Source organism: Kineococcus aridisoli (assembly GCF_050871885.1).
GTDB lineage: Bacteria > Actinomycetota > Actinomycetes > Actinomycetales > Kineococcaceae > Kineococcus.
This window is the reverse complement of sequence record NZ_JBJLSF010000016.1, coordinates 1-57,365: the sequence shown is the minus strand read 5'-3', so window position 1 is coordinate 57,365 and position 57,365 is coordinate 1. Positions and strand designations below refer to the sequence as shown.

Genomic DNA, 57,365 nt, shown 5'->3' with positions numbered 1-57,365 from the left:
CTGCGCCGGCTGCTGCGCGACCCCGACCTGCCCGGTGTGGGCACCGTGCTGCTCGACGAGGTCCACGAGCGCCAGCTCGACGCCGACCTCGCGCTGGCCTTCCTGCTGCAGACCCGCGAGCTGCTGCGCGAGGACCTGCGGCTGGTGGCCGCCTCGGCCACCCTCGACGTCGGCCGGCTCGCCGCGCTGACCGGCGGCGCCGTCGTGACCGCGACCGCCCCCGTGCACCCGCTGCAGGTGCGCTGGGCCCCGCCGCCGCGCCCGGTGCGCCCTCCGGAGGGGCTGCGCGTCGACCCGGCGCTGCTGGACCACGTCGCCGCGCTCGTGGGGCGCGCGCTGGAGCAGGACCCCGGCGACGTCCTCGTCTTCCTGCCCGGGGTGGGGGAGATCGGCGCCGTCAGCGGGCGGCTGCGCCCGGGCCTGGAGCGCGCCGGGGTGGACCTCGCCGCCCTGCACGGGCGGCGCACGGGCGCGGAGCAGGACGCCGCGCTGCGCCCGGGACCGCGCCGGCGCGTCGTGCTCGCCACCTCCGTCGCCGAGTCCAGCCTCACCGTGCCGGGGGTGCGGGTCGTCGTCGACGCGGGGCTGGCCCGGGTGCCGCGGCGCGACCACGCCCGCGGCCTCGGCGGGCTCGACACCGTCCGCGTCTCGCGGGCCGCGGCCGACCAGCGCGCCGGGCGCGCGGCGCGCGAGGCGCCGGGCGCGGTGTGGCGGGCCTGGTCGGCCGCCGACCACGCGCTGCTGCCGGCGCACCCGGCGCCGGAGATCGCCACGGCGGACCTCACCGGCTTCGCCCTGCTCACCGCCGGCTGGGGGGACCCGGGGTCGCTGCCGCTGCTCGACCAGCCGCCGGCGGGCCCGCTGGCGGCGGCCCGCGAGGTGCTGCGCACCCTCGGCGCCGTCGACGGGGCGGGCGCGCCGACCGCCCTCGGGCACGCGCTGGCGCGCACGGGCCTGCACCCGCGGCTGGCGCGGGCGCTGCTGGACGGCGCCCCGCGGGTGGGTGCCCGCCGCGCTGCCGAGGTCGTCGCCCTGCTGTCGCTGGAGCGCGGCTGGCGCGGTGACGACCTCACCGCCGCCTGGCGGGCAGCGGAGGCCGACGAGGAGTGGCGCCGCGAGGTGCGGCGGGTGCGGGCCGCCCTCGACGACGCCGCACCGGCCGCCTCGGGTGCCGCCTCGGGTGCCGCCTCGGGTGCCGCCTCGGGTGCCGCCTCGGGTGCCGCCTCGGGTGCCGCGGGCGCCGGTGCGGACGCGGTGCCGACGCGCGACCTGGCCGCGGGCACCGTCGTCGCGCTCGCCCACCCCGAGCGCATCGCCCGCGCCCGCGGCCGCGGCTTCGCCACCGTCGGCGGCTCGGGGCTGGAGGTCGACGCCGGCAGCCCGCTGGCGGGGGCGTCCTGGCTCGCGGTCGCCGTCGCCGACCGCGTCCCGGGCCGCGCCGCCGGGCGGGTGCGGCTGGCGGCGCCGCTGAGCGAGCGGATCGCCCGCGACGTCGTCGGCACCACCGTCGTGGACGAGGTCGCCTGGCGCACCGACGGCGGGCGCGGGGACGTCGTCGCCCGCCGCAGCGTGCGCCTGGGCGCGCTGGAGCTGTCCGAGCAGCCGCTGGCGGCACCCGACCCGCGGGCCGTGGCGGCGGCCGTCGCGGAGGGCGTGCGCCGCGAGGGGCTGGACCTGCTGCGCTTCGGCCCGGCCGCGCAGCAGCTGCGCCGGCGGGTCGCCTGCTGCCGGGCGGCGCTGGGCGAGCCCTGGCCCGACCTGGGCGACGAGCACCTGCTGGCGACCCTCGGCGACTGGCTGGGCGCCCAGCTGGCCGGGGTGCGCTCGCGCGCGGACCTGGCCCGCATCGACGTCCCCGCCGCGCTGCGGGCGCTGCTGCCGTGGCCGCAGGCGGGGCGCCTGGACGAGCTGGCCCCCGAGCAGCTGCCGGTGCCCAGCGGGCGCTCGGTGCGCCTGGACTACGCCGACCCGGCCGCGCCGGTGCTGGCGCTGAAGCTGCAGGAGGCGTTCGGGTGGACCGCCTCACCGCGCCTGGTGGACGGGCGGGTGCCGGTGGTGCTGCACCTGCTGTCGCCGGCGGGCCGGCCGCTGGCGGTCACGGCGGACCTGGGCTCCTTCTGGCGCGGCACCTACCCGCGGGTGCGCAGCGAGGAGCGCGGCCGCTACCCCAAGCACCCGTGGCCGGAGGACCCGCTGACGGCGGTGGCCACGGCCCGCACGAGCGCGGCGCTCAGGACGCGCGGGCGCTGAGCCCGGGCACCGGGCCCTGCGCCGACCACGGGAACTCGATCCAGCGGTCGGTGTCCCGCCAGCTGTACTCCGGCGCCAGCCGCGTCGTCGGCTTGCGGTAGACGACGACCGAGCGCGGGTCGGCGCCGGCCTCGCGGCACATCGCGACGACCACGCCGAGGGTGCGGCCGGTGTCGGCGACGTCGTCGACGACGAGCACGCGCCGGCCGCGCAGCTCCGTCAGGTCGATGGAGGGCGCCAGCACGACCGGTTCCTCCAGCCGGGTGTCGACGCCGGTGTAGAACTCGACGTTGATGGTGCCCGTCTCCTTGACGTCGAGCGCGTAGGCCAGTCCCGCGGCCAGCGGCAGCCCGCCGCGGGCGATGCCCAGCAGGACCTCGGGCCGGTAGCCGTCGGCGGCGATCGTGGTGGCCAGGTCGCGCACCGCGGTGCCGAACAGCGACCAGGTGAGGACTTCGCGGGGGGTCTCGGAGGTCACCGGGGCGACGATAGCCACCCCGGGCCGCGGGCCCCGCCGCACGCCGGCCGCGGCGCCCTCGGCCCGTTGCCTCGCCGTCGGCCGGGTCCGCGACCTACGATCACTGGCTGTGACGACGTTGCGCGTCGGGGTCCGCACCCCGCGGCGGCCCGGGTGAGCCCCGCGCTGGCGACCGTCGACGTCGTCGTCGTCGGCGCCGGGCAGGGCGGCCTGGCCGCGGCCTTCTCCCTGGAGCGCGCGGGGCTGGAGCCCGGCCGCGGCTTCGTCGTCCTCGACGCCGACGAGGAGCCGGGCGGCGCCTGGCGGCACCGCTGGCCGGGGCTGACGATGGCGCGGGTCAACGGCGTGCACGACCTGCCGGGCTTCCCGCTGGGCGACGTCGACCCCGCCGCCCCCGCCCGCGAGGTCGTCCCCGCCTACTTCGCCGAGTACGAGCGCCGGCTGGGGAACCCGGTGCGCCGGCCCGTGCGGGTGCTGGCGGTGCGCTCGGCCGGCCCGCGGCTGCTCGTGGACACCGGCGCGACGCGGTTCGCGGCCCGGGCCGTCGTCAACGCCACCGGCACCTGGACCAAGCCGTTCTGGCCGCACTACCCGGGGCGGGAGGACTTCCGGGGCCGGCAGCTGCACACGGCCGACTGGGCCGGCCCGGAGGAGTTCGCCGGCCGGCACGTGGTCGTGGTCGGCGGCGGCGTCTCGGCCGTGCAGCACCTCGCCGAGCTCGCCGCCGCCGGAGCGGCCACCACGTGGGTGACCCGGCGCGAGCCGGTCTTCCGCGAGGAGTTCGACCTCGACGCGCGCCGCGCGGCCGTGGCGGTCGTGGCCGACCGGGTCGCCGCGGGCGAGCCGCCGGGCAGCGTGGTCTCCGCCACGGGCCTGGTGCTGACCCCCGAGGTGGCCGCGCTGCGCGAGAGCGGGGTGCTCAAGCGCCACCCGGTCTTCGCGCGGGTGCTGCCCGACGGGGTGGCGTGGGCGGACGGCTCGGTGCAGCAGGCCGACGCGATCGTCTGGGCCACCGGCTTCCGGCCCGCGGTGGACCACCTGCGGCCGCTGCACCTGCGCGAGCCGGGCGGCGGCATCCTCGTCGAGGGCACCCGGGCGGTGCGCGAACCCCGGCTGCACCTGGTCGGCTACGGCCCGTCGGCGAGCACCGTGGGGGCCTCCCGGGCCGCGCGCGAGGCCGTCCGGGCCGTCCTGGCCGGACGCTGACGCCCGGTCAGTGCGTCTCGGATCGCGAGATCCGGTGTCCGCGATGTGGACGGACGGGGTGCTGCCCCGCCAGGGTCGGCCCATGCCGAACGCCCGCACCGCCGAGCAGCCCGCCCGCTACGTCCACGGCTACGCCCCCGCCGTCCAGCGCTCGCACGGGCAGCGCACGGCTGAGAACTCCGCGGCCCACCTGCTCGCGCACCTGCGCCCGGGGCAGTCGCTGCTCGACGTGGGCTGCGGCGTCGGCACGATCACCGCCGACCTCGCCGCCCGCGTCGCCCCCGGCCGGGTCGTCGGCGTCGACGTCTCCGAGGAGGTCCTGGCGACCGCGCGCGCGAGCGCCGCCGAGCGCGGGGTGCACGTCGACCTGCGCACCGCCGACGCCACCGCGCTGCCCTTCCCCGACGGCGGCTTCGACGTCGTCCACACCCACCAGGTGCTCCAGCACGTGGCCGACCCCGTCGCCGTGCTGCGCGAGATGCGCCGCGTGGCGCGCCCCGGTGGTCTCGTCGCCGTGCGCGAGGCCGACTTCGCCAGCGTCTCCTTCCACCCCGCGCTGCCCGGGCTGCGCGCATGGCTCGACGGCTACCGGGCCGCCGCCCGCGCCGCCGGCGGCGAGCCGGACGCCGGCGCGCGACTGCTGTCGTGGGCCCGCGCCGCCGGGTTCCGCGACGTCGTCCCGTCGGCCTCGGTGTGGACGTTCGCCACGCCGGAGCGGCGGGCCTGGTGGGGCGGCACCTGGGCCGAGCGCGTCGAGGCCTCCGCCCTCACCGACCGGTTGCGCGAGAACGGCTTCGACGACGACGCGCTGGCCCGCAGCGCCGCCGGCTGGCGGGCCTGGGCCGCCGACGAGGACGGCTGGATGACGATGGTGCACGGCGAGCTGCTCTGCCGCGCCTGACCGCCCGGCCGGGTCCCCGCCGGCCTGGTCCCCGCCGGCCTGGTCCCCGCCGGCTCAGGCCCTGCCGGCTCCGGCCCGGGTCGCGGCCGCCCGCAGCCGGCGCAGGTCCGAGCGGTAGCCCTCGGGCATCTCCTCGGGCGGCACCGGGCGCCCGCGGTGGGTCCACGTCAGCAGGTGCTCGGGCGAGAAGGAGCGCGAGCAGCGCCCGCACGCCGCCACCCGCGCCGGGCGCCGGTGCCGCGTCGTGGTGTGCCCGGCCGGGCAGGTGCCCGTCCACGGGCCCTCCGGCCGCGGGCCGGAGGCCGTGCGCTCGCCGGAGCAGCCCAGCCGCAGCGCCGTCGCCCGCCACAGCGCGTCGTGGCCGTGCCCGGTGCCCACGAGGGCGTGCGCGATCTCGTGCAGCACCGTGTCGCGGACCTCCTCGGGCGCGTGCAGCCGGGCCAGCGGCGCGCTCAGCCCGATCTCGCGGCGCGCCGGCCGGCAGACGCCGGCCCGCGTCTTCGCCCGGTCCAGCACGACGCACCAGCCCGGCGGCCCGTGCTCGGCCAGCAGCTCCCGCGCCATCGCCAGCGCCTCCTCCACGTCCACCCGCACACCCCACCACGCGCCGCCGACACCGATCGCTGCGAGGGTGGCGCCGTGGTGGACGCGATCGTCGTGGGAGCCGGGCCCAACGGGCTGGCGGCCGCCGTCGTGCTGGCCCGCGCCGGCCTGGAGGTCGAGGTGCACGAGCGGGCCGCCGGCCCCGGCGGCGGTGCCCGCACCCGCGAGGTCGTCCTGCCCGGCCACCGCCACGACACCGGCTCCGCCGTGCACCCGATGGCGCTCGCCTCGCCGTTCTTCCGCGCCTTCGACCTGCCCGCGCACGGGGTGCGGATGCTCCAGCCGGAGGTCGCCTACGGCCACCCCCTCGACGACGGCACCGCCGGCCTGGCGCTGCGCGACCTGAGCGCCACCGCCGACGGCCTCGGCGTCGACGGCCCCGCCTGGCGCTCGCTGCTGGGCCCGCTGGCGCGGCGCTGGCGCGGGGTGGTGGACCTGGCGCTGTCGGACCTGCGGCACCTGCCGCCGGACCCGCTCGCCGCGGCCCTGCTGGCCGCTGCCGTCGTCGAGCAGGGCGGCCCGGCGTGGGGCCTGCGCTTCCGCACCCCGCGGGCGGCGGCCCTGCTGACCGGGGTGGCCACCCACGCCATGGCGCCCCCGCGCGGGCTCGGGCCGGCCGGCGCGGGGCTGCTGCTGGCCACCCTGGCGCACGCCGTCGGCTGGCCGGTGCCCGAGGGCGGCTCGCAGGCGATCGCGGACGCGCTGGTCGCGGACCTGACCGCCCACGGCGGCCGCCTCGTGCTCGGCAGCGACGTCACCGACCTGCGCCAGCTGCCGCGGGCCGGTGCGGTGCTGCTCGACGTCGCGCCGAGCGGGCTGCTGGCCCTGGCCGGCGACGCCCTGCCCGCCCCCTACGCGCGGGCGCTGCGCCGCTACCGGCACGCCTCGGCGGCCGCCCCGGTGCACTTCGTGCTCTCCGGGCCCGTGCCGTGGACGGCGCCGGGGCTGGCGCGGGCGGGCACCGTCCACCTCGGCGGCGAGCGCGCCGAGATGCTCGCCACCGAGCGCGCGGTCGCCCGCGGGCGGCACCCCGAGCGCCCCTTCGTGCTGCTCAGCCAGCCGACGGTGCTCGACGCGGGCCGGGCGCCGGACGGGCACCACGTGCTGTGGACGTACGCGCACGTGCCGCTGGGCTCCACGCTCGACCCCGCGGACGCCGTGCAGGCCCAGGTGGAGCGCTTCGCCCCCGGCTTCGGCGACCTCGTCCTGGCCCGCAGGGGCGTGTCCGCGGCCGAGCTGGGCCGCGACGACCCCAACCTCGTCGGCGGGGACATCGCCGGCGGTGCCGCCACGCCCTGGCAGCTGCTGTTCCGGCCGGTGGTGCGCTGGGACCCGCACGAGACGCCGCTGGAGGGCGTCTACCTGTGCTCGGCGGCCACCGCCCCCGGCCCCGGGGTGCACGGGATGGCCGGGGTGCACGCGGCGCGGCGCGCGCTGCGGCAGCGCTTCGGGGTCCGGGTCGGCCCGGACGGCCTCAGCCCAGCAGCGCGGAGACGAGCCCCGCCGGCACGACCGTGCTGACGACGAACGCCACCAGCGCGTGCCCGAGCGCCACCCGGCGCGGAAGCACAGGTGGTCGCCGGACCCGCGGGGCGCCTCGCCGGGCCGCTCCAGGCCGCCGGCCGCGCAGTCGCGGCCGGGACGACGGAGCGCCGGCCTCCCGAGGGGAGGACCGGCGCTCTGAGGTGCCCCCGGCAGGACTCGAACCTGCGCACACGGCTCCGGAGGCCGATGCTCTATCCGCTGAGCTACGGGGGCTCGCGGTGCGTGGGAGACCTTACCAGCGCCGCACCGCGGAGCGGACCACCCCCGCCGCGGCGGGGGGCCGGGCGGGGGACCGGGCGGGGGAGCGCGCGCCGGTAGGCTTGTCTCCCGTGACCCCCGCCGAGCTCTCCACCGCCCTGAGGGAGGCCCTGACCGCGGCTGTCGCGGCCGGGGAGCTGTCCCTCGACCCCGCCGACGTCCCGGCCGAGGTCCGCGTGGAGCGCCCGAAGAACCGCGACCACGGCGACTGGGCGACCAACGTCGCCCTGCAGCTGGCCAAGAAGGCCGGCCGGCCGCCGCGCGAGGTGGCCGCCGTGCTGCAGCAGCGCCTGCTGGCCGTCGACGGCGTCCGGGCCGTCGACATCGCCGGCCCCGGCTTCCTCAACATCGTCCTCGAGGCCGCCGCCGCCGGCGAGCTGGCGCGCACGGTCGTCCAGGCCGGTGCCGCCTTCGGGCGCTCGGCCGCCCCGAGCGGGGAGAAGGTCAACCTCGAGTTCGTCTCCGCCAACCCCACGGGGCCGATCCACCTCGGCGGCACCCGCTGGGCCGCGGTCGGCGACTCGCTGGCGCGCATCCTCACCGCCGCCGGCGCCGAGGTGACGCGGGAGTACTACTTCAACGACCACGGCGCGCAGATCGACCGCTTCGCGCGCTCGCTGCTGGCCGCCGCGCACGGCGAGCCCACCCCCGAGGACGGCTACGGCGGCGACTACGTCGGCGAGATCGCCGGCCGGATCGTCGGTGCCGTCCCCGGTCTGCTGCAGCAGCCGCGCGCGGAGCAGCAGGAGACCTTCCGCCGCGAGGGCGTCGAGCTGATGTTCGGCGAGATCAAGAAGAGCCTGGCGGAGTTCGGCGTCGAGTTCGACGTCTACTTCCACGAGGACTCCCTGCACACCTCCGGTGCGGTGCAGCGGGCGATCGCCAAGCTGCGCGAGCTGGGCCGCGTCTACGAGGCCGACGGTGCGACGTGGCTGCGCACCAGCGACTTCGGCGACGACAAGGACCGCGTCGTCGTCAAGAGCGACGGCCAGCCCGCGTACATCTCCGGCGACCTGGCCTACTACCTGGACAAGCGCGAGCGCGGCTTCGAGCGCTGCGTGCTGATGCTCGGCGCCGACCACCACGGCTACATCGGCCGGATGATGGCCATGTGCGCCGCGTTCGGCGACGTCCCGGGCAAGAACCTCGAGATCCTCATCGGGCAGATGGTCAACCTTCTCAAGGACGGCAAGCCGGTCCGGATGAGCAAGCGCGCCGGCAACGTCGTCACGCTGGAGGACCTCGTCGGCTACGTCGGCGTGGACGCCGCCCGCTACTCGCTGGTGCGCTCCTCGGTGGACAGCCCCATCGACATCGACCTGGACCTGCTCACCAGGCGCAGCAACGACAACCCGGTGTTCTACGTGCAGTACGCGCACGCGCGCACCGCCAACGTCGCCGTCAACGCGGCCTCGGCGGGCGTGCGCCGCGAGGACGCCTTCGACCCCTCGCTGCTCGTGGACGAGACCGAGTCGCTGCTGCTGGCCGCGCTCGCGGAGTTCCCGGCCGTCGTCGCCCGGGCGGGGGAGCTGCGCGAGCCGCACCGCGTCGCGCGCTACCTGGAGGAGCTGGCCGGCCGGTTCCACAAGTTCTACGACTCCTGCCGCGTCACCCCGCGCGCGGACGAGGAGGTCACCGACGTGCACCGCACGCGGTTGTGGCTCAACGACGCGACGCGGCAGGTGCTGGCCAACGGCCTCGCCCTGCTCGGCGTCTCCGCCCCGGAGAGGATGTAGTGTCCCGCACCCACGAGGCCGGGCAGCTGCACACGCCCGGCAGTTCCTCGATCGCCGTCGTCCCCGCCTGGCTGCACCCGCCGGCGGACGTCAACGAGCTGCTGCCCCAGCTGTGGTCGCGCACCGTCGAGCGCACCCCCGCCGGCGCGCTGCGCGTCGGCGGGGTCGACGTCGCCGACCTGGCCGCCGCGTACGGCACGCCGCTGTACGTCGTCGACGAGCTGGACTTCCGCTCGCGCGCGGTCGCCTTCCGCGACGCCTTCGCCGACGCGTTCGCCGACCTGTGCGGCGGCGCGGACGTCTACTACGCCTCGAAGGCGTTCCTGGCCACGGGCGTGGCCCGCTGGATCGCCGAGGACGGCCTGCACCTGGACACCTCCTCCGGCGGCGAGCTCGCGCTGGGCCTGCGCGGCGGTGTCCTGCCGGGCCGGATCGCGCTGCACGGCAACAACAAGTCCCGCGCCGAGATCGCCACGGCGCTGGAGGCCGGGGTGGGCCGCATCGTCGTCGACTCCCTCGAGGAGATCGACGTCGTCGCCGACCTCGCCCACGAGCGGGGCCTGGTGGCGCCGGTGGTGCTGCGCGTCACCGTGGGCGTGGAGGCGCACACCCACTCCTACATCGCCACCGCCCACGAGGACCAGAAGTTCGGCCTGTCGCTGGGCTCGGGCGCGGCCGAGGCGGGCGTGGCCAAGGTCCTCTCGCGCCCGGAGCTGAGCCTGCACGGGCTGCACAGCCACATCGGCTCGCAGATCTTCGACATGGGCGGCTTCGAGGTCTCCGCGCGGCGGCTGCTGGGCCTGCACCGCACCGTCGAGCGCGAGCACGGCGTGGAGCTGCCCGAGATCGACCTCGGCGGCGGCTACGGCATCGCCTACACCTCCGAGCACGCACCGCTGCCGCCGGCCGAGATCGCCGGGCGGCTGGCCGAGATCGTGGCCCGCGAGTGCCTCGTGCAGGGCATCGCCGTGCCGCGGGTGTCGGTGGAACCGGGACGTGCGATCGCCGGGCCGAGCACGTTCACCCTCTACGAGGTCGGCACGACCAAGGAGGTCGCGCTCGACGCCGGGGCGCGGCGGCGCTACGTCTCGGTCGACGGCGGCATGAGCGACAACATCCGCACCGCCCTCTACGACGCGGACTACTCCGCGACGGTCGCCTCGCGCGCCTCCGGCGCGCCGGGCGTGCTCTCGCGGGTGGTCGGCAAGCACTGCGAGAGCGGCGACGTCATCGTCAAGGACGAGTTCCTGCCGGCGGACGTGCGGGCCGGCGACCTGCTCGCCGTCCCCGGCACGGGCGCCTACTGCCGCAGCATGGCGAGCAACTACAACCAGGTCCCGCGCCCGGGCGTGGTCTCTGTGCGCGAGGGGTCCTCGACGGTGCTCGTGCGCCGCGAGACGCCCGAGGACCTGCTCGCGCTCGACGCGGGCTGACCCGGGGCGGCCGCGCGCGGACCGGACCGCGTGGACGGGGCCGCGGGCCGCGGGTGAGAGGGTGGAGCCGACCGTGCTGGACGGTCGGCTGGACGACGGGGGGACTGCTGCGGTGGAGCCGGTGAAGGTCGCGCTGCTCGGGTGCGGAGTGGTGGGCGCCGAGGTGGCGCGGCTGCTGACGTCGCAGTCCGAGGAGCTCGCCGCGCGCGCGGGCGCCCCGCTGGAGCTGGTCGGCATCGCGGTGCGCCGCACCGGCCGCGACCGCGGGCTGCCCGTCGACGAGTCGCTGTTCACCACCGACGCCGAGGAGCTGGTCACCCGCGCCGACGTCGTCGTCGAGGTGATCGGCGGGATCGAGCCGGCCCGCACGCTGGTCCTGCGGGCCATGGAGCACGGCGCCTCCGTCGTCACCGCCAACAAGGCGCTGCTGGCCGCCGACGGCCCCGCCCTCTACGAAGCGGCCGCGAAGAACGCCGTCGACCTGTACTTCGAGGCCTCGGTGGCCGGGGCGATCCCGCTGCTGCGCCCGTTGCGCGAGTCGCTGGCCGGGGACCGCGTCAGCCGCGTGCTCGGCATCGTCAACGGCACGACGAACTACGTGCTCGACCGGATGGACACCTCCGGCATGGGCTTCGCCGAGGCCGTCGAGCAGGCGCAGGCGCTCGGCTACGCCGAGGCCGACCCGACCGCCGACGTCGAGGGCTTCGACGCCGCGGCCAAGGCCGCCATCCTGGCCTCGCTGGCCTTCCACACGCGCGTGAACCTGGACGACGTGCACCGCGAGGGCATCACCGAGGTGAGCGCCGCGGACGTGCGCGCCGCGCAGGTGCAGGGCTGCGTCGTGAAGCTGCTGGCGATCTGCGAGCGCAGCAGCGACGCGGAGGGCAACGAGTCCGTCTCGGTGCGCGTGCACCCGGCGATGCTGCCGCGCGAGCACCAGCTGGCCGGCGTGCGCGGCGCCTTCAACGCCGTCTACGTCGAGGCCGAGGCGGCCGGGCAGCTGATGTTCTACGGCCCCGGCGCCGGTGGCCGCCCGACGGCCAGCGCCGTCCTGGGCGACGTCGTCGCGGTGGCCCGGCACAAGCTGCTCGGCGGGCTGGGCCCGCGGGAGTCCGCGTACGCCGACCTGGCCGTGCAGCCGATGGCGGACACCGTCACGCGCTACCACGTGCGCCTGGACGTGGCCGACCGCCCGGGCGTGCTCGCGCAGGTCGCGGGCGTCTTCGCCGCGCACGGGGTCTCCATCGAGGCCGTGCAGCAGCGCCAGGACGACGCGGGCCGGGCGGTCCTCGTCGTCGTCACGCACAGCGCTCCCGACGCCGCGCTCGCCGCGACCGTCGACGAGCTGGAGGACCTGGAGATCGTCGACTCGGTGGCGGGCGTGCTGCGCGTGGAAGGCGTGGACACCGCACCCGGTGGGAGGGAGGACGCCTGATGGCGCACGTGTGGCGGGGTCTCATCGAGGAGTACCGGGACCGGCTGCCCGTGACCGCGGACACCCCCGTGGTGACGCTGGGCGAGGGCGGCACCCCGCTCGTGCACGCGCGGCACCTGTCCGAGCGGGCGCGCGGGCGCGTCTACCTCAAGGTCGAGGGCTGCAACCCGACGGCGTCCTTCAAGGACCGCGGGATGACGATGGCCATGAGCAAGGCCAAGGAGAACGGCGCCGAGGTCGTCATCTGCGCCTCCACCGGCAACACCTCCGCCTCCGCCGCGGCGTACGCGACGGCGGCCGGCATCAAGTGCGCCGTCCTCGTGCCGGACGGCAAGATCGCCATGGGCAAGCTCTCCCAGGCCGTCGCCCACGGCGCGACGCTGCTGCAGGTCGACGGCAACTTCGACGACTGCCTCACCCAGGCCCGCAAGCTCGCCGAGGCGTACCCGGTCGAGCTGGTCAACTCGGTGAACCCCTTCCGCATCGAGGGGCAGAAGACCGGCGCCTTCGAGGTCGTCGACGTGCTCGGGGACGCCCCGGACATCCACGCGCTGCCCGTCGGCAACGCCGGCAACATCACCGCGTACTGGAAGGGCTACACCGAGTACGCGCGTGACGGTGTCGCCACCCGCACGCCGAAGATGTGGGGCTTCCAGGCCGCCGGCGCCGCGCCCATCGTCAAGGGCCACCCCGTCGACGAGCCGGAGACCATCGCCACCGCCATCCGCATCGGCCACCCGGCCTCCTGGAGCGGGGCGACCAGCGCGCGCGACTCCTCCGGCGGGCGCATCGACGCCGTCAGCGACGAGCAGATCCTCGCCGCCCACCGCTGGCTGTCCTCCCGGGAGGGCGTCTTCGTCGAGCCCGCCTCGGCGGCTGGCGTGGCGGGGCTGCTGGCCGCGTGCGAGGCCGGCGAGGTCGAGCCGGACCAGACGATCGTCATCACCGTCACCGGGCACGGGCTCAAGGACCCGCAGTGGGCCCTGGAGCTGGCCGGGGGCGCCGGCGACGCCGACGGGCAGGCCTCGCGCCGCCCGGTGCAGCCGGTGCGGGTGCAGCCGGACGCGGTGACCATCGCGCGCGCCCTGGGCATGGACGTCTGAGCGGTGTCCGCCCCCACGCGCGAGGGCGCTCTCGCGCCGCTGCCCACCGGCACCGCGGTGGCGGTGCACGTGCCCGCCACGAGCGCCAACCTGGGCCCCGGCTTCGACGCCTTCGGCCTGGCGCTCGACCTCGTCGACGAGGTGCGCGCGCGCACCGTGCCGTCGGGGCTGCGGGTGCGCGTCGAGGGCGAGGGCGCCGGGCGGGTGCCCGAGGACGAGCGCCACCTGGTGGTGCGCGTCCTGCGCGAGGAGCTGGCCGCGGCGGGCTACGCCGCGGCGGGGCTGGAACTGGTGTGCCGCAACACCATCCCGCACGGTCGCGGGCTGGGCTCGTCGGCCTCGGCCATCGTGGCGGGGCTGGCCGCGGCGCGGGGGCTGCTGGCCGCCGCCGGCGTGGTCTCCGAGCCGGAGGACCTCGTGCGCGAGCGCCTGCTCGCGGAGTCCTCCCGGCGCGAGGGGCACCCGGACAACGCCGCCCCGGCCGTCTTCGGCGGCTTCACCATCGCCTGGACGCACGGGGACGACCCCACGCACCCGGAGGCGGTGCGCTCGGTGCGGCTGCCGGTGCACCCGCGGGTGCGCGCCGTGGTGTGCGTGCCGTCCGAGGAGCTGGCCACCTCGCGCGCGCGGGCGCTGCTGCCCGCGACCGTCGCGCACGGCGACGCCGCGCTGACCGCCGGCCGGGCGGGGCTGCTCGTGCACGCCCTGACGAGCGCGCCGGAGCTGCTGCTGGACGCCACCGTGGAGCGCCTGCACCAGGCGCAGCGCGCACCCGCCATGCCGCGGACCGCGGCGCTGCTCGCGGCGCTGCGCGCCGAGGGGCTGGCGGCGGTCGTGTCGGGGGCGGGGCCGAGCGCGCTGGTGCTGACGACCGCCGAGCGGACGGCGGACGTGGAGCGGATCGCCGCCGCGGCGGGGGGCTGGCGCGTGCTCTCCCGGCCGGTCGCCGACCGCGGTGTCCGCTGGGACGCCGGCTGAGACCTGCTCGCCCGCAGGTGGTGGCGCGGCGGCGGGACGGAGCGGCTGCGGCGGTGCGCGGCGGCGCGCCGTGCGCCCGAACGGGGGAGGGGGAACTCCGCCGGGGTCTCGGGTGTTAGGATCGTCGTCAGCACTCACCGGCGGGGCGCTCCTCTGCAGCGCACGTTCTCCTGCCTCCGGGTGCGTCTCCACGATCGATCTGCGCCTTCGCGCGTCCGTGGACCCAATTCCTGCCCGATCGGGCAGTCAGTGCGACAGCCACGGACCCGCCACACAGGGCCGCAGGCAGGTCGCTCTCGACGAGGGGGAAGGACCTTCGTGACCGACACCACCGACATCGCTGCCACCGACGGCACGGCGACCGACGGGGCCGTCGACGCGCCCGCGCGCCGCACCGGCAGCCTCTCCGCCCTGCGCCTGCCGCAGCTCCAGGCCCTCGCGGCGGAGCTGGGCATCACCGGCACCGGCCGCATGCGCAAGGTGGACCTGCTGGCCGCCATCCGCGAGCACCAGGCCGCCGTCCCCACCCGCGCCGCGCGCACCCAGCCGGCCGGCGCCGACGCGACGCCGGCCGCCCCGGCCGCCGCCGCGCCCGCCGCCCAGGCCCCCGAGGTCCCGGCCGCGCAGGCCCCGGCCGCCGCCCCCGAGGTCTCCGAGGCCCCGGCCGCGCAGGAGGCCCCCACCGCCCCGGCGCGCGGCCGCCGCCGCGCCGGTGCCCCGGCCGGCGCTCCGCCGGCCGCCGAGGCGCCCGCCCTGGACGGTGCGCCCGCCGCCGACCCCCGCGCCTCCGTGCCGGCCGCCCGCGTCGCGGACGCCGACGACGCGCCGGCGCAGCAGCCCGTGCGCACCGAGCCGACGCTCGACGACTTCGTCGGCGGCCGTCCCGAGCGCGCGGAGCGCCCCGAGCGCTCCGAGGAGAACGGCGGCCGCCTGTCCCGCCGCGAGCGCGCCCGCCGCGAGCGCGTGCGCGAACCCGACCAGCAGGTCGAGCTGCCCAACATGCCGCGCCGCGAGGGCGCCGCCGAGGTCGAGGGCCGTCCCGAGCGCGCTGAGCGCCCGGACCGCGGTGAGCGTCCCGACCGGGGCGAGCGCGCGGACCGCGGTGAGCGTCCCGACCGCGCTGAGCGTGCCGACCGGGGCGAGCGCGCGGACCGCGCCGAGCGTCCCCGCGAGGAGCGTCCGGCGGCGGCCGCGGCCCCGTCCGCGGGGCCGGTCGACGACTTCGACGACGAGCGCGGTGGCCGTCGCGGCCGCCGCAACCGCTACCGCGACCGCAAGGGCCGCCGCGGCGCCCGCGGCGAGGCCGGCGTGCTCGAGGTCGACGAGCAGGTCGGTGAGGACGACGTCCTGCTGCCCGTCGCCGGCATCCTCGACGTGCTCGACAACTACGCCTTCATCCGCACCTCCGGCTACCTCGCCGGCGCCAACGACGTGTACGTCTCGCTCGGGCAGGTCAAGAAGAACAACCTGCGCCCCGGCGACGCCGTCACCGGTGCCGTGCGCCAGCCCCGCGAGGGGGAGCAGACGGGCCAGCGCGCCAAGTTCAACGCGCTCGTGCGCGTGGACACGATCAACGGCGCGAACCCCGAGCAGGCCCGCAACCGCCCGGAGTTCACCAAGCTGACGCCGCTGTACCCGCAGGAGCGGCTGCGCCTGGAGACCGAGCCCAACGTCCTGACCACGCGCATCATCGACCTGATGTCGCCGCTGGGGAAGGGCCAGCGCGGTCTGATCGTCGCTCCGCCGAAGGCGGGCAAGACGATGGTCATGCAGGCCATCGCCAACGCGATCACGACGAACAACCCCGAGTGCCACCTCATGGTCGTCCTCGTCGACGAGCGGCCCGAAGAGGTCACCGACATGCAGCGGACGATCAAGGGCGAGGTCATCGCCTCGACCTTCGACCGTCCCGCGGCCGACCACACCGCGGTCGCCGAGCTCGCCATCGAGCGGGCCAAGCGCCTCGTGGAGCTCGGCAACGACGTCGTCGTGCTGCTGGACTCGCTGACCCGCCTGTCGCGCGCCTACAACATCTCGGCCCCGGCCAGCGGCCGGATCCTGTCCGGTGGTGTCGACGCGTCGGCGCTGTACCCGCCGAAGCGCTTCTTCGGCGCGGCCCGCAACGTCGAGAACGGCGGCTCCCTGACGATCCTCGCCTCGGCGCTGGTCGAGACCGGCTCCAAGGCCGACGAGGTCATCTTCGAGGAGTTCAAGGGCACCGGGAACATGGAGGTGCGGCTGTCGCGCCAGCTGGCCGACAAGCGCATCTTCCCCGCGGTCGACGTGCCGGCCTCCGGCACCCGGCGCGAGGAGATCCTCATGTCCCGCGAGGAGCTGCAGACGGTGTGGAAGCTGCGCCGCGTGGTCACCGCGCTCGACGCGCAGGCCTCCATCGAGCTGCTGCTGGACCGGCTCAAGAAGACCCGCAGCAACCTGGAGTTCCTGCACCAGGTGCAGACCTCCACCCCGCTGGTCAACAAGGACTGACGGGAATCCCCGCAGGAGCCGCTCGGTTCTACCCACCGGCGGCTCCTGTGGGAGACTGCTCCGACTGCAGGTACCGGCTCACGCTGCGCACGACGTCCCGCGGGACGAGGCGACCCGGTGCCGACTGAGCGACCGAGGAGAAGACGATGAAGGCCGGCATCCACCCGGAGTACGTGGAGACCCAGGTCACCTGCACCTGCGGCAACACGTTCACCACCCACAGCACCGCGACCAGCGGCGAGCTCCGCGCGGACGTGTGCAGCGCCTGCCACCCGTTCTACACGGGCAAGCAGAAGATCCTGGACACCGGCGGCCGCGTCGCCCGCTTCCAGGCGCGCTACGGCAAGAAGAGCGCCAAGTAACCCGCTGACAGCGCCGGTCCCACCGCCCCGAGGGGTGGAGGGACCGGCGCTGTCGCGTTCCCGCCCTCCCGACCCGCCCCCCGCCGCAGAGAACGAGGCCGCCGTGTTCGAGTCCGTCCAGCCGCTGCTCGACGAGCACGCCGAGCTGGAGCGCCGCCTCGCCGACCCGGCCGTGCACGCCGACGCGGGCCTGGCCCGGACGCTGGGCCGGCGCTACGCCGAGCTGGGCGCCGTCGTCGAGGCCCACGCGGCCTGGCGCGCCGCGCTCGAGGACGCCGGCGCGGCGCGGGAGCTGGCCGCCGAGGACGCCTCCTTCGCCGCGGAGCTGCCCGCGCTGCAGCAGGCCGCCGACGAGGCCGCCGAGCGGCTGCGCCGGCTGCTGCTGCCGCGCGACCCCGACGACGCCCGCGACGTCATCCTGGAGATCAAGGCGGGGGAGGGCGGGGAGGAGTCCGCGCTCTTCGCCGGGGACCTGCTGCGCATGTACCTGCGCTACGCCGAGCGGCACGGCTGGGCCACCGAGCTGCTGGAGTCCACCCCCAGCGACCTCGGCGGCTACAAGGACGTCGCCGTCGCGGTGAAGGCGCGCGGGGCGGCGGCGGAGGGCGTGTGGCGGCGGCTGAAGTACGAGGCCGGTGTCCACCGCGTGCAGCGGGTGCCCGTCACCGAGTCGCAGGGGCGCGTGCACACCTCCGCGGTGGGCGTGCTCGTCCTGCCGGAGGCCGAGGAGGTCGAGGTCGCCATCGACCCGGGCGACCTGCGGATCGACGTCTTCCGCTCCTCCGGCCCCGGCGGGCAGAGCGTCAACACGACCGACTCCGCGGTGCGCATCACGCACCTGCCGACGGGCATCGTCGTCAGCTGCCAGAACGAGAAGTCGCAGCTGCAGAACCGCGAGCAGGCCCTGCGGATCCTGCGTGCGCGGCTGCACGCGGCCGCGCAGGAGGCCGCGGACGCGCAGGCGTCGGCCGCGCGCCGCTCGCAGGTGCGCACGGTCGACCGCTCGGAGCGCATCCGCACCTACAACTACGGCGAGAACCGCATCGCCGACCACCGCACGGGCTTCAAGGCCTACAACCTCGACGCCGTCCTCGACGGCGACCTGGACCCGGTCATCCAGTCGGCCGTGGACGCCGACGAGGCCGCCCAGCTGGAGACCGCCACCGGCTGACACCGCGGTCGTTCGCCGGGTGCTGTTCCTACGCATCTCTTGCACGAACTACGTGGATGCGTAGTCTGGAGCCGTGGACGAGGAACGGCTCGACCTCCTGGAGAAGCGCCTGGCCGCGCTCGAGGCCGCGGTGGCCGACGGCGCGCACCCGCTCGAGGCCGACGAGTTCTGGGCCCTGCGCGAGCTGAAGCGCCGCGCCCAGGACCGCTCCCAGGTCCTCTTCACGGGCAGCCTGACGCTGCCGACGGGCGCGCACTACGAGTGGCAGGAGACCGTCGAGGTCCCCGCGGTGCTCGAGGCCGACCCGACGCAGGCCGTCGCGGCGCTGTCCGCGCTGGCCCACCCCGTCCGGCTGCACCTGCTGCACGAGGTGCTGCACGGCCGGCGCACCGTCCCCGAGCTCTCGGAGGGCCTGGGCACCTCGGGGCAGCTCTACCACCACCTGCGCCAGCTCGTCGCCGAGGGCTGGCTGGCCACCTCCGGCCGGGGCGTCTACGACGTCCCGGCCGCACGCGTCGTCCCGCTCGTCACCCTGCTCGCCACCGCCCGACCGAGGTGATCGCCGTGCTCCCCGCTCCCGCTCCCGCTCCCGCTCCCGCCTCCGCTCCGTCGCGCCCGACCTCCGCCCCTCGCGGTCTCCCGGCCCGCCGCGGCGTGCGCTCGGCCGCCGCGCTGGCGCTGGCCGCCGCGCTCGTCGCGACGCTCGGCGCCTTCACCCCCGCCGCACCGCCGACCCCCTCCACCGACCGGACCGGCGACCCCGCGCTCGCCGCCCTGCTGCGGCAGGCCGCCGCCGACCTGCCGGGCCAGGGGTTCGCCGCCAGCGCGGGCGACGCCACCGGTTCCGCCGAGGCCGCGATCGGCCGCGCCGACAGCCGGCCGGGCGCCGAGCGCGCGCTGACGGCCACCACCCCGCAGGAGATCGGCTCGGTCACCAAGTCGCTCACCGGGCTGCTGCTCGCCGACGCCGTCGCGCGCGGGGAGGTGACCCCCGCGACCACCCTGGGGGAGGTGCACGCGGACCGGCGCCTGCCCGCCGAGCTGGCCGCCACCACGCTCGGCGAGCTGGCCACCCACACCTCCGGCCTGCCGCGGCTGAGCACCCGGGCCCAGCTGCGCGGCTACGTCACCGCCTTCACCCACGGCAACCCGTACGCCTGGGACACCCCGGACTCGCTGCTGTGCGACGCCGGCACCACACCGCTGCGCACCCCGCGCGGTGGGTTCTCCTACTCCAACCTCGGCTTCGCGCTGCTCGGCCAGGCGCTGGCCGTGCGGGCCGGGACGCCGTACCCGCAGCTGCTGCGCGAGCGCGTCCTGGTGCCGCTGGGGATGCGGGCCACCGCCGCGAGCCCCGACCCGCTGCCCGCCGGTCGCGCCCGCGAGCTCGCCGCCGACGGCCGCGAGGTCGCCCCGTGGCTGTCCGAGGGCAGCGTGCCGGCCGGGACGGGCGTGTGGTCCACCGCCTCCGACCTCGGTCTGCTCGCCGCGGCCGCGGCCACCGGGGAGCTGCCGGGTGCGCAGGCGCTCGTGCCCGTGGCCGACGCCGACGGCCTGCGCACCGGCTGGGGCTGGTTCACCGCCGTCGTCGACGGGCGCACCTTCGTCGGGAACAACGGCGCGACGTTCGGCGTGCAGAGCTCGGTGTGGGTCGAGCCGGCCACCGGCCGCTGGGTGGCGGTCACCGCGCCCAGCGGCACCGCGGACGGCTCCTCGCACACCGAGACCATCGCCTTCCGGCTGCTCGGGGCGGCCGGCTGAGCGAGCCGGCACCCGGGCGGGCCCGCCCTGCGGGCTCGCCTAGGGTCGGGGCGTGAGAGCGGACGCGCGCAGCCTGCTGGAGACCGCCGCCCGGCGGCTGGCCGAGGCCGGGGTGGCCTCCGCGCGCACCGACGCCGAGCTGCTGCTGGCGCACGCGCTCGGCGTCGAGCGCTCGCGGGTGGGGGTCCTGGTGGCCCTCGGCGGCCCGGTCGAGGCGGCCGGCTTCGAGGACCTCGTCGAGCAGCGCGCGGACCGCGTGCCGCTGCAGCACCTCACCGGCCGCGCCGGCTTCCGCGCCCTGGAGCTGCGCGTCGGCCCGGGCGTCTTCGTCCCGCGCCCGGAGACCGAGACGGTGGCCCAGCTGGCCGTCGACGAGGCCGCCCGCCTCGCCGCGGCGGGGCGGCGGCCCGTCGTGGTCGACCTGTGCACCGGCTCCGGCGCCCTCGCGCTCGCCGTCGCCACCGAGGTGCCGGCCGCGCGCGTGCACGCCGTCGAGCTCGACCCCATGGCGCACGCGTGGGCTCGGCGCAACGTCGAGGAGCTCGCCCCTGGCCTGGACCTGCGCCTGGGCGACGCCGCCACCGCCTTCGAGGACCTGGACGGCCTCGTCGACGTCGTCGTCAGCAACCCGCCGTACGTGCCGCCGGGAGCGGTGCCCGTCGACCCCGAGGTCGCGCTGCACGACCCGGAGGTCGCGCTCTACGGCGGTGGCGACGACGGCCTGCTCGTGCCGCGCCGGGTCGTCGCGACGGCCGCCCGGCTGCTGCGCCCGGGCGGCCTGGCCGTCGTCGAGCACGCCGAGGTGCAGGAGGACGCGGCCCGGCGGATGTTCGCCGGCCCGTCCTGGGTGGACGTGCGCAGCCACCGCGACCTGACGGACCGTCCACGCTCGACCACCGCCCGTCACATCTGAGGGCGGGAACCCGCCGAGGGGGGCGGTGACCCCGCCCCGCGCGCCGACGGTGGGACACTCCCTGCTGTGAGGCCACCGTTCGACTGCGCCGACCCCGTCACCCGCGAGCGCGGCCTGTCCGCCGCGCACAACGCCGTCAAGCGCGGCGAGGTGGTCGTGCTGCCCACCGACACCGTCTACGGCATCGGCGCCGACGCCTTCTCCCCGCCCGCCGTGCGCCGGCTGCTGGAGGCCAAGGGGCGCGGGCGCGACATGCCGCCGCCCGTGCTCGTGCCGGAGGTGCGCACCATCGACGGCCTGGCCTCCTCCATCCCCTTCGCCGTGCGCGAGCTCGTCGACGCCTTCTGGCCCGGTGCGCTGACGATCGTCTGCCGCGCGCAGCCGTCGCTGACCTGGGACCTGGGCGAGACGAACGGCACCGTCGCGCTGCGCATGCCGCTGCACCCGGTCGCCCTGGAGCTGCTCCAGCGCACCGGCCCGCTGGCCGTCTCCAGCGCCAACCTCTCCGGCCGGCCCGCCGCGACGCTCGTCACCGAGGCCGTCGAGCAGCTGGGGGAGTCGGTGCGCGTCTACCTCGACGGCGGAGCGAGCCCGAAGGGGGCGCCCTCCACCATCGTCGACGCCTCCAACGGCCCGCTGCGCGTCCTGCGGGTGGGGGCCATCGGCGAGGCCGAGCTGCGGGCGGCCGTGCCCAAGGGCTGGGTCGAGGCCGAGCCCGCCGAGGAGGCCCCGCCGGCGGGACCCGGGGCGGAGCCCGGCTCCGCCGCCGAGGCCGACGCCGCGCCCGGCGAGCCGGCGACCGGCGGGTCGGGGCACCCGGGAGCCGCGAGCGGATGAGGGCCTACCTGCTCGTCGTCGTCGTGGCCGCGGCCGTGACGTACCTGACGACGCCCCTGGTGCGGCGGCTGGCCCAGCGCGTGGGGGCGATCACCCCGCTGCGCGACCGGGACGTGCACACCGTGCCGGTGCCGCGCATGGGCGGGGTGGCGATGCTCTGCGGCGTCGTGGCCGCCCTCGTGGTGGCGAGCAGGATCCCCTTCCTGTCCCGGGTCTTCGAGGCCGACCCGGGTCCGCAGTGGGTGCTCGTCGGCGCCGCGGTGGTCTGCGCCGTCGGGGTGGCCGACGACATCGTCCAGCTCGACGCCGTCACCAAGCTCGCCGGCCAGGTGCTCGCCGCGGGGATCATGGGCTGGCAGGGCATCAGCCTGCTGCAGCTGCCCATCGGGGGCGTCACCCTGCTCTCCAGCCGCACCATGATGGTCATCACGATCCTCGTGGTGCTCGTGTCGGTGAACGCCGTGAACTTCGTCGACGGCCTCGACGGCCTGGCCGCGGGCATCGTGGGCATCGGCGCTGTCGCCTTCTTCGGCTACTCCTACGCCCTGCAGCGGGGGAGCGCCCCGGACGACTTCTCCTCGCTGGCCACGCTCATCGCCGGCATCACGGTCGGCTGCTGCCTGGGCTTCCTGCCGCACAACTTCCACCCGGCGCGCATCTTCATGGGCGACTCCGGCTCGATGATGCTCGGCCTGCTGCTGGCCTCGGCGACCATCGCCGCGACGAGCACCGTCGACCCCGAGACGGTGGCCGACGAGAAGATCGCGCCGGCCTTCTTCCCGCTGCTGCTGCCGATCGCCGTGCTCCTGGTGCCGCTGGGCGACATGCTGCTGGCCGTCGTGCGCCGCACCCGGCAGGGCAAGGCGTTCTGGCACCCGGACAAGAAGCACCTGCACCACCGCCTGCTGCAGCTGGGCCACTCGCACCCGGTGGCCGTGCTCGTCATGTACTCCTGGGCGGCCTTCCTGAGCTTCGGGGTGGCCTCCTCGGCCTTCCTGCCGCTGGCCCAGGCCCTCGCGGTGGCCGTCGCGGCCGGGTGCGTGGTGCTCGCGCTGACCTTCCTGCCGCTGTGGTGGCGGCGGCGCGACGGTCGCCCGGACGGCCCAGCCGGACCAGCACCGGGTGAGGTCGTGGACGCGCACCGCGACGCGGCGCCCGCCTCGCCGTCGTGACCGGCCGGCGGACGACGACGCGGTGTAGGAGACGAGGTCGCTCGTGATAGCTTTCACGAAGTCTTCCCGCGGCCGACACGGCCGGGGACCGCAACGCCGACGAGCCGAACCCCTCGGACGACCCGCCGACGACGAAAGAGCAGCCAGCGTGAGCAGCACAGCCGACGACGTCTACAGCGTCATGCCGCGCCGTGCGCTGCCGCCCGCGCTCGTCGTCGGCGTGCTCTGCACGGGGGTGGCCGCCGCGGCGGGCCCGTCCGCCGTCCTGGGGGCCGCGGTCGGCGCCCTGCTGGCGATCGCCTTCCTCGCCTCGACCTTCTGGTTGCTGCGGGTGCTGCGCGACCTCCAGCCGGGTCTCAGCCTCGCGGTCGCGCTGGCCGTGTACCTGCTGAAGATCACCTTCCTGGGGCTCGCGGTCCTGCTGCTCTCCCGCGTCGAGGCGCTGTCCGGGACGGCGGTCGCCGCGAGCGCCGCCGCCTGCACCGTCGCCTGGCTCGTGGCCGAGCTGCGCGCCTTCACCCGGCTGCGGGCGCCCGTCTTCGCCCTCGACCCGCCCGAGCGGGGGCGGTGAGCCGTGACGCTCCACACCAGGCGGCACACTGGAGGCGTGACGGGTGCGACGGCGGACCGGGGCCCGGGCGAGCAGGACGGCGCCGGTCAGCACGACGGCGCCGACCCTCAGCGCGCCGGGGACGCGCAGGTGCGGCCGGCTGCGCGGGCCCCCCGCTCCGACTCCGACGTGGCCTGGAACTCCATGGGCTACCTGCTGACCGGCCTGCTGTTCGGCGTCGGCGGCGGCCTGGCCCTCGACGCCTGGTGGGGCACCTCCTTCATGACGCCCGTCCTGACGGTGCTCGGCCTCGGCTCGACCGTCTACTACGTGTGGTTCCGGTACGGTTCGCGCTGATGCCGACGCACGTTCCCAGCGGGTTCCCAGAACCCCTCCCGCCCCACCCCACCCCCATCTGCTCCGAGGAGAGGTCGTGACCGTGCACGCGCTGGCCGCCCAGACGGCTGAGGAGGGCTGGCACGCCCCCGGGGCCGCCGACTTCTGGCAGCCGCTGATCGGGGACGGCAACTGGGCGATCACCCGGTCGTCCATCGTCTTCGCGCTCCTGGCGGTGGGCCTCGGCCTCGTCCTCGTCGCCGCGACCCGCAAGCTGAAGGTCGTCCCCAGCAAGGGCCAGTTCCTGCTGGAGAGCCTGTACGACTTCGTGCGCAACGGCGTGGGCCGCGACGTCATCGGCAGCCGGGAGTTCCTCAAGTTCGTCCCGCTGCTGTTCACCATGTTCGTCCTCATCCTGGTGAACAACGTCGTCGGCGTCATCCCGCCGGTGCAGTTCCCCACGATGAGCCGCATCGGCTTCCCCATCGCGCTCACGCTCGTGGTGTACATCACCTACCACGCGGTCGCCGTCAAGCGGAAGGGCGGCCTGGGGTACCTCAAGAGCCTCATGCCGGCCGGCGTCCCGGGGTGGATCTCGCCCCTGGTCTACGTGCTGGAGCTGGCGACCTACTTCGTGACGCGGCCCTTCACGCTCGCGCTGCGCCTGTTCGCGAACATGTTCGCCGGGCACATGCTCATCCTGGTCCTCGTGCTCGGCGGCGAGTACCTGCTGCTGCACACCGACGGCTTCCTGCCCGTCACCGGCGTGGTCGCGTTCGTCTTCAGCATCGTCATGATGTTCTTCGAGCTGCTGATCCAGGTGCTGCAGGCCTACGTCTTCACCCTGCTCACGGCGACCTACCTCGCCGACGCGGTCTCGAACGAGCACTGACCGCACGGTCTCCCGACCCCCACGATTCCCCGACCCGCGGCGCACCGGCGCGGCGGACCCGACACGAAGGAAGAAGGACAATGGAAGGCAGCCTCAACGCAGTCGGTTACGGTCTCGCGGCGATCGGCCCCGCGATCGCGGTCGGCCTGATCTTCGCGGCCTACATCAACGGCGTGGCCCGCCAGCCCGAGGCGCGCGGCATGCTGCAGCCGATCGCCATCCTGGGCTTCGCCCTCGCCGAGGCGCTGGCCCTGCTGGGCTTCGTCCTGGCGTTCATCGCCTGACGCTCCCCGCCCTGAACACCCACCCCTGACCACGAGCGAGGAGTTGCCGTGCCGGCCCTGTTCATGGAAACGACGTCCACCGAGGGCGGCGGTTTCTGGGAGGACGCGTACCCGATCCTCCCGCACCCCGTCGAGCTGATCGTCGGGCTCGTCTTCCTGGCGCTCCTGTACGCCCTCGTCGCCAAGCTGGTCGTCCCCGCCCTCGAGCGGACCTACGCCCAGCGGACCGAGGCCATCCAGGGCGGCATGGAGAAGGCCGAGAAGGCGCAGGTCGAGGCGCAGGCCGCGCTCGAGGAGTACAAGGCGCAGCTCGCCGACGCGCGTGGCGAGGCGAACCGCATCCGCGAGGAGGCGCGCCAGCAGGGCGCCACCATCCTCGCCGAGATGCGCGAGCAGGCCCAGGCCGAGGCCGAGCGGATCACCACCTCCGCCCGCGCCACGATCGAGGCCGAGCGCGTCCAGGCGACGGCGCAGCTGCGCGCCGAGGTGGGTCGCCTCGCGACCGACCTCGCCTCGCGCATCGTCGGGGAGTCCCTGCACGACCAGGCGCGCCAGAGCGGGGTCGTCGACCGCTTCCTCGCCGACCTCGAGCGCAGCGAGGACGCGGGAGCGACCACCCGATGAGCGAGCTCGACTCCGGCGTCGCGAAGACGAGCCTCGCGGCGGCCCAGCAGGTGCTCGACGCCCAGCTGGCCGCCGCCGGGGCCGACGCGGGCCGCACCGGCGAGGACCTCTTCGCCGTGACGTCCCTGCTGGACTCCTCGGTGGCGCTGCGCCGGGCGCTCACCGACCCCGCCCGCGCGGCGTCGGCCAAGGCCGAGTTCGTGCGCCGGGCGCTGTCCGGGCGCGTCGGCCCGGCGGCCGTCGAGACGGTGGCCGCCCTCGCGGGCGGGCGCTGGGCCGGCGGCCGCGACCTCGCCGACGCCTGCGAGCGCCTGGCGGTGGTGGCGGTCGTCACCCAGGCCCAGCGCTCCGGCCACCTGGACGCGTTGGAGGACGAGCTCTTCCGCTTCTCGCGGACGATCGCGGCCAACCCCGGCCTGCGCGACGCGCTGGCCGACCGGGCGGCGCCCGAGGCCAACCGGGCCTCGCTGGTGTCGCGGCTGCTCATCGACCGCGCCGCGCCCGAGACCATCCAGCTGGCCCGCCGGGCCGCGACCGCCCCGCGGGGCGTGCGCGCCGAGCGGCTGCTGGAGCAGTGGGTGGACGTCGTCGCCCAGCGCCGCGAGCAGTCCGTGGCGCACGTCGTGTCGGCGACCCCGCTCTCCGACGCGCAGCGCGAGCGGCTGGCGGCGGCGCTGACCCGCCAGTACGGGCGCGCCGTGACCGTCACCGTCGACGTCCAGCCCGAGCTGGTCGGCGGCCTGCGCGTCAGCATCGGCGACGACGTCATCGACGGGTCGATCGCGACCCGGCTGGACGAGGCGCGCCGGCGCCTCGCCGGCTGATCCCCCTCCCCGGCGCGCACGTCGCACACCTCCCGCCCGCGGGGGGACAATGGACTTCGAGACTGCAGGACCCGAGAAGGAGAGCAGGGCTTCCATGGCCGAGCTGACCATCCGCCCGGACGAGATCCGGGACGCTCTCGACGCCTTCGTGGCGTCGTACGACCCCGGCACCGCCGCGCGCGAGGAAGTCGGCCGCGTGAGCGAAGCCGGCGACGGCATCGCCCGCGTCGAGGGCCTGCCCTCGGTGATGGCGAACGAGCTGCTGCGCTTCGAGGACGGCACGCTCGGCCTCGCGCAGAACCTCGACGTCCGCGAGATCGGCGTCGTCGTCCTCGGCGACTTCGCCGGCATCGAGGAGGGCCAGGCCGTGCACCGCACGGGCGAGGTCCTCTCCGTGCCCGTCGGCGACGGCTTCCTGGGCCGCGTCGTGGACCCGCTGGGCAACCCGATCGACGGCCTGGGCCCCATCGAGGCCGAGGCCCGCCGCGCCCTGGAGCTGCAGGCCCCCTCGGTCGTGCAGCGCCAGGAGGTCCGCGAGCCGCTGCAGACCGGCATCAAGGCCATCGACGCCATGATCCCGGTCGGCCGCGGCCAGCGTCAGCTGATCATCGGCGACCGCCAGACCGGCAAGACCGCGATCGCGATCGACACGATCCTCAACCAGCGCGAGAACTGGAAGACGGGCGACCCCAAGCAGCAGGTGCGCTGCATCTACGTCGCCATCGGCCAGAAGGGCTCCACGATCGCCGGCGTGCGGCGCGCGCTGGAGGAGGCCGGCGCGATGGAGTACACGACCATCGTCGCCGCTCCCGCCTCCGACCCCGCGGGCTTCAAGTACCTCGCCCCGTACACCGGCTCCTCCATCGGCCAGCACTGGATGTACGGCGGCAAGCACGTCCTCATCGTCTTCGACGATCTGTCCAAGCAGGCCGAGGCCTACCGCGCGGTGTCGCTGCTGCTGCGCCGCCCGCCGGGCCGCGAGGCCTACCCCGGTGACGTCTTCTACCTGCACTCCCGCCTGCTGGAGCGCTGCGCGAAGCTGTCCGACGAGCTCGGCGGCGGCTCGATGACCGGTCTGCCGTTCATCGAGACCAAGGGCAACGACGTCTCGGCGTACATCCCGACCAACGTCATCTCGATCACCGACGGGCAGATCTTCCTCCAGTCGGACCTGTTCAACGCGAACCAGCGCCCGGCCATCGACGTCGGCATCTCGGTCTCGCGCGTCGGCGGCGCCGCGCAGACCAAGGCGATCAAGGGCATCTCGGGGACGCTGAAGCTCGACCTCGCGCAGTTCCGCGCGATGGAGGCCTTCGCGATGTTCGCCTCCGACCTCGACCAGGCCTCCCGCAACCAGCTGGCCCGCGGTGCGCGCCTGGTGGAGCTGCTCAAGCAGCCGCAGTACACCCCGTACTCGCTGGAGGAGCAGGTCGTCTCGATCTGGGCCGGCACCACCGGCCAGCTCGACTCGATCGAGGTCTCGGACGTCTCCCGCTTCGAGCGCGAGTTCCTCGACCACGTCAAGCGCGAGCACCCCGACCTCATGGCCGGCATCCGCGAGAGCAAGCAGTTCTCGGACGGCGCCAAGGAGGAGCTGAAGAAGGCCGTCGACACCTTCAAGCAGCAGTTCTCCTCGGGCGCCGGCGCCTCGGCGGCCCCCGCCGACGGCGGCGAGGGCTCGGCCGACGCGGACGACATCTCGCAGGAGCGCATCACCACCCGCAAGGGCGGCGCCACCGCCGCTCGCGGCTGACGCAGAGCACCAGGCAGGGACCGAGCGGAGCAGGGAAGAGGAGCAGGACATGGCAGGCCAGCTGAGGGCCTACCGGCGGCAGATCCGCTCGGTCCAGGCGACCAAGAAGATCACCCGCGCGATGGAGCTGATCGCTGCCTCGCGCATCATCAAGGCGCAGGCGAACGTGCGCGCGTCGACCCCCTACGCGCGGGCCCTGACCCGCGCCGTGTCGGCGGCCGCGGCGAACTCCTCGCTCGACCACCCGCTGATCACCGAGAAGCCGGAGGTCAAGCGGGCGGCCGTCCTCGTGTGCTCCTCCGACCGCGGCCTGGCGGGCGCGTACTCCTCCAACGTCCTGCGCGAGGGGGAGCGCCTCACCACGATGCTGCGCGAGGAGGGCAAGGAGGTCGCGCCCTACCTCGTCGGGCGCAAGGCCGCCGCCTTCTACCGCTTCCGCCGCCGCACCACGGCGGCCGAGTGGGCCGGCTTCACCGACTCCCCGGCGTACGAGAACGCCAAGGAGATCGGTGACCGCCTCCTGGCGGACTTCGCCGAGGAGGTGGCCGAGGGCGGGGTCGACGAGATCCACATCGTCTACACCCACTTCGTCAACATGGTGACGCAGGAGCCCCGGGTCGTCCGGCTGCTGCCCATGGAGGTCGTCGAGGGCGTCGAGGAGCCGGCCGACGGCGAGCTGCAGCCGCTGTACGACTTCGAGCCGAGCCCGGAGGCGGTGCTCGACGCGCTGCTCCCGCAGTACGTCACCAGCCGCATCTACAACTGCCTGCTGCAGGCCGCGGCCTCCGAGCTCGCCGCCCGTCAGCGCGCGATGAAGAACGCGACCGACAACGCGGACGAGCTGATCAAGAAGCTCACCCGGCTGGCCAACAACGCCCGCCAGGCCGACATCACCCAGGAGATCAGCGAGATCGTCGGCGGCGCCGACGCCCTGGCCTCCAGCGGCTCGCGCGCCTGACCGGCGCGCCGGCCCCGCAGACACCGCAGAACTCACTCGCCGAAGGAAGCCCGAGGAGCGACATGACCGCCACCGTCACCGAGACGCCGTCCAGCACCGAGCGCGGTGCGACCGGCCGCATCGCCCGAGTCATCGGGCCCGTCGTCGACGTCGAGTTCTCGGCCGACACGATGCCCGACCAGAACAACGCCCTCACCACCCAGGTGACCATGGGCGGCCAGACGCAGACGGTGACCCTCGAGGTGGCCTCGCACCTGGGCGACAACATGGTCCGCGCCATCTCGCTGAAGCCGACCGACGGCATGGTGCGCGGCGCCCCCGTCGTCGACACCGGTGCCCCGATCTCCGTGCCCGTCGGCAACGTCACCCTCGGCCACGTCTTCAACGCCATCGGCGACTGCCTCAACCTGGAGGAGGGCGAGCGCCTCGAGGTCACCGAGCGCTGGCCGATCCACCGCAAGGCGCCGAGCTTCGACCAGCTCGAGTCCAAGACCCAGATGTTCGAGACCGGCATCAAGGTCATCGACCTGCTGACCCCCTACGTGCAGGGCGGCAAGATCGGTCTGTTCGGCGGTGCGGGCGTCGGCAAGACCGTCCTCATCCAGGAGATGATCCAGCGCGTCGCCCAGAACCACGGCGGTGTGTCGGTGTTCGCCGGTGTCGGCGAGCGCACCCGTGAGGGCAACGACCTCATCGGCGAGATGGCCGAGGCGGGCGTCTTCGACAAGACCGCGCTGGTCTTCGGCCAGATGGACGAGCCGCCGGGCACCCGCCTGCGCGTGGCGCTGTCCGCGCTGACGATGGCGGAGTACTTCCGCGACGTGCAGAAGCAGGACGTGCTGCTCTTCATCGACAACATCTTCCGCTTCACCCAGGCCGGCTCGGAGGTGTCGACCCTGCTGGGCCGCATGCCCTCGGCCGTCGGCTACCAGCCCACGCTGGCCGACGAGATGGGCGTGCTCCAGGAGCGGATCACCTCCACCCGCGGTCACTCGATCACCTCGCTGCAGGCGATCTACGTGCCGGCCGACGACTACACCGACCCGGCGCCGGCGACGACGTTCGCGCACCTGGACGCCACGACGGAGCTCTCCCGCGAGATCGCCTCGCGCGGTCTGTACCCGGCCGTGGACCCGCTGGCCTCCACCTCGCGCATCCTGGACCCGCTCTACATCGCCAAGGACCACTACGAGACGGCGGTCCGGGTCAAGCAGATCCTCCAGCGCAACAAGGAGCTGCAGGACATCATCGCCATCCTCGGCGTCGACGAGCTGTCGGAGGAGGACAAGCTGACGGTGAGCCGCGCGCGGCGCATCCAGCAGTTCCTCTCGCAGAACACCTACATGGCCGAGAAGTTCACCGGCGTCGCCGGCTCGACCGTCCCGCTCAAGGAGACGGTGGAGAGCTTCAAGCGCATCGCCGACGGTGAGATGGACCACGTGGCCGAGCAGGCGTTCTTCAACGTCGGCGGCCTCGAGGACGTCGAGCGCAAGTGGGCCCAGATCCAGAAGGAGAGCTGACCCGTGGCGCTGCAGGTCGAACTCGTCGCCGCGGACCGCTCGGTCTGGTCGGGGGACGCGTCGCGCGTGCGCGCCCGGACGGTCGAGGGTGACATCGGCATCCTGTCGGGGCACGAGCCGATCCTGGCCGTGCTCGTACCCGGCGAGGTCGTCATCGACGGGGTCGGTGGCGACGGCATCACCGCGCACGTCGGCGGGGGCTTCTTCTCCGTCGACCACGACAAGGTGACGATCGTCGCCGAGACCGTCGAGGTGGGTTCCGGCACCACCGCCGGGACCCGCTGAGCGCGGCGGGCTGAGGTCGGCGGCGGAACGGGGTCGGGCGTCAGGTGCACGAGCTGCTGGTCTCGCTGGAGGTCGCCGGGGTCCTCGCCGCCCTCCTGCTCGCCTTCCTCGTCGCCGTCGTCCTGCGCCGCCGCCGCCTGACCGCGCGGCTCGGCACCTTCGACTGCTCGGTGCGCCAGACCCGGGGGACCCGCCGCCGGTGGGCCCTCGGGGTGGCGCGCTACGAGGTCGACCGCCTCGACTGGTACCGCACCTTCTCGCTGTCCCCGCGCCCGTCGTGCTCCTACGCACGGCGGGCGCTGGCCGTGACGCTGTTCCGCGACGCCGAGGGGCAGGAGCTGATGGCCGTGCAACCGGGCGCGATCGTCGTGGAGTGCCGCTACGAGGGCACCGGGATCGAGCTCGCGATGACCTCCGACGCCTACACCGGCTTCGCCTCCTGGCTGGAGTCCGCGCCCCCGGGCCAGAACGTCAACGTCGCCTGACCCGCGCCGGCCTCCCGCGCCGGCTCCCCGCGCCCTGCGCGCTCCACCGGTGCCGCTCCGACGGGCCGACGGGGCAGCTGCTCGCTACCGTGGCGACGCCGTTGCCGACCACCCGTCGCGTCACCCCAGCAGGTGCCCCGGGCACCTGCGTGGACCTCGGAGTTGAACATGCAGTTCCGATCGCGCACCCGTCCCGCCCGCCCGCCCGGCACCTCCCGCCGCGCCGTCCTCGGCGCCGGTCTCGGCGCCACCACCGCTGCGGGGCTCACCGCCTGCAGCGGCTTCTCCACCCCCAGCTCCGGCTCGGGCTCCGGCTCCGGTGCCTCCTCCGACGAGATCACCATGATCACGTGGGCCTCGGACGCCGAGGCGGCGGCCTTCCAGGCGCTGGCCGACGGCTTCCGGGCCGAGACCGGCACCACCGTGAAGCTGCAGGCCGTGCCGTACTCGGAGGTCCTCACGGCCGTCGACACCGGCCTGCGCACCGACAGCCCGCCCGACCTGTTCCGGGTCAGCTACACCGACGTGGCCGCCTACCGCGCGCAGGGGGTCCTGGCGGACCTGCCCGACGCCGCCGAGCTGGAGCCGTCCTTCCTGCCGGCCTTCTGGAGCGCCGTCACCGACGACGAGGGCACCTTCGGCGTCCCGCACCACACCGACACCTCCATGGTGCTGCTCAACACCGCCGCGGTCGCCTCCGCGGGCCTCGGGGCGCTGCCGACCACGCTGGAGACGGCCTGGACGTGGGAGCAGTTCAGCGACGCCCTGACCCGGGTGCAGCCCTCGCGCGCCGACACCTACGCCTTCGCCGCCAACTGGCAGAACGCGGGTGCCTACCGCTGGCTGAACTTCGTCGACCAGGCCGGCGGCCGGCTGCTCACCGAGGACCTCGACGCCGTCACCACCGACGACCCCGGCGCGCTGAAGGCGCTCACCTACACCCGGGACCTGTTCCGCAAGGGCCTGACCCCGCAGAACGCCTCCGCGCGCGGCCAGGCGGCCAGCGACCTCTTCCTCAACCAGACCGTCGCGATGGCCTTCGCGGGGGACTTCCTGCTCTCCGAGATCGAGGGCGGCGGCTTCGAGTACCAGGCGACGTTCCTGCCGCGCGACGTCAACGCCTCCGCCGACCTCGGCGGCAACGCGCTCGTGGCCGTGGAGGCCAGCCCGAACAAGGAGGCGGCGCTGGCGTTCGTCTCCTACTGCGCCCAGGCGCAGCAGATGGGGGACTTCTGCGCGGCCGCCACCGTGCTGCCCACCCGCAGCGACGTCGACCCGGCCGCCCTGGCCTACTCGGTGCGCCCGGACCTCATGGAGCTCTACGTCCAGCAGGCCAGGGCCATCCGCGAGCCGCTGGTGCAGCAGGTCGTCGTGCCCAGCTTCAGCGCGATCAACGCCCAGCTGCGCGACCGCCTCGACGAGGTCTTCCTCGGCGGTGACGACGACCGGGCCGCCCTGCGGCGGATCACCGACGGCGTCGCGTCGGTGCTCAGCACCCCGTGACGGCGCCGCCGGCGACGACGACGGCGACCTCGGCGAGCGCACCCCCGGCCCTGCGGCGCCGGGCACCGGCGGTGCGCCGCTGGGCCACCTCCTACGCGCTGCTCGCCCCGGCGCTGCTGCTCTTCGGCGTCTTCGTGCTCTACCCCCTGGTGGGGGCGGTGCGGATCTCGCTGACGGACTCCAGCGGCATCGGCGAGGCCCGCTTCGTCGGGTTCGGCAACTACGCCGCCATGGCGGGCGACCCGACGTTCTGGCGGGCCGCGCTGAACACCGCGCTGCTGGCCGCCGTCTCCGTGCCCGTCAGCCTGCTGCTGGGCCTGGGGGTGGCGCTGCTGCTGCGCGACCGCGTCCCCGGCGGCGGGCTCTTCCGCGCCGTCTTCCTCGCCCCCTACGTCATCTCCGGCGTGGTGGTGGCGATGACCGGCCGCTGGCTGTTCGACCAGAACGTCGGCATCGTCGACCGCGTCCTGGGCGGGCTGGGGCTGCCCGCACCGGAGTGGCAGTCCGACGGCACCGCGGCCTCGGTGTCGGTGCTCGTCGTGCTGCTGTGGGCGCGCACCGGCCTCGCGGTGATCCTCTACCTCAGCGCCCTGCAGGGCATCGACGCCGACGTGCTGGAGGCGGCCGAGCTGGACGGGGCGAGCCCGCGCCAGCGGCTGCGGTTCGTGGTGTGGCCGCTGCTGCGGCCCACGACGTTCTTCCTGACCGTCATGCTCGTCATCGAGACCTTCCAGGTCTTCGACATCGTGTGGGTCATGACCCGCGGCGGGCCGGCCGGCGCCACGGAGCTGCTGGTCACCTACGCCTACAACCAGGGCTTCAGCGCCCGCCGCCAGGGCTACGGCTCGGCGATCGGCGTCGTCGTCTTCGTCGTGGTGCTCGCGGCGACGGTGCTGTGGTGGCGGGCCCAGCGGCGCTCGGAGGAGGAGCTGTGAGCGCCCAGGCCCCGGTGCGCCGGCGCTCCGGCGGGCCCGCCGGGCGCGGCCGCGGACCGCGGCGGCCCACCCCGGTCCGCCGGGTGGTGCTGCTCGCCGTGCTCAGCCTGGTGTGGCTGTTCCCGCTGTACTGGATGCTCGTCACCGCCCTGTCCCCGCGCGAGGACCTGGCCGCCGGGCGGGTGGGCCTGCTGCCCACCACGCTCGACGGCGGCGGCTTCTCGCGCGCGCTGACGCAGTTCCCCGTGCTGCAGTGGGCGACCAACTCCGCCGCCATCGCCGTGGTGGCGGTGGCGATCACGGTCGTCGTCGACGTCACCGCCGGCTACGTGCTCGCCAAGCACCGCTTCCCGGGCCGCGCGGTGGTGTTCTTCCTCATCATCGCCACGCTCATGATCCCGGTGCAGGTGCTGCTCGTCCCGCAGTTCGACCTCGTCAACGACCTGGGCTGGATCAACTCCTACTGGGCGGTGATCATCCCGCGCTCGGCGGAGGCGTTCGGGGTCTTCCTGGCGCGCCAGTACTTCCTGTCGCTGCCCGACGAGCTGCTGGAGGCCGCCCAGCTGGACGGCGCGGGCCAGCTGCGGACGCTGTGGTCGGTGGTGCTGCCGCTGTCGCGGCCGCTGGTGGCGGTGCTGCTCGTCATGACCTTCATGTACCGCTGGAACGAGTTCGCCTGGCCGCTGGTCGCGCTGCGCGACCCGGCGCTGTACACGCTGCCGGTGGGGCTGTCGTTCCTGCAGAGCCAGTACACGACCGACTACCCCGCCCTCATGGCCGGGGCCCTGGTCTCGGTCCTGCCGGTGCTGGTCCTCTTCGGCATCGCCCAGCGCCAGTTCGTCGCCGGCATCGCCCGCAGCGGGCTGAAGTGAGCAGCCCGCAGCCCGCCGGCGCCGGCCCCGCCGAGCGCTACGCGGCCGCGCTGCCGCCGGGGGAGCTGCTGGAGTTCGACCTCACCCCCTTCGACCGCACCGGCGTGCCCGTCACGGGCACCACGTGGCGGCCGGAGCCCGGGTCGCCGGTCTCCGGCCACGGCGTGGGCTACGGCGCCGACCGGGCCGCCGCCCGCACCGGCGCCTTCGGCGAGCTGGCCGAGCAGGTGCTGCTCGACCGGGCGCTGGCCGCCACCGCACCCGTGACGGGCAGCCACCGCGAGCTCGTCGCCGCGCGGGGGGCCGACCGCGTCGCGGACCCCGTCGAGCTCGTCCTGCCCGCCGGCAGCCCGTACACCCCCGACCGGCCGCTGCGCTGGTTGCCGGCCCGGCGCTGGCGCACGGGGGAGGAGGTCCTCGTGCCGGCCGAGCTCGCCGCCCCGCACGCCGCCGGGATCGCCGGGGGCCCGCCGCCCGGCGGCTTCCTCACCACGCCCGTCACCAACGGCATGGGCGCCGGGGACCGCCTGGAGCGGGCCGTCGCCCACGGCATCGGCGAGCTGCTGCAGCGCGACGGCAACACCGTCTCCTTCCGGGCCCTGGACACCGGTGTCCTCGTCACGGGGCTGGAGGACGACCCCGCCACCGCGCCGGTGCTGCGGCAGCTGCGCGCGGCGGGCCTGGAGGTGCAGGTCAAGCTGGCCTCCACCGAGCTGGCGGTCGTCGTGCACGCCGTCGCGGCCGACGACGACCCGGCCACCGCGCCGATGGCCGTGACCGCGATCGGGGAGGCGGCGGCCGCCGACGCCGCGGAGGCGGCCCGCAAGGCGCTGCTGGAACTGGCCTCCTCCCGGGCGCGCCGGGCCTTCGCCTTCGGCCCGCTGGAGGACGTGCGCCGGCACTGCCCGCAGTACGCCGCCGCTGAGCTGGCCGCCCCGCTGCCGGCCCAGGAGCCGCGCGCGCTGGCCGCGATGGCGGACTGGGCGCAGCGCTCGGCGGCCGAGCTGTCCGAGCTCGTCGCCCCGATCCGCCGGGTCACCGGGGGCGTGGCGCTCGCGGACCTGCCGCGGGCCCCGGCGCTGGACCCGGCCGGCGAGCTGGAGCGCTGGCTGCGGCGCCTGGCCGCCTTCGACGTGCTCGTCGTCGCCACCGAGGTCGCGACAGCGCACGGGCCGGTGCACGTGGCGAAGACCGTGGTGCCCGGTCTGGAGGTGGAGACGCTGTCCTACGACCGCATCGGCGAGCGGGTCCTGCGCCGGCTGCTGGAGCGCGGCTCACCGCTGGTCGGCCTCGGCGAGCCCGACCGGCCCGGCCGCCGGCGCGTGCACCTGACGGCGGCGGCCACCGAGCGCGTCGGCGGTCCGGCCTGGTTCGACGTCGAGCAGGCCCGCAGCACCGTCGGCGGGCTCTACCCGCTGTACCGCGAACCCGCCCGGCACGCCCCGCAACGCCTCGCCGGTTCCTGAGCGCTGCCGCTCAGGCGGCCGGCGGCGCCGGCAGGCGGGTCAGGGCCGTGTTGGAGGTCCACAGCCGCACCCCGGCGGCGGCCACGGCCCGGTCGCCGGGGGCGAGCGCGTCGAAGGGCGTCCCGCCCAGCCACGCCCAGGCGGCGGGCGGGCGCCCGGTGACCTCGGTGAGCCGCGCCAGGGGTTCGAGCACCTCGTCGGCGACCCGGGCGGGGGAGCGGACGTCGGCCGAGGCCGCGTGGGTGGCGGTGTGGGCGCACACCTCGTGCCGCTCGGCCAGGGCCGCGAGGTCGTCCCAGGTCATCGCCAGCCGCCCCGGCGGGTGCTCCAGGACCCCGTACTCGTGGGCGCGGGCGAAGGCGCGCTGCTGGTGCACCGGGACGTCGAGGAAGGCCGTCGGCGGGTAGAACCAGCCCACGAGCCCGGTCTCCTCCAGCAGGGGGGCCGCGCACTCCACCGCGCTGGCGAAGCCGTCGTAGAAGGCGAGCAGCACGCCCGGCCGCTGCGAGGGCCAGCGGCCGGTGTCCAGGTGGGCGTGCACGTCGGCGGCGGTCACGGGCGCGAAGCGCTCGGCGTACCAGTGCAGCTCGGCGCGCAGCTCCTCGCGGCGCGCCAGCGGGGTGTCGTGGTGGTTGACCACCCGCAGCACCCGCCCGCCGACGACGGCCTCGTGCACCCGGGCCGCCTCCGCGTCGCGCTCGGCGCGCGGGGGGACCCGCCAGCCCGCGGGCCGCCAGGCCGCCAGGGAGGCCGGCGGGCTCGCGGGCGCCGGGGCGGGGACCGGGCGCAGCTCCAGGTCGGCGAGGACGGCGAGGGCGTCCTGCACCGTGACGGCGGGGTCGGCGTCGGCGAGCACCGACCAGGCGGCGGCCAGCCGGGAGGCGAGCCGCGCGTCGTCCCCGCCGCCGCCGTGCGCGGTGGCCGCCGCGCCCCCGGCCACGCGCAGGTCCCCCCGCGCCAGGTCCTCCAGCGCCAGGTACGTCGCGACCCCGGCGCGCTCCTCGTCCTCGGCGGCCACCGCCCGCGCCGCGGCGAGCAGCACCTGCGCGTCCGGGACGCCGGGCGGGCGCCCGGGCGGGGGAGCGGGCGCGGGCCCGCTCACCGCGGCCCCGGCCCGGCGAGGATCTGCCGGGCCAGGCCCGCCTCGTCGGGGAAGACCATGACGCGCGGTCCCTCGGTGGTGGGTGCGAGGGTGGCGCGGATCCCGGCGTCGGTGAGGGTGCGCCGCTGCACCTCGGCCTCGACGAAGGTCGGCGGGGCCGAGACGACCTCGAGCAGGCCGTACTCCTCGCTGGTGCCCTGCTGCGGCCGCCGCTCGACGAGGGAGCGCCCGTGCGAGAACGTCCAGCGCAGCAGGAGCACGAGCACCCCGACCACCACGAGCGCGATGGTCGGGCCGAGCGCGTAGTGGTAGCTGCCCCAGGTCATGCCCACAGTGTCCTCAGCCTGCGCCGGAGCGCCACGGGGCGACGGCGTGTCGGGGGCCCGCCCCGCCCGCGGGCCGGTGCGACGGGACGGGAGGAGCAGGTCACCGTCCGGCAACGGCGAGCAGAAACCACCACTCTGCGGTACCGGCCGGTGGCAGAGTGTGCATGCAGTGGCTGTTCGGCGGAAGCACCCGTCACCTGGTGCAACCGATCGGACGTCTGCTGCGTCACACCGGTGATGATCGCTCGATCGGACCGGCGTCCTCGGGGGAGGAACAGATGACGATCCAGATCGCTGAACGGTCCGCGCCGCCCAGCGCCGCGGACGACGTGGTGGCCCGCAGGGCCGCCCGCACGGCGCCCGGCCAGGGCACCGTGCTGCGCGTGGAGGTGCCCGGGCAGGTCCTGCACGTGGGCGGGCGCCTCGACGTCCACACCGTGCCGGACGTCCGCGCGTCGCTGCACGCGGCCGTCGACGCCGGTTCCGGCGACCTCGTGGTCCACGTCGACGGCATCGTCGTCGCCGACGCCACGGGGCTCGGGGTCTTCGTCGGCGCGCACCGGCGCGCCCAGCGCTGCGACCGGCGCCTGGTGCTCACCGGGGTGCCGCTGCCGGCGCTGCGGCTGCTGCGGGTCACCAAGCTGCACCGCGTGCTGCAGGTCGAGGACGGGCCCGAGGCCGCGGCGGCCGAGCGCGCGGAGCGCACGGCGGTGCGCCGGGCGCGCGCCGAGGCCCTGCTGGGTGCTCAGAACAGCCGGGCGTCCACGTCGTCGATGCCGCGCAAGGCGTCGTAGTCCAGCACCACGCAGCGGATGCCGCGGTCGGTGGCCAGCGTGCGCGCCTGCGGCTTGATCTCCTGCGCGGCGAACACGCCGGTCACGGGCGCCAGCAGCGGGTCGCGGTTGAGCAGCTCCAGGTAGCGGGTGAGCTGCTCGACGCCGTCGATGTCGCCGCGGCGCTTGATCTCGACCGCCACGGCGGCACCGCGCGCGTCGCGGGCGAGGATGTCGACGGGGCCGATGGCCGTCATGTACTCGCGCCGCACCAGCGACCAGCCCTCGCCCAGCGTCGTGACGTGCTCGGCCAGCAGCTTCTGCAGGTGCGCCTCCACGCCGTCCTTGACGAGCCCCGGGTCCACGCCGAGGTCGTGCTCGGAGTCGTGCAGGACCTCGTGCAGCGACACCACGAGCCGGTCGTCGGTCTTGGTGTGCTGCACCGTCCAGGTCTCCTGCACGCCCGCCTCGCGCGCGTCCTCGTCGGGCACGGAGACGGTCAGCCGGGCCGGCGGGCTCATCCAGTTCAGCGGCTTGTACGAGCCGCCGTCGGAGTGCACCAGCACGCTGCCGTCCGCCTTGAGGACGAGCAGGCGCGTCGCGAGCGGCAGGTGGGCGGTCAGCCGCCCCGCGTAGTCGACGGAGCAGCGGGCGATGACGAGGCGCACGGGGGCCGAGCTTACGAGAGGCCGGGCCCGTCCCCGACCACGACGGGCGCCGCACCGTGGCCCCCGGAAGGGGGTGGTGGTCCCCTGTAACGAAACGGCGTCCCGCGACGAGTACCGCTCGAACCGGGCGCGGCCACGGTGGTGTGGAGGGGACACCACCGCGGCAGCGCCCGGTCGCGTCCCCCGGTCACGGCCTGCCCGTGCCGGGACGGCGGCTGCTGGGAGCATGGGGGCGTGCCCCGCGCGAACCGCCGCCGCCCCGACCCGCCGCCGCGGCTCCCGCTCGGCGCCGGCGTCGACCGCACCGTCTCCGGCCCCGACGGCGACTGGGTCGTGCGCGAGCTGCGCGGCACCACCTCCACGAAGACCTACCGCTGCCCCGGCTGCGCCCAGGAGATCCCGCCCGGCGTGCCGCACCTGGTGGTCTGGCCCTCGCGGGGCACCTTCAGCCCCGCCGACGGGGCCAGCGAGCGCCGGCACTGGCACCGCTCCTGCTTCGCCTCCCGCGGCCGGCGCGGGAGCTGGTGAGCGCACGGGCCGCGCGGCCACGGGTTACGTTGCCCCGGTGACGAGCACAGTCCCGACCACCGGCCCGGCCCGCCTGCACGACCCGGCCGTGCGCGGCTTCGCCAGCGACAACGCCGCCGGCATGCACCCCGAGGTGCTCCAGGCCCTGGCGGCCGCCAACGGCGGCCACGTCGCCAGCTACGGGGCCGACCCCTACACCGCCGCGCTCACCGAGAGCCTGCGCGGCCACTTCGGCGCCGACGCCGAGGTCGCCGTCGTGCTCACCGGCACCGGCGCGAACGTCACCGCGCTGCAGGCGCTGACCCGGCGCTGGGAGTCGGTGCTCTCCAGCGACCAGGCGCACGTGCTGCACGACGAGGCCGGCGGCCTGGAGCACGTGGCCGGCACCAAGGTCGTGCCGCTGCCGAGCACCGACGGCCTGGTCGACCCGGGCGCCGTGCAGCCCGCGGTCGAGGCCGCCCGCAGCCTCATGCGCGCCCCCGTGGGCGCCCTCACCCTCACCCAGAGCAGCGAGTTCGGGACGACGTACTCCCTGGAGCACCTGCGCGACCTCGTCGACGTCTGCCACCGCCTCGACGTGCGGGTCCACGTCGACGGGGCGCGGCTGTCCAACGCCGCCGTCTCCCTGGGCGTCGGGCTGGGGGAGACGACCACCCACCTGGGGGTGGACGCGGTGAGCCTGGGCGGGACCAAGAACGGCGGCGGCTTCGCCGAGGTCGTCCTCGTGCGCGACGCGGCGACGGCGCCGGGCCTGGCGCGGCTGGTCAAGCCGACCATGCAGATGTCCTCGAAGACCCGCTTCGTCTCCGCCCAGCTGCTGGCCCTCTTCGGCGGCGACCTGTGGCAGCGCACCGCCGGGGCCGCGAACGCCGCCGCGACCCGGCTGGCCGCCGTCGTCACCGCCGCGGGGGCGAGCGTGACGCGGCCGGTGCAGGCCAACGCCGTCTTCGCCGCCCTGCCGCGCGCGGTGGCCGAGCGCGCCGCCGCCCGCGTGCCCTTCCACGTCTGGGACGACACCTTCGGCGGGGACGCGGTCGAGGTGCGCCTGGTCGCCAGCTTCGACACCACCGACGCCGACGTCGACGCCTTCGGCGCGCTGCTCGCCGAGGAGTTCGCCGCCGCCGGGGCAGCGCGTGCCTGAGATCCGCTCCGACACCGTCCTGCCCGCCCGGCGCGAGGAGGTCGAGCTGCACACCGCCGACGGGCTCGTGCTCGTCGGCGAGCTCGCCCTGCCGGCCGAGCGCGACCCCGTCGCCACGCTCGTGACCCTGCACCCGCTGCCCACCTCCGGCGGCTTCATGGACAGCCACGTCCTGCGCAAGGCGGCCAACCGGCTGCCCGCGCTGGCCGACCTGGCGGTGCTGCGCTTCAACACCCGCGGCACCTCCAGCCCTCGCGGCACCAGCGGCGGGAGCTTCGACGCCGGGCGCGCCGAGCGCCACGACGTCGCCGCCGCGCTGGAGTTCGCGGAGTTCCACGACCTGCCGCACGTGTGGCTGCTGGGCTGGTCCTTCGGCACCGACCTCGCCCTCGTCCACGGCCGCGACCCGCTCGTGGAGGGGCTGCTGCTGCTCTCGCCGCCGCTGCGCTGGTCCACCCCGGAGGACCTGCGGGCGTGGGGGGAGACCGGCCGCCCCGTCACCGCCCTGGTGCCGGAGCTGGACGACTTCCTGCGCCCCGACGAGGCGCGCGAGCGCTTCCGCGCGCTGCCGCAGGCCGAGGTCGTCGGCGTCGAGGGCGCCAAGCACCTGTGGGTCGGCGAGAACGCCGTCCGCCGGGTCCTCGACGAGGTCGTCGCGCGGGTGAACCCGGCGAGGTCCCCGCTGCCGACGACCTGGCCCTGAGGAGCGCGCCGGCCGGCGCGCGCGACCGCGCCGGTCAGCCGGCGCTGGCCGCCTGCTGGGCACGGGTGGTGGACAGGTCCACGACTTGCCCGCCCGCGTCCTCCTCGTGCTCGAGCGAGCGCGCCGGCAGCTCCGGGGCCAGGCCCAGCAGCCCGCGCAGGTCGTCCAGCTGGTCGGTGATCTGGTCGCGCTGCTGCATGAGCTCGTCCACCTGCGCCTGCGCGCTGGCCCGGCTCAGCTCCGCCTGCTCGCGGGCGGACTCCACGACGTGCTGGGCGCGGGCGCGCGCGTCGGCCAGCAGCTCGTCGGCCTCGCGGCGGGCGGTCTCGGCGCGCAGCGCGGCCTGCGCGACGGACTCCGCGCGGATGGCCTCGGCGGCCTGCACGGCCTCCTCGGCGCGCTCCTCGGCGGCGGCGGCGCGCTGCTCGGCCTCCGCGATGCGGGCCGCGGTGCGGGCGGCGGCGACCTCCAGGCGCTGGCGGTCCTCCTCGGCGGCCTTCTCGCGGGCGGCGGCCAGCGCGAGCTCCTGCTCGCGGACCGCGGCGTCGGTGCTGGTGCGCAGCTCGATGACCTCGCGCTCGACCTGGGCGCGCAGCGCGGTCACCTGGCGCTCGGTGGCCGCCAGCTGCTCCGCGGCCTCGTGCTGGGCGCTGGCGCGCAGCTGCTCGGCGGTGCGCTGGGCCGAGGCGGTCAGCTCGGCCGCGGTGCGCTGGGCGGCCTCGACCATCCCGTCGGCCTGGGCCTTGGCGCGGGAGACGATCTCCTCGGCGTCCCGGCTCGCCTCGCCGGTGCGGCGGCGGGCGTCGTCGTCGGCCTGGGCGCGGGTGGCGGCGGCCTCCGTGCGGGCCTCCTCGCGCAGCCGGTCGGCGTCGCGGCGGGCCGAGCGCAGGATCTCCGAGGACTGGTCCTCGGCCAGCCGCAGCAGCTTCTCCATGCGCGCGCCCAGCCCCGCGTACGAGGGCTTCTCGTGCTCGCGCAGCTCCTTGTGGGCGTCCGCCAGCTCCGCCTGGACCTGCTGCACCTCGTGGTCGCGCTGCGCCAGGCGCGCGCGCACCTCGGCGAGGGCCTCCTCCAGGTGCTGCAGGCGGGCGTCGACCTGGCTGCGGTCGTAACCGCGGACGACGACGCTGAACGCGTCGTTGGAGTCGGTGGACACCGGCGGACCTCCGGGCTGTGCGTCGAGTGGTGCGTGGGTGGTGCGTCAGGCGTGCGGAGCGCTCCCGGCGCCCCTGCAGGGTATCCGCGACCGCACCGGCGGCGGGCCGCCGACACGGCGACAGCCCGGCCGCCGGGCACTACCGTCGAGGCGTGATCGTCGCCTTCTCCGTCGCCCCGTCCGGTGGTCCCTCGCCCGAGGGCGACCCCGGCGGCGTGAGCGCCGCCGTCGCCGACGCCGTGCTCGTCGTGCGCTCCTCGGGGCTGCCGCACCGCACCGACTCCATGTTCACCACCATCGAGGGCGGGTGGGAGGAGTGCATGGACGTCGTCCGCCGCGCCTGCGAGGCCGTCGGCCGGCACGGGCCCCGCGTCTCGCTGGTGCTCAAGGCCGACATCCGCCCCGGTCGCACGGGGGAGATGACCGGCAAGCTGGAGCGGCTGGAGGCCGCCGTCGAGCGCGCGCAGGGCGAGGCCGGCCGCGGGCAGTGACGCCCGCGGCCGGGGGCGCCGCTCAGCGGCGCAGCAGCACCCGGTCCGCCGACCAGCGGCCGGCGCCGGTGGAGACCAGCAGCAGGCCGACGGCGGCGAACAGCAGGGCGTTCTCGCCGTTGACCTGACCGTCGACGAGGAAGCCCTGCGGAGCGTGCGCCAGCAGCCACACGCCCGCCATCTGCAGCACGAGCAGGGCGCCGGCGACGCGGGTGAGCAGGCCCAGCAGGAGCAGCGCGCCCAGGCCGACCTCCCCGAGGACCACCAGCCAGCCGGCGAGGTCGGGGGCGGGCACGCCCAGGGAGGCGGCCATCCCGGTGGCACCGCCGGGGTTCGACAGCTTGGGGACGCCGTGGACGAGCAGCAGGGCGCCCACGGCCAGGCGCAGCAGCAGCAGACCCGCCGACGCGGAGGCCGAGGCGTGCACCGCGGAGGGGCCGGACAGCCGGGGGCGGGTGGTGGAGGCGGTCGTGGTCATGGTCGTTCCTCTGCGTCGGGAGGGGACCGCGGAGCGGTCCCGCGGGCGGGCACGAGGTGTCGCGGCCTGACGTGCGACGGGACGTGGCGGGAGCCTCCGGGAGGCTCCCGCACCCCCACCACGAGGCAGCCCCCGCACCGGTTCACCCGTCCGGGTGCCGCTCCGGGCGGGCCGGGGGCCGCGCGCGCACCCCGTAGGGTGGCTGGCCGGACCGCCGCCCCGGCCCGTTCCCCCGGAAGGACGCCACCCCGTGAGACGCCTGCTCGCCCGGCTGCTGCTCGTCGCCGGGCTCGGCTGCGCGGTCGCCGGCGCCCTGCTGCTGACGGTCCTCGCGCCGCCCGCGCACATCGACGTCGCCGAGGAGTCGGCCGACCCCGGCGTCGCCGTCGTCAGCGCCCCCGGGCTGCTGGAGCTCAGCGGCCCCACCGCCCGGGTGCGCGCCAGCGCCCCCGCGGGCACGGACGTCTTCGTCGGCGTCGCCCGCGCCGTCGACGTCCGGGCGTGGCTGGCGCAGGCCCGGCACACCGAGGTGACCGCCGTGGCGGGGACGCTGGAGGAGCCCGCCGCCCGCACCCGCGTGCAGGGCGAGGGCGCGGCCGCCGACCCCCGCGCCGCGGACATCTGGCTGCAGACCAGCACCGGCGACGCGAGCGCCGAGCTCACCTGGTCCACGGCCGGCGACGACGACCTCGCCGACGCCGGCGGGGTGGTCGTCCTGGCCGCCACCGACGGCTCGGCGCCGGCCCCGCAGCGGGTGGACTTCCGCTGGCGGGCCGAGGGGGACGCCGCCGAGCACCCCGCCGGCACCCCCCTGCTCGTGGCCGGCGCCGTCGCGGCCCTGCTCGGGGTGGCCGGCGTCCTCGTCACCGCCCGCCGCGCCCGGCGCGCGGCGGCCCGCCCCGGCACCGGGAGGCGCGCGTGAAGCGCACCGGCAGCACCACCGGCAGCACCACCGGCGGCACCACCGGCTCGGGCGTGCGCGCCCTGCTCGCCGGCGCCCTCGCCTCGGCGCTGCTCGGCGGCTGCGCGCAACTGCCCGCGACGAGCGCGCCCGCGGCCGGGGACCGGGCGCCGCTGGTCGTCGAGCCCGTGCAGGCCACCCGCGTCGTCGCCGCGGCGAGCGAGGTGCTGCGGGCCGGTGCCGACCCGGCCACCGGCGACCCGCAGGCGCTGGCCGCCCGGGTCACCGGCCCGGAGCTGGACCTGCGCACCGCCGCGCGCACCGTCGCCGCCGCGGGCGCGACGCCGGCGGCCACCGGCGGCGCCGACGACTTCGAGGCGATCACCTCGGTGCTGCCGCGCAGCGCGCAGTGGCCGCGCTGGTTCGCCACCGTCAGCGCCGGCGGCGCCGACCAGCTGCCCTCGGTCGTCGTCTTCCGCTCCGGCTCGGCCCGCGAGCCCTTCAAGGTCTGGGCCACGCCCTCGCTGCTGCCCGGGGTGAGCCTGCCGACCCTGGCCGCCCCCGCCGACGGCGTGGCGGCCGTCGCCGTCGACGAGGGCACGAACCTGCCGATGAGCCCGCAGGAGGTGGCCGACCGCTACGGCGACGTGCTGACCCGGGGCGCGGACAGCGAGTTCGCCGGGCAGTTCGCCCCCGACGGCTACCGCAGCGGCGTGGCGGACTCGGTGGCCCGCGAGCGGTCGTCGATCGAGGCGGGTGGCGGGACCTTCACCCAGGAGCGCACGGTGCTCGCGGACGGGGTGCTCGGCGTGCGCACCCGCGACGGCGGTGCCCTCGTCGTCGCCGGCTACCGCTGGAGCACGACCCTGGACGGGCCGCCGGACGGGATCAGCGGGCGCCTGGACCCGGTGCTGGCCGCGCTGGCCGGTCGCGAGCAGGCGCTGGGCGCGAGCGTGGTGCGCGAGGAGGTCGTCGTCTTCTCGGTGCCGCCGGGCGAGGCCGGCAGCGGGCGCACGGTGGCCGTGGTCGCCGCGCAGAGCGGACTGGTCTCGGCCCAGGCCCGCTGAGCCCCGGGGGCCGGTGCGCCCGCGTGATCCGCGCGGCGGCGGCGCGGGCGTGCGTGAGAAGGTACCGGCCATGACTCAGCAGCCGACTCCTCCCGGCGCCAAGCTCAACCTGCGCGGAGCGGTGGACCTGGGCGCGCTCGCCGCTCGCAACTCCCGCCGCGAGGAGGTCGCCCGCCGGGCGGCCGCCGGCCCGGAGGCCGCGACCGCCCGTTCGCCCTTCGTCGTCGACGTGACCGAGGAGACCTTCACCGAGGTCGTCCAGCAGTCCGTGGAGTTCCCGGTCGTGCTGGACCTGTGGGCCGAGGGCTACGACACGGGCGCCGAGGCCCTGCAGTCCCTGGCCGACGAGTTCGCCGGCGCGTTCCTGCTCGGCCGCGTCGACGCGCAGGCCAACCCGCAGCTGGCGCAGTCGCTCGTGCAGTCGCTGCAGGCCCGGGCGATCCCGCTGGTGGCGGCGATCGTCAAGGGGCAGCCCATCCCGCTGTTCACCGGTTCCTACCCGAGCGCGGAGGAGATCCGGCCGGTGCTGGAGGAGGTGCTGCGGGTGGCCGAGGCCAACGGCGTCACCGGCCGCGTCGCGGGCGGGGCCGCCGAGGCCCCCGAGGTCCCCGACGAGCCCGCGCTGCCGCCGCTGCACGCCGAGGCGCTGGCCGCCGTGCAGACCGGGGACCTCGACGCCGCCGCGGCCGCCTGGCAGCGGGCGCTCGCCCAGGACCCCCGCGACAGCGCGGCGACCGAGGGCCTGGCCCGCGTCGGGGTGCTGCGCCGGCTGCAGGGCGTGGACGCCACCGCCGCCCGCGCGGCGGCCGCCGACGCGCCCGACGACGTCGCCGCCCAGCTCGTGGTCGCCGACCTCGACCTCGCCGGCGGTCACGTCGAGGACGCGTTCGCGCGCCTGCTCGGCCTGGTCCAGCGCACCGCCGGCGAGGAGCGCGACAGCGCCCGCACCCACCTGCTGGAGCTGTTCAGCGTCGTGGGGGCCTCCGACCCGCGGGTCGTCAAGGCCCGCCAGGCGCTGGCGCGCGCCCTCTTCTGAGGACGCGGCCCCCCTCGGGCCGCACCGCCCTCAGACCGCACCGCCCTCAGGCCGCACCGCCCAGCTCCAGCACGTCCCCCCGGAAGCGGCGGCGGAACCGGCGGTCGTGGCTGACGACCACGACCGCGCCGGGGAACTGCTCGATCGCGGCCTCCAGCTCCTCCACGAGCGCGGGGGCCAGGTGGTTGGTCGGCTCGTCGAGGAGCAGGACGTCGTGGCGCTCCGTCAGCAGCCGGGCCAGCTCCAGCCGGCGGCGGCCGCCGGTGGACAGCTTGCCGACGGCGGTGCCGATCCGGTCGGGCGCGAACAGGCCCGTGGCCAGCAGGCGGCGAGCGTGCTCCTCGGCGCCGCCGCGCCGGCCGGCCGCGAACGCCGCCAGCAGCGACCGGCCGGGGTCGCCCGCGTCGGGGTCCTGGCGCAGCAGGCCCGTGCGCCCGCGCCGGTGCACCGTGCCGCTCGTGGGTGCCAGGGTGCCGGCGAGCACCTCCAGCAGCGTGGACTTGCCCGAGCCGTTGGGGCCGGTGACCAGCAGCCGGCCGGTGCGGCCCAGGTCCACGTCCACGCTCGCCAGCCGGCCGCTCACCGCCACGCCGTCGGCGCGCAGGCTCCCGCGCGCCGACCCCGCCCCCGGGGGCAGGGCGAAGCGCAGCGGCGGCGGCGGGACCGGCACCTCGGCCGCCTCCAGGCGGCGCAGCCGCTCGGCGTTGGCGCGCACCCGCGCGCTCACGGACTCCTCCACGCGCCCGCCCTTGAAGTCGTAGCCCATCTTGTCGCCGTCGGGGCGCTCGCGGGCGGGGGCGACGCGGCGGGCGACGGCGTCGCCGGTGGTGCGCAGCCGCTGCACCTGCTCCTCCCACTCGGCGCGGGCGGCCTCCCAGCGCCGCCGGGCCGCGGCGCGGGTGGCCAGGTGGGCCTCGTAGCCGCCGGGGTGGCGCTGCAGGCCGCCGTCGAGGGCGGGGTCGACCTCCAGCAGCTCGGCGGCGACCGCGTCGAGGAACTCGCGGTCGTGCGAGACGACGACGGTGGTCCCGGAGCGGGCCCGCAGGTGCTGTTCCAGCCAGCGGGCGGCCTCGTCGTCGAGGTGGTTGGTCGGCTCGTCCAGCAGCAGCACCTCCGGCGCCGACGCCAGCAGCGCCGCCAGGTGCAGGCGCGAGCGCTGCCCGCCCGAGAGGGTGGCCAGCGCCCGCGAGCGCTCCAGGCCCGCCAGCCCCAGCCCGGCGAGGGCCCGCTCGACGCGGGCGTCGGCCTCGTAGCCGCCGCGCAGCTCGAAGGCGGTCTGCGCCTCGCCGTACGCGGTGAGCAGCGCGGGCAGGTCGGCGGGGCCCCTGCCGTCCACGTCGAGGCCGGGAGCGCTCATCGCCGCCTCCAGCTCGCGCTGGCGCGCGGCCAGGCGGCGCAGGTCCGCGAGCGCGGCGTCGACGACGTCGCCGACGGTGCTGCCGGCCGGTGCGCCGGCGTCCTGCGGCAGGTGCCCGACGCCGCCGGCGGCGGTGACGAGCACGCGGCCGGCGTCGGGGGCCTCGGTGCCGGCCAGCAGGCGCAGCAGGGTCGACTTGCCGCAGCCGTTCTCGCCGACGACGCCGGTGACGAGGCCGGGGGCGAAGGCGGTGCTGACCTCGTCGAGGACGACGAGGTGGTCGTAGCCCTTGCGCACCCGCTGCAGCACCAGCGCGGTGACGGTGCCGGCCGCGGTCCGGGCGCCGGGCGTGGGGATGGGCGGGGTGCTGGGCGTGGGGATGGGCGGGGTGCCGGGCGTGGGGGTGGTGCGGACGGGCACGGGGGCTCCTGGGGACGTGGGCCGGTGACCTCCGCGCGGTGCGCGGGGGCCGGGGGACCGGGGCACGTCAGCTGAGCACCGCGCTCGCTCCTCGTCTCGACGCCAGGACCCCTCGATGCTGCGCCGGTGCGCGCGGGGAGCGCAACGCCTTTCCCGGGCGCGGTCGTAGAGTCGGCGCCGTGAGCACTGGAGCCGCCCCCGAGGTCCGCCCGCGCACCCGGCTGCCGCGCACGAGCCCGTCGGAGCAGGGGGTGGACGCGCGCGGCGTCGACGCGTTCCTGGACGCCGTCGAGGCCCTGCCCGGTGTGGAGCTGCACGGTCTGCAGGTGCTGCGGCACGGCGCCGTCGTCGCCGAGGGCTGGTGGGCGCCGTACGGGCCCGAGCGCCCGCACCTGCTGTACTCGGTGAGCAAGAGCTTCACCGCCACCGCCCTGGGGTTCGCGGTCGCCGAGGGGCTCGTCGACCTCGACGCCCCGGTGCTGTCGTACTTCCCCGAGCTGGACGCCGACGTGACCGACGAGCGCTCGCGGCGCACCCTCGTGCGCCACGTCGCCGCGATGGCCAGCGGTCACCGCGAGGAGACGATCGAGCGGGCGCTGCAGGACCCCTCCGGCGACGTCGTGCGGGGCTTCCTGCGCCTGCCGCCGGAGGCCGAGCCCGGGACGCTCTTCTGCTACAACCAGCCCTGCACCTACTCCGTCGCCGCGATCGTGCAGCGCGCCTCGGGCCAGGGCCTGGTGGAGTACCTGCGGCCGCGGCTGCTCGACCCGCTGGGCGTCGGCGAGGTCGGCTGGGTGCGCGACGGCTCCGGCCGCGAGATCGGCTTCTCCGGTCTGCACGCCACGACCGAGGACGTCGCCGCGCTGGGCCAGCTGCACCTGGCGGGCGGGCTGTGGGCGGGCGGGCGGCTGCTGAGCGGGGAGTGGGTCGAGGAGGCCACCCGCTCGCACGCGGACACCTCCGAGCACCCGGACGCCGACTGGCAGCTGGGGTACGGGTTCCAGTTCTGGCGCTCCCGGCACGGCTACCGCGCCGACGGCGCGTACGGGCAGTTCGCCCTCGTGCTGCCCGAGCAGGACGCCGTCGTCGCGATCACCTCGCAGAGCACCGACACCCAGGCGCTGCTGGAGGCGGTCTGGGAGCACCTGCTGCCCGCGCTGTCGGACCCGCGGCTGCCCGCGGACGCGGCGCAGCGCGAGCAGGCGCTGCGCGAGCGGCTGGCCGCCGCGCAGCTGCCGCCCGTGCCCGACGCGGGCGGGGACCTGCCGCAGGGGGGGTTCCGCCCGGCCCGGGGCAGCGAACCGGCCTCGCTGAGCGCGCTGCGCGTGGAGGGCGAGGAGGTCGTCCTCGTCGACTCCGGCGAGGAGCTGCGCCTGGCCGTGGGGCGCGGCCGCTGGGCCGGCACCGGCCCGCTGGCCGTCTCGGGCAGCCCCTCGCGCCTGGACGTCGTGTTCGCCGAGACCCCGCACCGGCTGCACCTGCGGCTGGAGGAGCGGACCGGGGAGTTCCACGGCGCCTGGCGGACGGCGCCGCTGCACGCGCCGGCGCTGTCGAGGCTGCGCTCGCCGCTGCCCGGCCGCGGCTGAGGCGGGCGGGGCGGCGGCGGCCGGGCAGGGGGAGCAGCGCGTGCTCGTGGACGGACCCGGCGACCTGGACCGCGCCGCGCTCGAGGCGGTCGCGGCGGGGGAGGGCGTCGAGCTCGGCGAGCGGCTGCTGGCCGGGCTCGCCCGCTCGCGCGCGGCCGCGCTGGCCGCGCTGGCCTCCTCCGGTCCCGTCTACGGGGTCACCACCGGCATGGGGGCGATGGCGGGCATCGCCCTCGACGAGCAGGCCCGCGCCCGCCACCAGGCGCACCTCGTCGTCGGCCGCGCCGTGGGCTCGGCGCCCTGGCTCCCGCGGCGCGAGGTGCGGGCCGTCCTCGCGGTCCGGCTGCGCACCCTGCTGCACCCCGAGGCGGGCGTCTCGCCGCAGCTGTGCCGGCGCCTGGCCGCGCTGCTGGAGGCCGGGGTGCACCCGCGGGTGCCGGCGCGCGGCAGCGGCGCGGCGGGGGAGATCGTGCCCCTGGCGCACCTGGGGGCGGTCGTCCTGGGCGGCGAGCGCACCGGCGCCGACACCCTGGAGGGCGGCTGGCTGCCGCCGTTCGAGCCCGGCGCCAAGGAGGGCGTGGCCCTGCTGGAGGGCGTCCCCGTCGCGACGGCGCTGGCGCTGCTGCGCGCCGCCGACACCCGGCTGCTGCTGCGCCAGGGCGCGCTGGTGCTGGCGGCGAGCGCGGAGGTGCTGCGCGCCAGCCACGACCCGCTGCACCCGGCGGCCGCGCGCGGGGACGAGGTCCTCGCCGCGGTGGCCGCGCAGCTGCGCAGCCACCGCCCCGCCGGGGACGTGCACGGCCTGCAGGCGCCGGTGTCGGTGCGCGTGGGCGCGCCCGCGCTGGCGCTGGCGCAGCGCCGCCTGGACGCGCTGCTCGAGGCCGTGGACCGCGCGCTGGAGGGGGTCAGCGACTCCCCGGCCCTGCTGGAGGGCGCGTTCACCGGCACCGCCGGCTTCGCGGGCACCGAGCTGGCGGCGGGGCTGGACGGCCTGGTCGCCGCGCTGGTGCACCTGGCCGACACCAGCGCGGCGCGCACCCACCGGATGCTGGACCCCCGCCAGACCGGGCTGCCGCCGCAGCTGTCCCCGCAGCCGGGCGTGCACGCGGGGCTGGTGGCCGTGCACAAGCGCGCCGTCGGGGTCGTGCACCGGCTGCGCCGCTTCGCGCTGCCCGCGCTGAGCGGTGCGGTGGAGACCTCGCTGGGGCAGGAGGACGTGCAGAGCTTCGCCCTGGAGGCCGCCGAGTGCGCGGGCGAGGCCGTCGCGGGCCTGCGGGAGGTGCTGGCCGTGGAGCTGCTGGCGGTGCACCGGGCGCGGCTGCTGCGCGGCGGGCTGGTGGGGCTGGCCCCGGCGGCGACCGCGGCGCTGGACGCCGTGGCGGACCAGCTCGGCGACGACGTGCTGGACCGCCCCTACGGCCGCGACCTGGACCGGCTGGGCGAGCTGCTCGCCGCCGGCTGGGGCGCCTGAGGGCGCTCCGGGTGCGGACCGCCCGGGCGGGTGCTGCACTCGTGCCCCGGCCCGGCCGCGGGGCGAGCCGGGCAGCTGTCGGACGGGCCACGTACAGTGGCACGCCCACGACCTCCCGGCCCACCGCCCGAGCTCTCCACCCGCACGCCAGACGGCGCGCCCCGGCGCGTCGCGGTCCAACCACGGAGCCGCCGCTGTGATCACGTTCGAGGCCGTCCGCAAGCAGTTCCCCGACGGCACCGTGGCCGTGGAGCACCTGGACCTCGAACTGCCCGCGGGGCGCACCACCGTCTTCGTCGGCCCCTCCGGCTGCGGCAAGACGACCTCGCTGCGCATGGTGAACCGGATGGTCGAGCCCACCGGCGGCCGGGTGCTGCTGGACGGGCGCGACGTGCGCGAGCAGGACGCGGCCGCGCTGCGGCGGGGCATCGGCTACGTCATCCAGCACGCCGGCCTCTTCCCGCACCGCACGGTCGTCGACAACGTCCTGACCGTGCCGAGGCTGCTGGGCCGCCGCCGGCAGCGGGCGGCCGCGATCGAGCTGCTCGAGCGCGTCGGGCTGCCCGCGGCCTTCGCCGACCGCTACCCCGCGCAGCTGTCCGGCGGGCAGCAGCAGCGCGTCGGCGTCGCCCGCGCGCTGGCCGCCGACCCGCCCGTGCTGCTCATGGACGAGCCCTTCAGCGCCGTCGACCCCGTCGTGCGCGGGCAGCTGCAGCAGGAGTTCCTGCGCCTGCAGGCCGAGCTGGGCAAGACGATCGTCCTGGTCACCCACGACATCGACGAGGCCGTCGTCCTCGGCGACCGCATCGCGGTGTTCCGCCAGGGCGGGCACCTGGCCCAGGTCGGCACCCCCCGCGAGCTGCTGACGCGGCCCGCGGACGCCTTCGTGCGCGACTTCGTCGGCCGCGACCGCGGCTACCGCGGGCTGTCGTTCGAGGGCACCGAGGGGCTGCGGGTGCGCCCCCTCGACGAGGCCGGCGGTCCCGTCCTGCTGCTGGACGCGGCCGGCCGGCCGCTCGGCTGGGAGGGTGCCGGGGTCCCGGCGGGTGCCGCCGGGCCGCCGGGCACGTTCGGCCCCGGCGACTCGCTGCGCACGGTGCTCGACCTCGCCCTCACCTCCCCGGTGGGCGTCGCGGTCCGCGTCGACGGCACCGGCCGCGCCACCGGCCTGGCCCACCACCGCGACGTCGTCGAGGTGCTCGAGCAGCGCCGGGCGCTGCCCGCCGCCTCCGGGGGGCCGCTGGCGTGAACTCGGTGCTGGAGTACCTGCGCGGCAACCACGCCGCCGTCCTCGACGCGCTCGGGCAGCACGTCGTGCTGTCGGTGCTGCCGCTGCTGATCGGCGCGGTGGTCGCGCTGCCGCTGGGCTACCTGGGGGTCCGCTTCCCCTGGCTCCACCAGCCGCTGCTCAACGTCTCCGGGCTGGTGTACTCGATCCCGTCGCTGGCGGTCTTCGTGACCCTGCCCTACCTGCTGGGCACGAGGATCCTGTCCCCGGTGAACATCGTCGTGGCGCTGGCGATCTACACGGTGGCGCTGATGGCGCGGACGGTCTCCGACGGCCTGCGCTCGGTCGACCCGGCGCTGACCGAGGCGGCCACGGCCATGGGCTACACCCGCACCCGGCGCCTGCTGGGGGTCGAGCTGCCGCTGGCCCTGCCCGTCGTGCTGGCGGGCCTGCGGGTGGCGGCGGTCTCGAACATCTCCCTGGTCAGCGTGGGGGCGCTGCTGGGCGTCGGCGGCCTGGGCGCGCTGTTCACCCGCGGGCTGCAGCTGGCCTACCCCGCGCCCATCGTCGTGGGGATCGTGCTGTCGGTGCTGCTGGCGGCGGTCGCCGACCTGCTGATCGTCGCGCTCCAGCGCGCCACCACCCCGTGGACGCGCCTGGCGGAGAGGAGGTCCTGAGCCGTGGACGACACCCCGTACCTGCTCGACGCCTCGCACTGGGACTGGTCGGTCACCGGCAGCATCCCGCACCTGCTGCTGGCCCACCTCGGCTACACGGCCCTGTCCGTGCTGGTCGGCGCCCTCATCGCCCTGCCGATCGGCATGCTCATCGGGCACACCGGCCGGGGGGCGTTCCTGGCCATCAACGCCGGCAACGCCGGCCGCTCGCTGCCCACGCTGGGGTTGCTGAGCCTGCTCGTGACGCTCATGAGCATCGGGTTCCTGCCCGTCCTCATCGCGCTCGTCGTCCTCGTCGTGCCGCCGATCCTCACCTCCACCTACGCCGGACTGCGCTCGGTGGACCCGAGCGCGGTCGACGCCGCGCGGGGGATGGGCATGAGCGGGTCGCAGGTGCTGCTGCGCGTGGAGCTGCCGATGGCCCTGCCGGTCGTCTTCGGCGGTCTGCGCGCCGGTGTGCTGCAGGTCGTCTCCACCGCCACCGTCGCCGCCTACACGGGCCTGTCCGGGCTCGGGCGCCTGCTCGTCGACGGCCTCGCGCTCAACGACTACGGCCGCGTCGTCGCCGGCGCGGTCGTCGTCGCCGCCCTGGCGATCGTGCTGGACCTGCTGCTGGGCCTCGTGCAGCGCCGGGTCGTCTCCCCGGGCATCAGCGGTCGCGGCCTGGGGCGTTCGCGCCCCGCGCGCCCCGTGGCCGGCTCGCCCCTCGACGCGGAGGTCCTCTGACCCGCACCAGCGCACCGCCCGCACCGACCGCAGGACCCGCAGGACCCCCCGAGAAGAACCGTCTGGAAGGCACGAAGATGAACCGCAGGAGCATGCTCGGTCTCGCCCTCGCCGGTGGCGCCACCCTGACCGTGGCCGCCTGCGGCGGCGGCGGCGACCCGCTGGCCCAGGAGACCGCCGACAGCGGCGGCTCCACCTCGACCTCGGCCGTCATCATCGGCTCGGCCAACTTCCCCGAGAGCGAGCTCATCGCCGAGATGTACGCCCAGGTGCTGGAGGGCGAGGGCGTGCAGGTCCAGCGCAAGTTCAACATCGGCGCCCGCGAGGTGTACCTCAAGGCGCTGCAGGACGGCTCCATCGACCTGCTGCCCGAGTACAACGGCGCCCTGCTCGCCGCCCTCGTCGACGGCGGCGCCCCGCAGGGCGTCTCCAGCCCCGAGCAGGTCTACGACGCCCTCCAGGACGTCCTGCCCGAGGGCACCGAGACGCTGCAGCAGTCGGCCGCCGAGGACAAGGACACCCTCACCGTCACCGCCGCCACGCAGGCGCGGTACTCGCTGACGAGCATCGAGGACCTCGCCCCCGTGGCCGGGGAGCTGGTCTGCGGTGCGGGCCCGGAGTTCCAGGAGCGCTACCAGGGCCTGATCGGGCTCGAGGAGCAGTACGGCGTCACCTTCAAGGAGTTCCGCCCCCTGGACGCCGGTGGGCCGCTGACCATCGGGGCGCTGACCGACGGCACGATCCAGGTCGGCAACGTCTTCTCCACCGATTCGGCCATCGAGACCAACGACCTCGTGGTCCTGCAGGACCCGAAGAACCTCTTCCTCGCGCAGAACATCCTGCCGCTCATCCGCTCCTCGAAGAACGACCAGACGATCAGCGACGCGCTCGACGCCTTCTCGGCCAAGCTGACGACGCAGAACCTCACCGAGGCGCTGGCCCGCGTCCAGGTGGACAAGAAGGACAGCGCGTCCGTGGCCCGGGAGTTCCTGGCCGCCAACGGCCTGGCCTGAGGGCCCCGGGCGCCCGGTCGCGGTGGTCCGCACCGCCGCGACCGGGCGCCGCCGCGCCGGGCCGGGCACGCGGTGTGCGGGCTGTGCGTCGGCATTGACAGACGGCGACCGACGGGTGAGGCTTCCTCCACGCGCTCTGAGAGCGCTCTCAATGAGGAGGGAACACCCGTGCCTTCGCACCCCCGGCGGAAGCGCCGCGCCCGCGCGATCACCGCGGCCACCGCACTGCTCGTCCCCGCAGGTCTCCTGCTCGCCCCGACGGCGGCACAGGCCGCCGACCAGATCGTCAACGGCACCTTCGACGACGGCACCACCGGCTGGACGATCTACCCCACCGCCTCGGTGCAGGACGGTGCCGGCTGCACCACGGTGCCCGCCGGCAGCGCCGCCTACAGCGCGGCGATCCAGCAGGAGGTCCCGCTCGTCGCGGGCGAGAGCTACAAGCTCACCTTCCGCGCCCGCAGCACCCCCGCCACCAGCGGGCCGGTGCGCGTGGTCGTGCAGGGCGGCGCCGACGTCAACTACCAGCAGTTCCTGCCCGCGGACAAGCCCGCCTTCGAGACGGCGTTCGGCACCCACGAGTACTTCTTCACCGCCGAGCGCGACTACCCGAACGCGCAGCTCGCCTTCCAACAGGACATCGTCAACCCGGTCGGGTACACCCTGTGCGTGGACGACGTCGTGCTCGAGGGCGGCGCCGAGCGCCCGCCGTACGTGCCCGAGACCGGCCCGCGCGTGCGGGTGAACCAGGAGGCGTACCTGCCGCAGGGGCCCAAGGGCGCCACCCTGGTCACCGACGCCACGAGCCCGCTGCCCTGGCAGCTGAGGAACGCGGCCGGCGAGGTCGTCGCCGAGGGCAGGACCACCCCGCGCGGGGTCGACCCCAGCGCCGGGCTCAACGTCCACACCGTCGACTTCGGCCGCTACGCCGAGGCCGGCACCGGGTACGTGCTCGTGGCCGACGGCGAGACCAGCCACCCGTTCGACATCGGCGAGGCCGCCTACGAGCGGCTGCGCGACGACGCGATGACGTTCTTCTACACCAACCGCAGCGGCACCCCGATCTCCGACGAGCTCGCGCCCGGCTACGGCCGCGCCGCCGGCCACGTCGGCGTGGCCCCCAACCAGGGCGACACCGCGGTCCCGTGCCAGAGCCTGGACGACGACTCGCAGGAGCTGCTCGTGGCCCAGGGCGACGAGCCCTGGACCTGCGACTACACCACCGACGTCACCGGCGGCTGGTACGACGCGGGCGACCACGGCAAGTACGTCGTCAACGGCGGCATCTCCGTGGGCCAGCTGCTGCAGCAGTACGAGCGCAGCCTGCACGCGCCCACCGCGGACCGCCGGGCGCTGGCCGACGGCACGCTGAGCATCCCCGAGGCCGGCAACGGCGTGCCCGACGTGCTCGACGAGGCGCGCTGGGAGCTGGAGTGGTTCCTCAAGATGCAGGTCCAGCCGGGCCGCGAGCACGCCGGCATGGTCTTCCACAAGGTCGCCGACGTGAACTGGACCGGCCTGCCGCAGGACCCGGCCACCGACCCGCAGCCGCGCGTGCTGTACCGCCCCTCGACGGCGGCGACCCTCAACGTCGCCGCGACCGCGGCGCAGGGCGCGCGCCTGTTCGCCCCGTACGACAAGGCGTTCTCGAAGCGGCTGCTGGCCGCGGCCCGCACCGCGTACGCGGCGGCGCAGGCCACCCCGGACCTGTACGCCCCGGCGCCGGACGCGGCCCTGGACCCCAACCCGGGCAGCGGGCCCTACGACGACGACGACGTGTCGGACGAGTTCTACTGGGCGGCCACCGAGCTGTACCTGACCACCGGCGAGGCGCGGTTCCGCAAGGACGTCCTCTCCTCGCCCGTCCACACCGCGGACGTGTTCCCCGCCGAGGGCTTCGACTGGGGCCACGTGGGCGCGATGGCCCGCCTGGACCTGGCCACCGTCCCCAGCAAGCTGAACAAGGCGGAGCTGCGCGCGGTGCAGCGCTCGGTGGTCGAGGCCGCCGACCGCCGCCTCGCCGACCAGGCCGCCCAGCCGTTCGGCCAGGCGTACGCCCCCGAGGACGGCCGGTACGCCTGGGGCTCGAACGCCCAGATCCTCAGCAACCTGCAGGTGCTGGGCACCGCGTTCGACCTCACCGGCCGCGACGAGTACCGCGACGGGGTGGTCCGCAGCATGGACTACCTCTTCGGCCGCAACGCGCTGAACAACTCCTACGTCACCGGCTACGGCGACGTGTACTCGCGCAACCAGCACTCGCGGATGTACGCGCACCAGCTCGACCCGTCGCTGCCGAACCCGCCCGCGGGCACGGTGGCCGGCGGCCCGTACTCGCCCACCGCCACCAGCGGTGACCCGATCACGGCGCCGCTGTTCCCGGACGGGTGCGCGCCGCAGTTCTGCTACGTCGACGACATCGGCTCGTGGTCGACCAACGAGATCACGATCAACTGGAACGCGCCGCTGGCGTGGGTGGCCTCGTTCGTGGCCGACCAGGACGCCGGCCGCGACGACGGCCGGCGGGGCGGGGGGCACGGCGGGAAGCCCTGACCCGCCCTCCGCACGCACCGCGGCCCCGGCCGGAGCTCGAGCTCCGGC

The 57,365-nt window shown here is 76.2% G+C and carries 54 protein-coding genes, 1 tRNA gene and 1 pseudogene (1 of these 56 running past the window's edge); 47 read left to right on the top strand and 9 right to left on the bottom strand.

Annotated features, from left to right (window positions below; all coding sequences use genetic code 11):
* Positions 1–2,250 carry the 3' portion of an ATP-dependent helicase HrpB gene (gene hrpB / locus ACRYM2_RS06935; RefSeq protein ID WP_432520979.1) on the top strand. It extends 321 nt beyond the left edge of the window, so 2,250 of the gene's 2,571 nt are visible here — the last part of the coding sequence; the start codon falls outside the window, past its left edge; it ends in the stop codon at positions 2,248–2,250.
* On the opposite strand, the gene ACRYM2_RS06930 is transcribed toward hrpB, so the two are convergent.
* Complete coding sequence (locus ACRYM2_RS06930; protein ID WP_432520968.1) at positions 2,231–2,728, bottom strand: phosphoribosyltransferase; 498 nt, start codon at positions 2,726–2,728, stop codon at positions 2,231–2,233. The genes hrpB and ACRYM2_RS06930 overlap by 20 nt on opposite strands.
* Positions 2,729–2,881: 153 nt before the next feature.
* Between ACRYM2_RS06930 and ACRYM2_RS06925 the strand changes: the two genes are divergently transcribed.
* Both ACRYM2_RS06925 and ACRYM2_RS06920 read left to right on the top strand, forming a co-directional pair.
* Positions 2,882–3,934 carry an NAD(P)-binding domain-containing protein gene (locus ACRYM2_RS06925; protein ID WP_432520966.1) on the top strand — a complete coding sequence of 351 codons (1,053 nt, stop codon included), beginning with the start codon at positions 2,882–2,884 and terminating at the stop codon, positions 3,932–3,934.
* 82 nt (positions 3,935–4,016) lie between these two features.
* Entirely contained in the window at positions 4,017–4,835 is an 819-nt protein-coding gene (locus ACRYM2_RS06920; protein ID WP_432520963.1) for a methyltransferase domain-containing protein, read from the top strand.
* Positions 4,836–4,889: 54 nt separating this feature from the next.
* Here the strand turns inward: ACRYM2_RS06920 and ACRYM2_RS06915 are convergent, their stop codons facing one another.
* Positions 4,890–5,423 carry a SprT-like domain-containing protein gene (locus ACRYM2_RS06915; protein ID WP_432520962.1) on the bottom strand — a complete coding sequence of 178 codons (534 nt, stop codon included), beginning with the start codon at positions 5,421–5,423 and terminating at the stop codon, positions 4,890–4,892.
* Positions 5,424–5,474: 51 nt separating this feature from the next.
* Here ACRYM2_RS06915 and ACRYM2_RS06910 point away from each other — a divergent pair, with 51 nt between their 5' ends.
* Positions 5,475–6,959, top strand: a complete 1,485-nt coding sequence (locus ACRYM2_RS06910) for a phytoene desaturase family protein (RefSeq protein ID WP_432520959.1) — start codon at positions 5,475–5,477, stop codon at positions 6,957–6,959.
* A gap of 165 nt (positions 6,960–7,124) precedes the next feature.
* Here ACRYM2_RS06910 and ACRYM2_RS06905 read toward each other — a convergent pair.
* A tRNA-Arg gene (locus ACRYM2_RS06905) sits at positions 7,125–7,196 on the bottom strand.
* Positions 7,197–7,312: 116 nt separating this feature from the next.
* Here ACRYM2_RS06905 and argS point away from each other — a divergent pair.
* The 28 genes from argS (at position 7,313) to ACRYM2_RS06765 (ending at position 35,916) form a co-directional block, all read left to right on the top strand.
* Positions 7,313–8,977 carry an arginine--tRNA ligase gene (gene argS, locus ACRYM2_RS06900; protein ID WP_432520957.1) on the top strand — a complete coding sequence of 555 codons (1,665 nt, stop codon included), beginning with the start codon at positions 7,313–7,315 and terminating at the stop codon, positions 8,975–8,977.
* Positions 8,977–10,410 carry a diaminopimelate decarboxylase gene (lysA, locus tag ACRYM2_RS06895; RefSeq protein ID WP_432520956.1) on the top strand — a complete coding sequence of 478 codons (1,434 nt, stop codon included), beginning with the start codon at positions 8,977–8,979 and terminating at the stop codon, positions 10,408–10,410. The genes argS and lysA overlap by 1 nt, the downstream gene beginning before the upstream one ends.
* Positions 10,411–10,471: 61 nt before the next feature.
* Positions 10,472–11,845, top strand: a complete 1,374-nt coding sequence (locus tag ACRYM2_RS06890) for a homoserine dehydrogenase (RefSeq protein WP_432520955.1) — start codon at positions 10,472–10,474, stop codon at positions 11,843–11,845.
* Positions 11,845–12,948: a threonine synthase gene (gene thrC / locus ACRYM2_RS06885; RefSeq protein ID WP_432520953.1), complete on the top strand. Its 1,104-nt coding sequence runs from the start codon at positions 11,845–11,847 to the stop codon at positions 12,946–12,948. Before ACRYM2_RS06890 ends, thrC begins: the two co-directional genes overlap by 1 nt.
* A 3-nt stretch (positions 12,949–12,951) precedes the next feature.
* A complete protein-coding gene (gene thrB / locus ACRYM2_RS06880) occupies positions 12,952–13,926 on the top strand; it encodes a homoserine kinase (RefSeq protein WP_432520951.1) in 975 nt (324 codons plus the stop codon).
* Positions 13,927–14,244: 318 nt separating this feature from the next.
* The gene (rho, locus tag ACRYM2_RS06875) at positions 14,245–16,413 is read left to right on the top strand and encodes a transcription termination factor Rho (RefSeq protein ID WP_432520948.1); all 2,169 of its coding nucleotides are present in this window, start codon (positions 14,245–14,247) and stop codon (positions 16,411–16,413) included.
* Between the two features lie 146 nt (positions 16,414–16,559).
* Entirely contained in the window at positions 16,560–16,775 is a 216-nt protein-coding gene (gene rpmE, locus ACRYM2_RS06870) for a 50S ribosomal protein L31 (protein ID WP_432520945.1), read from the top strand.
* A 103-nt stretch (positions 16,776–16,878) separates the two neighbouring features.
* Positions 16,879–17,946: a peptide chain release factor 1 gene (gene prfA / locus ACRYM2_RS06865; RefSeq protein ID WP_432520942.1), complete on the top strand. Its 1,068-nt coding sequence runs from the start codon at positions 16,879–16,881 to the stop codon at positions 17,944–17,946.
* Positions 17,947–18,019: 73 nt separating this feature from the next.
* On the top strand, positions 18,020–18,505 hold the full coding sequence (locus ACRYM2_RS06860; protein ID WP_432520939.1) for an ArsR/SmtB family transcription factor: 486 nt from the start codon (positions 18,020–18,022) through the stop codon (positions 18,503–18,505).
* Between the two features lie 5 nt (positions 18,506–18,510).
* Entirely contained in the window at positions 18,511–19,707 is a 1,197-nt protein-coding gene (locus ACRYM2_RS06855) for a serine hydrolase domain-containing protein (protein WP_432520937.1), read from the top strand.
* A gap of 52 nt (positions 19,708–19,759) precedes the next feature.
* Entirely contained in the window at positions 19,760–20,620 is an 861-nt protein-coding gene (gene prmC, locus ACRYM2_RS06850; protein ID WP_432520934.1) for a peptide chain release factor N(5)-glutamine methyltransferase, read from the top strand.
* A gap of 66 nt (positions 20,621–20,686) precedes the next feature.
* On the top strand, positions 20,687–21,457 hold the full coding sequence (locus ACRYM2_RS06845; protein ID WP_432520931.1) for an L-threonylcarbamoyladenylate synthase: 771 nt from the start codon (positions 20,687–20,689) through the stop codon (positions 21,455–21,457).
* Positions 21,454–22,629, top strand: a complete 1,176-nt coding sequence (locus ACRYM2_RS06840) for an MraY family glycosyltransferase (RefSeq protein WP_432520929.1) — start codon at positions 21,454–21,456, stop codon at positions 22,627–22,629. The genes ACRYM2_RS06845 and ACRYM2_RS06840 overlap by 4 nt, the downstream gene beginning before the upstream one ends.
* 148 nt (positions 22,630–22,777) lie before the next feature.
* Positions 22,778–23,200: a Cg1360 family ATP-synthase-associated protein gene (locus tag ACRYM2_RS06835; protein WP_432520927.1), complete on the top strand. Its 423-nt coding sequence runs from the start codon at positions 22,778–22,780 to the stop codon at positions 23,198–23,200.
* 36 nt (positions 23,201–23,236) lie between these two features.
* Positions 23,237–23,536 (top strand): hypothetical protein, encoded by a 300-nt coding sequence (locus ACRYM2_RS06830; RefSeq protein ID WP_432520925.1) that lies wholly within the window; start codon positions 23,237–23,239, stop codon positions 23,534–23,536.
* Between the two features lie 76 nt (positions 23,537–23,612).
* Complete coding sequence (gene atpB / locus ACRYM2_RS06825) at positions 23,613–24,407, top strand: F0F1 ATP synthase subunit A (RefSeq protein ID WP_432520923.1); 795 nt, start codon at positions 23,613–23,615, stop codon at positions 24,405–24,407.
* A gap of 80 nt (positions 24,408–24,487) precedes the next feature.
* Entirely contained in the window at positions 24,488–24,691 is a 204-nt protein-coding gene (locus ACRYM2_RS06820; RefSeq protein ID WP_432520921.1) for a F0F1 ATP synthase subunit C, read from the top strand.
* Positions 24,692–24,754: 63 nt separating this feature from the next.
* A complete protein-coding gene (locus tag ACRYM2_RS06815; RefSeq protein ID WP_432520977.1) occupies positions 24,755–25,315 on the top strand; it encodes a F0F1 ATP synthase subunit B in 561 nt (186 codons plus the stop codon).
* A complete protein-coding gene (locus ACRYM2_RS06810; protein WP_432520919.1) occupies positions 25,312–26,139 on the top strand; it encodes a F0F1 ATP synthase subunit delta in 828 nt (275 codons plus the stop codon). The genes ACRYM2_RS06815 and ACRYM2_RS06810 overlap by 4 nt, the downstream gene beginning before the upstream one ends.
* A 94-nt stretch (positions 26,140–26,233) precedes the next feature.
* Complete coding sequence (gene atpA / locus ACRYM2_RS06805; protein WP_432520917.1) at positions 26,234–27,892, top strand: F0F1 ATP synthase subunit alpha; 1,659 nt, start codon at positions 26,234–26,236, stop codon at positions 27,890–27,892.
* A 49-nt stretch (positions 27,893–27,941) separates the two neighbouring features.
* Complete coding sequence (locus ACRYM2_RS06800; RefSeq protein WP_432520915.1) at positions 27,942–28,850, top strand: F0F1 ATP synthase subunit gamma; 909 nt, start codon at positions 27,942–27,944, stop codon at positions 28,848–28,850.
* A 62-nt stretch (positions 28,851–28,912) separates the two neighbouring features.
* Positions 28,913–30,370, top strand: coding sequence for a F0F1 ATP synthase subunit beta (gene atpD, locus ACRYM2_RS06795; protein ID WP_432520912.1), 1,458 nt, complete (start codon positions 28,913–28,915; stop codon positions 30,368–30,370).
* A 3-nt stretch (positions 30,371–30,373) separates the two neighbouring features.
* Positions 30,374–30,655, top strand: a complete 282-nt coding sequence (locus tag ACRYM2_RS06790) for a F0F1 ATP synthase subunit epsilon (protein WP_432520910.1) — start codon at positions 30,374–30,376, stop codon at positions 30,653–30,655.
* Positions 30,656–30,699: 44 nt separating this feature from the next.
* Entirely contained in the window at positions 30,700–31,140 is a 441-nt protein-coding gene (locus tag ACRYM2_RS06785; protein ID WP_432520908.1) for a DUF2550 domain-containing protein, read from the top strand.
* A gap of 168 nt (positions 31,141–31,308) precedes the next feature.
* Entirely contained in the window at positions 31,309–32,643 is a 1,335-nt protein-coding gene (locus tag ACRYM2_RS06780) for an ABC transporter substrate-binding protein (protein WP_432520907.1), read from the top strand.
* Positions 32,640–33,578: a carbohydrate ABC transporter permease gene (locus tag ACRYM2_RS06775; RefSeq protein WP_432520904.1), complete on the top strand. Its 939-nt coding sequence runs from the start codon at positions 32,640–32,642 to the stop codon at positions 33,576–33,578. Before ACRYM2_RS06780 ends, ACRYM2_RS06775 begins: the two co-directional genes overlap by 4 nt.
* Entirely contained in the window at positions 33,575–34,450 is an 876-nt protein-coding gene (locus ACRYM2_RS06770) for a carbohydrate ABC transporter permease (RefSeq protein WP_432520902.1), read from the top strand. The genes ACRYM2_RS06775 and ACRYM2_RS06770 overlap by 4 nt, the downstream gene beginning before the upstream one ends.
* On the top strand, positions 34,447–35,916 hold the full coding sequence (locus tag ACRYM2_RS06765; RefSeq protein WP_432520900.1) for a YcaO-like family protein: 1,470 nt from the start codon (positions 34,447–34,449) through the stop codon (positions 35,914–35,916). The genes ACRYM2_RS06770 and ACRYM2_RS06765 overlap by 4 nt, the downstream gene beginning before the upstream one ends.
* A 10-nt stretch (positions 35,917–35,926) precedes the next feature.
* Here ACRYM2_RS06765 and ACRYM2_RS06760 read toward each other — a convergent pair whose 3' ends face one another.
* Complete coding sequence (locus ACRYM2_RS06760; RefSeq protein ID WP_432520898.1) at positions 35,927–37,018, bottom strand: polysaccharide deacetylase family protein; 1,092 nt, start codon at positions 37,016–37,018, stop codon at positions 35,927–35,929.
* On the bottom strand, positions 37,015–37,344 hold the full coding sequence (locus tag ACRYM2_RS06755; RefSeq protein ID WP_432520895.1) for a hypothetical protein: 330 nt from the start codon (positions 37,342–37,344) through the stop codon (positions 37,015–37,017). The genes ACRYM2_RS06760 and ACRYM2_RS06755 overlap by 4 nt, the downstream gene beginning before the upstream one ends.
* Positions 37,345–37,721: 377 nt before the next feature.
* Between ACRYM2_RS06755 and ACRYM2_RS06750 the strand changes: the two are divergent.
* Positions 37,722–38,039: pseudogene (locus tag ACRYM2_RS06750) on the top strand (STAS domain-containing protein); the annotation flags it as partial.
* Positions 38,040–38,089: 50 nt separating this feature from the next.
* Here the strand turns inward: ACRYM2_RS06750 and nucS are convergent.
* Positions 38,090–38,785 carry an endonuclease NucS gene (gene nucS / locus ACRYM2_RS06745; RefSeq protein ID WP_432520893.1) on the bottom strand — a complete coding sequence of 232 codons (696 nt, stop codon included), beginning with the start codon at positions 38,783–38,785 and terminating at the stop codon, positions 38,090–38,092.
* Positions 38,786–39,019: 234 nt separating this feature from the next.
* Here nucS and ACRYM2_RS06740 point away from each other — a divergent pair, with 234 nt between their 5' ends.
* From ACRYM2_RS06740 to ACRYM2_RS06730, 3 genes are read left to right on the top strand one after another with little or no spacing between them, the layout of a single operon-like run.
* A complete protein-coding gene (locus tag ACRYM2_RS06740) occupies positions 39,020–39,313 on the top strand; it encodes an Rv1322 family protein (RefSeq protein WP_432520891.1) in 294 nt (97 codons plus the stop codon).
* 37 nt (positions 39,314–39,350) lie between these two features.
* A complete protein-coding gene (locus tag ACRYM2_RS06735) occupies positions 39,351–40,454 on the top strand; it encodes a threonine aldolase family protein (RefSeq protein ID WP_432520889.1) in 1,104 nt (367 codons plus the stop codon).
* Positions 40,447–41,157 (top strand): alpha/beta hydrolase, encoded by a 711-nt coding sequence (locus ACRYM2_RS06730; protein WP_432520886.1) that lies wholly within the window; start codon positions 40,447–40,449, stop codon positions 41,155–41,157. Before ACRYM2_RS06735 ends, ACRYM2_RS06730 begins: the two co-directional genes overlap by 8 nt.
* A 34-nt stretch (positions 41,158–41,191) precedes the next feature.
* Here ACRYM2_RS06730 and ACRYM2_RS06725 read toward each other — a convergent pair whose 3' ends face one another.
* Positions 41,192–42,313, bottom strand: coding sequence for a coiled-coil domain-containing protein (locus tag ACRYM2_RS06725; RefSeq protein ID WP_432520884.1), 1,122 nt, complete (start codon positions 42,311–42,313; stop codon positions 41,192–41,194).
* Between the two features lie 152 nt (positions 42,314–42,465).
* Here ACRYM2_RS06725 and ACRYM2_RS06720 point away from each other — a divergent pair, with 152 nt between their 5' ends.
* Complete coding sequence (locus ACRYM2_RS06720; protein ID WP_432520881.1) at positions 42,466–42,804, top strand: thiamine-binding protein; 339 nt, start codon at positions 42,466–42,468, stop codon at positions 42,802–42,804.
* A gap of 22 nt (positions 42,805–42,826) precedes the next feature.
* Here the strand turns inward: ACRYM2_RS06720 and ACRYM2_RS06715 are convergent, their stop codons facing one another.
* Positions 42,827–43,282, bottom strand: coding sequence for a DoxX family protein (locus ACRYM2_RS06715; protein WP_432520879.1), 456 nt, complete (start codon positions 43,280–43,282; stop codon positions 42,827–42,829).
* Positions 43,283–43,532: 250 nt separating this feature from the next.
* Here ACRYM2_RS06715 and ACRYM2_RS06710 point away from each other — a divergent pair, with 250 nt between their 5' ends.
* The 3 genes from ACRYM2_RS06710 (at position 43,533) to ACRYM2_RS06700 (ending at position 46,286) form a co-directional block, all read left to right on the top strand.
* Positions 43,533–44,204, top strand: a complete 672-nt coding sequence (locus tag ACRYM2_RS06710; protein WP_432520876.1) for a hypothetical protein — start codon at positions 43,533–43,535, stop codon at positions 44,202–44,204.
* Positions 44,201–45,250, top strand: a complete 1,050-nt coding sequence (locus ACRYM2_RS06705) for a DUF8094 domain-containing protein (protein WP_432520874.1) — start codon at positions 44,201–44,203, stop codon at positions 45,248–45,250. The genes ACRYM2_RS06710 and ACRYM2_RS06705 overlap by 4 nt, the downstream gene beginning before the upstream one ends.
* A gap of 70 nt (positions 45,251–45,320) precedes the next feature.
* Positions 45,321–46,286 carry a co-chaperone YbbN gene (locus ACRYM2_RS06700; protein WP_432520873.1) on the top strand — a complete coding sequence of 322 codons (966 nt, stop codon included), beginning with the start codon at positions 45,321–45,323 and terminating at the stop codon, positions 46,284–46,286.
* Between the two features lie 46 nt (positions 46,287–46,332).
* Here the strand turns inward: ACRYM2_RS06700 and ACRYM2_RS06695 are convergent, their stop codons facing one another.
* Positions 46,333–47,952: an ABC-F family ATP-binding cassette domain-containing protein gene (locus tag ACRYM2_RS06695; RefSeq protein ID WP_432520975.1), complete on the bottom strand. Its 1,620-nt coding sequence runs from the start codon at positions 47,950–47,952 to the stop codon at positions 46,333–46,335.
* Positions 47,953–48,242: 290 nt separating this feature from the next.
* On the opposite strand from ACRYM2_RS06695, the gene ACRYM2_RS06690 reads away from it, so the two are divergent.
* From ACRYM2_RS06690 to ACRYM2_RS06660, 7 genes are all read left to right on the top strand, one after another.
* On the top strand, positions 48,243–49,649 hold the full coding sequence (locus tag ACRYM2_RS06690) for a serine hydrolase domain-containing protein (RefSeq protein ID WP_432520870.1): 1,407 nt from the start codon (positions 48,243–48,245) through the stop codon (positions 49,647–49,649).
* Between the two features lie 40 nt (positions 49,650–49,689).
* Positions 49,690–51,120 carry an aromatic amino acid ammonia-lyase gene (locus ACRYM2_RS06685; protein ID WP_432520868.1) on the top strand — a complete coding sequence of 477 codons (1,431 nt, stop codon included), beginning with the start codon at positions 49,690–49,692 and terminating at the stop codon, positions 51,118–51,120.
* 196 nt (positions 51,121–51,316) lie between these two features.
* Positions 51,317–52,369: an ABC transporter ATP-binding protein gene (locus ACRYM2_RS06680; protein ID WP_432520866.1), complete on the top strand. Its 1,053-nt coding sequence runs from the start codon at positions 51,317–51,319 to the stop codon at positions 52,367–52,369.
* On the top strand, positions 52,366–53,025 hold the full coding sequence (locus ACRYM2_RS06675; RefSeq protein ID WP_432520864.1) for an ABC transporter permease: 660 nt from the start codon (positions 52,366–52,368) through the stop codon (positions 53,023–53,025). The genes ACRYM2_RS06680 and ACRYM2_RS06675 overlap by 4 nt, the downstream gene beginning before the upstream one ends.
* A 3-nt stretch (positions 53,026–53,028) precedes the next feature.
* On the top strand, positions 53,029–53,751 hold the full coding sequence (locus ACRYM2_RS06670) for an ABC transporter permease (RefSeq protein ID WP_432520862.1): 723 nt from the start codon (positions 53,029–53,031) through the stop codon (positions 53,749–53,751).
* 77 nt (positions 53,752–53,828) lie between these two features.
* Positions 53,829–54,764, top strand: a complete 936-nt coding sequence (locus tag ACRYM2_RS06665) for an ABC transporter substrate-binding protein (RefSeq protein WP_432520859.1) — start codon at positions 53,829–53,831, stop codon at positions 54,762–54,764.
* A 168-nt stretch (positions 54,765–54,932) separates the two neighbouring features.
* A complete protein-coding gene (locus ACRYM2_RS06660; RefSeq protein ID WP_432520857.1) occupies positions 54,933–57,317 on the top strand; it encodes a glycoside hydrolase family 9 protein in 2,385 nt (794 codons plus the stop codon).
* Positions 57,318–57,365 lie beyond the last annotated feature (48 nt).

What these genes read in the sequence shown, in the direction of transcription:
- ACRYM2_RS06755 (WP_432520895.1), bottom strand. Translation starts at nt 37,344, where the DNA reads ATGACCTGGGGCAGCTACCACTACGCGCTCGGCCCGACCATCGCGCTC.
- rpmE (WP_432520945.1), top strand. Translation starts at nt 16,560, where the DNA reads ATGAAGGCCGGCATCCACCCGGAGTACGTGGAGACCCAGGTCACCTGC.
- thrC (WP_432520953.1), top strand. Translation starts at nt 11,845, where the DNA reads ATGGCGCACGTGTGGCGGGGTCTCATCGAGGAGTACCGGGACCGGCTG.
- ACRYM2_RS06920 (WP_432520963.1), top strand. Translation starts at nt 4,017, where the DNA reads ATGCCGAACGCCCGCACCGCCGAGCAGCCCGCCCGCTACGTCCACGGC.
- ACRYM2_RS06800 (WP_432520915.1), top strand. Translation starts at nt 27,942, where the DNA reads ATGGCAGGCCAGCTGAGGGCCTACCGGCGGCAGATCCGCTCGGTCCAG.
- ACRYM2_RS06815 (WP_432520977.1), top strand. Translation starts at nt 24,755, where the DNA reads ATGGAAACGACGTCCACCGAGGGCGGCGGTTTCTGGGAGGACGCGTAC.
- ACRYM2_RS06820 (WP_432520921.1), top strand. Translation starts at nt 24,488, where the DNA reads ATGGAAGGCAGCCTCAACGCAGTCGGTTACGGTCTCGCGGCGATCGGC.
- atpD (WP_432520912.1), top strand. Translation starts at nt 28,913, where the DNA reads ATGACCGCCACCGTCACCGAGACGCCGTCCAGCACCGAGCGCGGTGCG.
- ACRYM2_RS06840 (WP_432520929.1), top strand. Translation starts at nt 21,454, where the DNA reads ATGAGGGCCTACCTGCTCGTCGTCGTCGTGGCCGCGGCCGTGACGTAC.
- ACRYM2_RS06715 (WP_432520879.1), bottom strand. Translation starts at nt 43,282, where the DNA reads ATGACCACGACCGCCTCCACCACCCGCCCCCGGCTGTCCGGCCCCTCC.
- ACRYM2_RS06665 (WP_432520859.1), top strand. Translation starts at nt 53,829, where the DNA reads ATGAACCGCAGGAGCATGCTCGGTCTCGCCCTCGCCGGTGGCGCCACC.
- atpA (WP_432520917.1), top strand. Translation starts at nt 26,234, where the DNA reads ATGGCCGAGCTGACCATCCGCCCGGACGAGATCCGGGACGCTCTCGAC.
- ACRYM2_RS06810 (WP_432520919.1), top strand. Translation starts at nt 25,312, where the DNA reads ATGAGCGAGCTCGACTCCGGCGTCGCGAAGACGAGCCTCGCGGCGGCC.
- ACRYM2_RS06780 (WP_432520907.1), top strand. Translation starts at nt 31,309, where the DNA reads ATGCAGTTCCGATCGCGCACCCGTCCCGCCCGCCCGCCCGGCACCTCC.
- ACRYM2_RS06700 (WP_432520873.1), top strand. Translation starts at nt 45,321, where the DNA reads ATGACTCAGCAGCCGACTCCTCCCGGCGCCAAGCTCAACCTGCGCGGA.